Consider the following 57,671-nt stretch of genomic DNA (forward strand, 5'->3'; position numbering starts at 1 on the left):
GTAGTTGGGGTTGGCCAGGCCGGCTACCTGGAACGCCGAGCGGGTTGGCAGCTTGGGCTGGGCCTTGGTGCCGAAGAACTGGGTATAGCCCTTCATAAATCCGGCGAAATCCATTTTGCCGGTTTCCGGCGTGCCCACCAGATACACCTGCATCTTGATCACATCGCCCATGCTCAGGCCCAGGCTTTTGAGGGTAGCCTCGATATTTTTCAGCACGTTGACCGTCTGCACTTCGGTGTCGCCATAGGCCGCCAGGGTCTTGGGATCGGCCTTGCTGTCGGCAATAGGCGGCACCACGCCACTGAGGTTGACCAGGGTCACACCCGGTGGAATTTCCACGGCCAGAGAGATCGGGAAGTCCGAGTTGGGCAGCTTGTGACGGATCACTTCTGCGGCGTTGACCTGGGTAGTCATCAGGCCGGCCAGCACCGAGGTCAACACAAAAGCGGGGATCAATTTTTTAGACATTTTTGTATTCCTTGAGGGTCATGAAAAAAGCGCGCAGTCCATGGTTGCTTGTCAGCGTCGGGTGACCGCCTGAACATCCTCCACTGTCACGGAGTCAGCATAGTGATTGCCAAAATGAGTCCGTACATAGTTGACCACCGAGGCTATCTGCTGGTCATCCATGTACTTCTTGAAACCCGGCATACCGCCCTGCCCTGATGTCACCATATACACCGGGTACACCTTGGCCCCCAGTTTCTGGTTGGCAGCCAGCGCCGGGTAGGCGCCCGCCCCGTGGGAGCCCTGGCCTTCAGCCATATGGCAGCCCTGGCAGACCTGATTGAACAGAGCTTCGCCGCTGGCCTGATCGAACTTGCCGGAGGTGGACAGCATGGGTGCATCTTCAGCAAGCGCAGTGGCACTGACCAGCAGGCCTGCCAGGGTAGCGGTGGTTAAAGTCATTCTCATGGCTAACTCCTGGCTCAGGCCGCTTTCGCGCTGGCAATAATATGGGTATGCAGACGCTTGATCGCATCCTGGGAGGACAGGATCGCGCCCTCCATCCAGGCCGGGATATAGGAAGCATGCTCACCGGCAAGGACGATGCGACCGTCAATCTGGCACAGGTTCTTGTAATGCTGCTGGCGGGTTTCAGGGGTCCACAGGCCATAGCAACCGTTGGTCCAGGGCACGCGGTGCCAGCCGACGGCAATGCCGTTTTCGAACTCTGCCGGGTATTGGGGGTGGACCTGGGCACCGTACTCAACGGCTTTCTGCACGCGCATTTGCGGGCTCATGGCAGTGAACTCATAAGCGTTCGGCCCCCAGATATAGGCACCGAGCAATACGCCCTTGCCCTGCTTGCCATAGTCGGTGCTCGGGTAGCTGATTTTGCTGATCGGCGTATCGGTGTAACTGATGCCGCCGTAGATATGCTCATCCTGCTCCCAAAAACGGCGCTTGAATTGCAGTCCGACCTTGATCGAAGACTCGTAAGGCACGGCGCGGATCGCGCTCATCATCGGTGCACTGACATCAACCGGCAGTTGCCCGAGGATCGACAGCGGCAATGTGCACACGCACCAGTCGGCCTGCTCCTGCTGTGCCCCACCGCTGCCGTCGCTGTTTTGATAGGTCACGGTCACGCCTTTGTCGTTTTGCTGGATGCGCGTGACCTTGGCGTTGTAATGGATCAGGTCATTGACCTGCTTCTGGAAGGCCTGGGCAATCATGTCCATACCGCCTACGGGCTGGAAAATGCTGCTCTGGAATTCATATTCCTGGCCGCTGGCGATGCTTTGCCACAGATTCGAATCCAGCAGCGCCTTGCAGTCGATCGGCTCGGACGCCACCGCCTCGGGCATCAGGCCACCACCATCGTCCACGGCAAAGCCACGGCGCATGCTGGTCTCCAAGGATTTTTTGTAGGCGTTGCTGGCATCCAGCGCACCCCATTTGCGCATCACTTCCAGCAGGCGTTCGCGGTCTTCCCGGGTCAGTGCCTGATCCAGGCCGTGCTGATTGACGGCCTTGCTCAACAACTCGGCCACATGCCCCTGAAAGTCCGCCTGCACTTCACGATAACGCTGCGGCTTGCCGCCAAACGCCTTGGTGGAGTGCACCATTGCGTTGTAGTTGACCTGAATAAAGGGCTCCAGTGCGACGCCAAATTTGTGGCAGTAGTCGAGCACCGCATGGTGGTGATACGGGATGCGCCAAGGGCCGGGGTTGAGGTACAGACCCTTGTCGAATTCGCAATGCTGGGTAGCGCCGCCCAGCTCGGTGAAGCGGTCACCGCCACGCAACGTCCAGCAACGCCCACCGGGTTTGGCATTGAACTCCAGCACCTTGACCTGGTAGCCGGCCTTGCGCAGTTCGTAGGCGGCGGTCATGCCGGCCAGCCCGGCCCCAAGGATCAGTACGCGGGTGCCTTTCGGTGCGCCGCTCAAGGCGAAGTCACGCTGGTAATTTGATTCTGCGGCAAAGCCCAATGAGCTCATCGCCTGATACATCGCAGCGGCGCCTGCTGTCACGCCGATCCAGTTGAGTACTTTGCGTCGGCTCACAACCATTGCTTTCTCTTGCATGACCAGTCCTTTGCATCGAAGGGAAATACGCAGGCAATGACTGACGAACAACCCGGCATGCGGCATCGCCCGACCACAGAAATGTCTGCGCCCGGTGATGTCCCAGAGCAAGCGCTATGCCATGAATTAACGAAGGGAGAAAAAACCGCAACCAGAGAAAAGATTGCAAAACAGATACGGCCAAATGCTTCTACTTAGGTCGGGCAGGTCTGTTTTTGGTGCAAAGCGGATGCGCCAGTATTGGGCAGCTCAGGTGGCTGTGTACCTCATGGGCGCATCGCTGCCGGGTCGGGGCAACGCCTCAGGCATGCGGCGTCGGATAGAGCAGCAGTACCAGCCACCCGGCGACATAGAGCCCCAGGCCAAACGTCAGATGGGTGATCAGGGTTCGGCGCCTTGCCACGTAGGGAGCCGCCGTCTTCGATGCAGCGATGCCGAAGCCGAAGGCGGGCTGCAAGATAAAAAACGGTGCCGCCATACTGATCAAGCCAGCGGCCAATGCAGGCATCAGCGTGGGATGGAACAACCACTCCACACCCGTGAGTACAACCAGCAGCAACGCGAAGACAATGCCCGTCAGGTAATGAAAAACCCAGCCGATCAGACGCTCATGCCTGACACGCGGCGCAGCCACAATCGAGGTATGCTGAAACTGCCCCTGGCGCATGAGGCCCAGCCAACGACCGACGAGCCCATAGTCAAGGGACGGGATACCAAAGACCCGTGCACGAATTAAAGCGCCTGCGTCCATGATCAAGGTGGCCCCCACGCCAACCAACAGAATACGCAGTACCATCTCACTTGTTTGCATGTTGTACCCTCTGCATTAAGCCTGTTTTGTCGGCCTGGTCAGAGCAGTCTGCAAGTTCAAGTCGACTTGAGGTCAAGCATGAAAGAAATGGAGATCGGTGAAGTGGCACGGCGCTGCGGCCTGCCGCCCTCAACCCTGCGCTACTACGAAGAAAAAGGGCTGATCCGCTCGACAGGCCGTCGGGGCCTGAGCCGTGTGTTCAGTGCGGATGTACTTCAGTGCCTGTCGTTGATCGCACTGGGGCAGTGTTCGGGGTTTTCACTGGACGATATCGCCGCCATGCTGAAGGCGGACGGTCAGCCTGAAATTGATCACCAGCGCCTGGCAGAAAAAGCTGACGAGCTTGATCGCACCATCCAGCGCTTGAGTACAATTCGCGACGAGCTCAGGCGAGCAGCAGCCTGCCCCGCTCCCCGTCATATTGAATGCCCTGCCTTTCAGAAAAAACTGGCCTCTGTCAGGCCACGCAGCCTCGACAGGAAAAAACCGGGACGCAGTCAAGCTCCCACGGACAAAAGTCAGAACACCCCATGAATGGCGTTAACAGCCCTGCCCTGTGCGGCTGATAGTGCATCATCGTGGATTTCAGACTGCAAACCAAATTGGCCAGCCAGTGCTTTACGCCCCTTGGGCGTCACTGCAAGCGCCCGGCTGTCGAGGTCCTGGACTACCCATTTGCGGCTCAGGGCCAAGCTCGCCCAGGGCGCTTTCGCCACTCGCCGTAAGTTCATACAAACCCCGGCCGGTAGCTGCTGCAATCAACCTGCCTGCGGCGCAGACGCGGGCGGTGTCGGCATGGTCTTTGCCATCGGCTGGTACACCAGCCCCGCCGACTCGTCCACGTCCCCTGAGCACCTGAAGCCATACCGTTCATAGAAACCCACCGAAGGCAGCGAAGCTGCTCACACTCAGCACGGGCCAACGAACGCATGCACACTGCGCTGGCAGCCACTTGCCGACTCCATCCGAGGTATTTATGGGCAGCGAAACGTTGAACATGCACATGACCATTAGCAAAGAACGACCGCAAGACATCGAAGCCATCAGTCGCCTGACCGAGGCAGCGTTCAGGAACGAAGAGTATTCAAGCCACACCGAGCATTTCATCGTCAATGCACTGCGGCGCACCGGGCAACTGAGCATCTCCCTGGTGGCGGCAGAACATGACGAAATCCTCGGCCATGTCGCCATTTCCCCTGTCAGCATTTCGTCCGGGGTAACCGGATGGTATGGCCTGGGGCCGATCAGTGTAAGGCCTGACCGTCAGGGCAAGGGCATCGGTTCGGCATTGATGTGGGCCGCACTGCAACAGCTGCGGCAACAGGGCGCAGCGGGTTGCGTCGTGCTGGGCGACCCTGCCTATTATGGCCGCTTCGGGTTTAAAGCCCACCCCGGCCTTGAGTTGCCCGACGTTCCCCCTGAATACTTCCAGGCCCTGTCCTTTACTGGCGAGCTGCCTGTCGGGGTAGTGAAATACGCTGCGGCGGTTGATGCACGCGAGTAAGTGACCGGGCGTGGTGGGCATTGTTGTTCATTTAAACGATTTCTGCCTTTGTGGGAGCGGGCTTGCTCGCGATGGTCGTCAACGATGACGCGTATTAGCTGAGTAAATGCGGCGCCATCAAGAACATCGCGAGCAAGCCCGCTCCCACACTTGAGCAGCATTGCGGGCGTGCTGGGCATTGCTGCGTTAGCTCTGATTACTTACCGGGCAGCAATGCGATCATCCGGTCAAAGGCCGCCAACGGGTACCTGTCATTACGTGGTTGCGCAACGGGCATTTTTGCAGGAAAGCCCACGTGCACACTGCCGGGCAGCACGTGCTCGATCGCGGCGTACCAGGTCAGTAACGCCTGCTGCAGCCGTACATGCAGCTCGAAATTGCTTCTGCGCCGAGTGGAGTCTGCACGGGCTCGCTGCCGTGCCAGTTGCGGGTCTATGCGCCCGACAATGTAAGCGTCTGCAAAGCCGATACGCCCCTGTGCGACAGTGTCACGGGTGGCGTCCAGTTCTGTTAGCCAGTCGTTTGTGCTGGCCTCACCGATCTGCCAGAGGCACCACAGGTAATGAAGCTTGAGCGGGTCGCTGTCGCACACCGCCCATTGAGCCCTGGCTTCCATGGCCAGCGCGGCCTGCCATCGATCGACGTTACGCTCGGCCCAGAAAACTGCGGCTGCGACGGGATCACTGGCACGCTCCGGCACACCGTCAAGACGGCCGTGCTCAGCAATCACATGCGGCCCTCCATGCCGGGTGCACCACGTGGTTTTACCGCTGGCGCTGATGCCTTCAACCACCAAAATCATTGATATGGCTACTCCGGCCACAATAGGGGCTCAGGCAGGAAACTGTTGATCAGACCCGGGATAACCCGGAGCTCAGGTTGGACTCAATAACTGAAAAGCCTGTTCCGCGCCTGCTCCACTGGCTACACGCAAGTACATACAGGGGCCCCGGCTGGCTTGAGCCGCATGAGACTTGCCGACGGATGCCTGAAAAATTTACACACTTTTACTCAAGTCCTTATATCACCCGCTAATGGCTATTTGCTATTGTTTTGGATCCAATCATGGAGGCGTAAAAACATGGACAGGGCCAAGGTATCCAAACGCGGCTGGGCGTGGGCGTACCGGAAACTACGCGACTTGCACTGTTCACGGCTATCGTCGTTTTACAGAGCAACCCTGTATGCGGTTCGCGGTGATAGCGGCACTTTTCGCTGCGACCTGACCAGGCAGAAAATCCGCCTGCATCGATAATAAGCGCCGCTCCCATACGTTGAAGAGGATCATCCTGTTTGAGCTAACCTGGCTTGAACTGCCCTGCTGTCTTCCTGTCTTTGCCCTGCTTGCCGGCGTTGCATTCAATGCTGGAGCGCCCGGGCATGTCCATACGTACTGACGCCTTCAGAGCGACCGAAAGCTTAAAGCTCGTACATCTGCATGACGAAAATCTTGCTTTGGTTAGGAATGTGCAACATTTTTTGTCAGAATGAATTATGCATAATAATTCTCATTCACAGGTCTGCCCCTCCATGCAATTCGCCTCTGCTTCCCATATGCCCATCCGTATTCTGGCTATTGAGGATGATCCGGTGCTTGCCGCCGACCTGGATAGCCATCTGGGCCAGCGGGGCTTTTCGGTCACGTTGCGTCACGACGCAGACGAAATTCTGCATCTGGTGCGCTCCGAGGGTTTCGATTTGATCCTGATGGACATCATGTTACCCGGCAGCAGTGGCCTGGAGGTGCTCGCCCAAGTGCGCCAGTGCCAGCGTGTCCCGGTCATCCTGATGTCGGCGCTGGGTGCCGAGCAGGACCGGATAACCGGTTTCAGCCAGGGCGCGGACGATTACTTGCCCAAGCCATTCAGCATGCAGGAGATGGATGTACGCATCGATGCCATTCTGAGGCGCGTGGCCTACGAGCACGAGGCCCAGGTAAAAGTGCGCAGCGATTCGCAACTGGAACTTGATCAGCAGGCCATGGATGTTTGCCGCAACGGCCGCTGGGCCGATCTGACCAGCACCGAATTCCGGGTACTGGAAATCCTCATTCAGCATCCCGGCGAGGTGTTGAGCAAAGCCTTTCTGTACCAACAGGTCATGCATCGGGCGCACTCACAACATGACCGCAGCCTGGACATGCATGTCAGTCGGGTTCGTCGCAAATTGCAGGCCATCGGTTACAGCGCCGGGCGCGTCGAGACCATACGCGGCATGGGGTATGTGCTGGCGCCGTTGCAGTCATGAGGCTGCCGAACCGGCACTCGCTGCTGTGGCAACTGGTCGGCGTGCTCGCGCTTTTGTGCATGCTGGTGATCAGTTTGCAGGCCGACCTGAGCAAGCGTCTCAAGGATGCCACCGCCCTCCTCTCCGAACCGGCCAAGCAGAGCCATATCGCTTACGCACGACAGGCCGAAACGGCGTGGCGGGAACGCGGCACGCAAGGCGTTGACGAGTTCCTGCGCAGCTTGCGCAAACAGGAACGGGTGTGGGCCGCCGTCGTCGATGAGCACCAGCAATCATTGTCTTCGCAGCCTCTGGATGAACATGAGCGTCGTAAGCTCGACTTTGTCCGTCCGCTTCACTGGACCGTAGGACGGCCAAACGGCTGGCCAACGTTCTATGTGCCTTTCAGCGACGACAAAGCGCGTCTGGTCATGGAGCTGCCGCATCGTTTCAACCCGCGTGAGCACTTGCGGGTGTGGGAGGTGCTGCTGCAATGGGTACTGCCGGCGGGCTTGGCGCTGCTGCTCGGCTTCCTGCTCTACCGTGTGTTGATCGCCCCCGTGGTGACCCTGCGCCGCCAGGCGGCAGCATTGAGCTCGGGCAACCTGTCGGCCCGCGCAGGGCCGCAGGTGGCTCGGCGGCGCGACGAGCTGGGCGACCTGGGGCGAACCTTCGATCACATGGCCGAGCGCCTGGAAAACACCCTGGCGCTGCAGCGTCGGCTGATGCGTGACTTGTCCCATGAGTTGCGTACGCCGTTGAGCCGACTGCGCGTGACCGGTGAACGTGAACCGGACATGGATGCCATGCGCCAGCGCCTCGAACGTGAGGTACAGAGCATGGACCGATTGATCGGCGATACGCTGGAGCTGGTGTGGCTGGACACCGAGCGCCCCGCCCTGGCGCTGGAGCCGGTGGAGCTGGACCAGCTATGGGAGGTGTTAAGTGGCGACGCCAGCTTCGAGAGCGGTTGGCCGATCGAGCGTCTGCGCTGTGATTTGCCCCCTGACTGTCGCGTCATGGGTAACCTGAACAGCCTGGCGCAGGCGCTGGAAAACATCTTGCGCAACGCCATCCGCCATTCACCGCAACACGGCGCAGTCACATTCACCGGGGTCAGCAAGGGCGCCTATTGGTACGTGTGGATCGAAGACCAGGGGCCCGGCGTCGCTCCCGACAAGCTCGAACAGATTTTTCAGCCCTTCACCCGACTCAACGCCGCACGCCCCGGCGGCAGTGGCTTCGGCCTCGGTTTGTCGATTGCGCGCAGCGTCGTGCAATTGCAGGGCGGCGAAATCTGGGCAGAAAACACTGACAGTGGATTGCGCATAAATCTGAAATTACAAATGTATAAAATGTAAATAAGATTTACTCACGTTTGCGAATCACTTCTATTAGCGCCGCCCATGGAGATTCAGGCTTAACCGAGCCCCCTGCTGACAGGATGCTCAGACACTCCATTGGGCTCATCCACTAACAGGAGTGTTGTCGATGTACCCGCGATTCAAGCTCAATCATCTTGTCCTCGCCTTGATGGCCTGCTCGCCCGGCGCTGCGCTGGCCGAAACCGAACTGCTGGCGGCGCCGGCGTCAGACAATGTCTTGCAACTCGATGATACCCATGTTGTGGCCACTGCCGCGCAAGAGCTCAAGCAAGCCCCCGGGGCATCGATCATCACGGCCGAAGACATCAAGAAACGCCCGCCCGTCAATGACCTGTCCGATATCATCCGCAAGATGCCAGGGGTCAACCTGAGCGGCAACAGCGCCAGCGGTACACGCGGCAATAACCGCCAGATCGACCTGCGCGGCATGGGCCCGGAGAACACCCTGATCCTGATCGACGGCAAGCCCGTGACCTCACGCAACGCCGTGCGTTACACCCGTTCCGGCGAGCGCGATACCCGTGGCGACAGCAACTGGGTGCCGGCTGACGAAGTCGAGAGCATCGAGGTGCTGCGAGGCCCGGCGGCCGCACGCTACGGCTCCGGCTCGATGGGGGGTGTGGTGAACATCATCACCAAGCGCCCGACACAGGAACTCAGCGGTTCGCTCTCGGCGTACACCAACCTACCCGAGGACGATGCCGAAGGCATGACCAAACGCACCACGTTCAGCCTCTCCGGCGCGCTGAGCGAAGCGCTGGCATTTCGTGTCTACGGCAACCTGAACAAGACTGACGCCGACGACTCCGATATCAACCTCGCGCACACCGACACCGCCTCCGGTTCTGCATTGGCTGCCGGCCGCGAAGGGGTCCGCAATAAAGACATCAACGCGTTGTTGAGCTGGGCGCTGGACGATCAGCAGACCCTCGATTTCGAGACCGGTTTTAGCCGGCAAGGCAATATTTACACCGGGGATGTCGGCACCGGGGGAACAGACTCGCAGACGCCCGGCAGCACGATCAACCAATGGCTGGGGCGTGAAACCAACACCATGTACCGGCAGAATTTTTCCGTTACCCATCGGGGTGACTGGGCGTTCGGGACATCACGGGTGTTGGCGCAATACGAGAAAACCCGCAACAACCGATTGCAAGAAGGCCAGACCGGCGCGGTCGATGGTGACATCAGCGCCAACGCAGACAAGAGTACCAGTACCTATGACAGCTACTTGCTCCAGGGCGAACTGAACATTCCCCTGCAAGTGCTGCTGCCACAAACCTTGACCCTCGGCGCGGAATGGAATCGCCAGGAGCTGGACGACCCAAGCACCTTCGACCGGGCCGTCGGCACCACATTGCCCAACTCGGCGTTGGGTGCACGCTCGTCCTATATGGACGCGACGATCATGGCCTTGTTCATGGAAGACAATATCGAGTTGAGCCCCAAATGGTTCCTGACGCCCGGGCTGCGCCTGGACCATCATGATCAATTCGGCGCCAACTGGAGCCCGAGCCTGAACAGTTCCTACATGTTGACCGACGACATCACGTTGAAGGGCGGTATTGCCCGCGCCTTCAAGGCGCCGAATTTGTACCAGTTGAACCCCAACTACCTGTATCGCAGTAACGGCAACGGGTGTGCACCCACACTGCTCAGCACGGGTTGCTATGTGTTGGGCAATAAAAACCTCGAGCCCGAGATCAGCATTAACAAAGAGCTGGGCATCAGCTTTGCCCGGGATGGATGGACCGCCGGGATCACCTACTTCCGTAATGATTACGACAACAAAATCGTGGCTTCGAACGATTTGGTCGACAAGACCCTGGCCAACGAGGCCATCCTGCAATGGGATAACGCCAAGGATGCCGTGGTCAAGGGATGGGAAGGAAACGTCGGCATTCCATTGCTCGGTGAGAATGGCAATACGCTGAGCTGGAACACCAACTTCACCTATATGCAGTCCAACAAGGACGGCGACGGCAACCCGTTGTCGGTGGTGCCCAAGTACACGGTAAACACCATGCTCGACTGGCAGGCTACGCAGGCACTTACCCTGAGCCTGACCGGGACCTATTACGGCAAGCAAGAGCCGCGGGTATTCAACCCGACACGTGATGTTGCCGTCATCGCCACAAACGAGCTGCAAACCCTTGACCCTTACCATATCTGGGGTGTTGGCGGGACCTACCAGGTAAACAAGAACCTGTCGCTCGGTGCCGGCATCAACAACCTGTTCGACAAGCGCGTGTACCGCGAGGGCTCGGGCACCACAGCCGGGGCCAGCACTTACAACGAGCCGGGGCGCGCGTTCTACGCATCGATCAGCACCTCGTTCTGATCCCGGCGCTCACAGGCGCACTTGATCACCCACCCAACGCTCAGCCGCTGACCAGGCTGGGCGTTGGCGTACAGCTTGATAAAAATACTCCGGTATCGTGCCGGGAACTGATGAGCATGCCAGATGAAAACACCCCCCCATTACGGCCCGACAGTGTCGCGTATCCTTGCGGCGCTGTGCGGCGGCTACCTGTTCACTTACGCCTTCACTGCGGCACTTGCGCGCTTGCTGCCGATGAATAAAGTCGATGCGCTGGTGACGGCCAGCCTGGTGTCATTTGCGGTCTACAGCCTGGCGATTCTTTGGGCATTTGCCTGCCGCAGTGCCCGCCGCGCATGGGCCGGGCTAAGCCTGGCTGTGCCCTTGGCGACGATCGGTTTCTGGCCGCAGTGGATGGAGATACCGGGATGAAAAGCAAAACCATCACCCAGTCCCTTGCCTGGCTGCACACGTGGGGCGGGCTGATTTTCGGCTGGATCCTGTTTGCAATCTTCCTCACCGGCACCCTCGCAGTGTTTGATAAGGAAATTGATAGCTGGATGCGGCCGGAAATACCGGCCCACACGCTCACGTCAAGCGAAGCCGCACAACGCGCACTCGACTATCTGCACGCGCAGCAACCGAACGCCAGCACCTGGAACATCGGCCTGCCCACCGAGCGATCACCAGGGCTGACCGTCTCCAGCGGTGAACAACGGCGTGGCGGTGGCGTGAACCTGGATCCGGAAAGCGGCGCCCCGCTTGACGTCCGCAAGACAGCGGGTGGCGGGTTCTTTTTTCGCTTCCATTTCACCCTCGACCTGCCGCGCAATATCGGCATCTGGGTGGTTGGCCTGGCCGCCATGGGCATGCTCGTCGCACTTGTCAGCGGCATCGTCATTCACAAAAAATTCTTCAAGGATTTTTTCACCTTCCGCCCGGCCAAGGGCCAACGTTCCTGGCTGGACGCGCATAACGCCACCGGTGTGCTGGTACTGCCTTTCCATCTGATGATTACCTACACCGGCCTGGTGATTTTTTACCTGACCTACATGCCCGCGGCGATGGACGCACTGTTCGATGGCGATCGTGTCGCGGCCAGTGGAGCGCTACGCGGGGCGCCTGCTGAACAGCGTGCAGAACACAATCACGCACCCGGCAAGCAAGACATCGCCACTGCGGGTGCACGCCGTGAGGGACAGAGGCCAGGGCGTGGCGAGCCTCTTCACCCCGTCTCTCAGCCTGCACCGCTGACCGCCATAGGACCTTTACTGGCCGAAGCCGAGCGAAGCATGGGGCCGGTTTCCGGACTGTCGATTAAACATCCCGGTCGCAGTGATGCTCGCATTGAAGCGCGCCCCTTGCTGGGTAATCGTATCGAGCTGACCAAGGGCGCCAGCATGGTGTTCGACGGCGTTACGGGCAAAGTCTTGCGGCAACCGCAGCAGAGCCGACCGAGCCTGCTGACCCAGAAAGTTATGTCCGGCTTGCACTTCGCCCAGTTCGGCGGTTATCCCATGCGCTGGTTGTACTTTGTCTGCGGCCTGGCCAGTTGCGCCATGCTGGCCACCGGTGTGGTGCTGTTTACCGTCAAACGGCGCCGTCGTCACGATAGCGAAGGGGTGATCGGTGCGATGCTGTATCACGCTGCCGAACGCCTCAACGTAGCGGTCGTGGCCGGGCTGGTGCTGGCGTCTATCGCACTGCTGTGGGCCAACCGGTTGCTGCCGTTGCAATGGGCCGGGCGTGACCAATGGGAAGTGCGGGTTTTCTTTCTGGTGTGGCTCGCCAGTCTGGGCCATGCCATCGTCAGGCCCAGACTCGCTGCCTGGCGCGAACAGTTGGGCCTCGCGGCCTTGATGTGTTTGAACTTGCCCCTGCTGAATCTGATTGTTGTCAATCGAGGGGACGGGCTCTACCTGGAACTCACCCTCGTAGTGATAGGTGCGCTGCTGGCCTGGGCAGCCTGGCAGACAGGACAACCGGCCAGACAAGCAGTACCGCGTAAATCCTCTAAAACCCTGGAGCAGCATTGAAATGAACCTTGCCTTGATCGCGGGTATGTTGCTGGCCTGTGGCGGCATGTTGGGTTTGTGCCTTGGGCTGGAGCGGTATTACAAACAGCTCAGGCAACCCACGCCCGCCCCTGTCGTCCTGCGAACATTACGCTGCACCGGCTGGATTGCCCTGTTGGCCAGCTTGGCCTGTTGTATTCAAGCCTGGGATGGGCCCATGGCTGCCGTGGCCTGGCTCGGCAACCTCTCCCTCGCGGCACTCACGGTAGCGTTCCTGCTGCCTTACGCGTCTCGGCTGCGCAGAGTGCCTGAGCCAGAGAGGGCTGAGGTCAGGCAAACAACCTGAGAGACGCTTGGGTGGGGGTTGCCTTCAAGGCCGGGACGACTCAGATTACGCAACAGGATGTAACTTCTGACTTTCCAAGGTGGAATAGATGTTGAACAAAGCCCTGAAACGCAACGCCCTCCTCGCCCTCCTCTCTGCCGTTTTGCCCTCTGTGGTCATGGCTGCCACCCCTGAAATGCCCAAGGGTATGACGGTCAAAGAGCTCATGCCCAGCAAGCCGTTCCCAACGACGTACCCCGGGTTTGAAGGCCAGAAAAGCAAGTTTCCGGCGCAACTTGAAGGCAGCGGCGAGTTCGAGGTGACGCGTGTGGCCAGCGTTTGCGCTGACCCGGACAACCCGATCAACTTCGCGATGGAGGCCGAGAGTTTTATCCGAATGGGTAACAAGCCGGTGGCCGATGTACTGGAAAAACGCAACATTGATTGGGAGATGTGTGACGCCTCGGTGGTAGGCCAGAAACTCAAGGTGGTTCGCTTGCAGCTGTTGGGCATGGGCTGCGGCTTTCCCTTTGTGGGCCAGCAAAAAATCCCTGTCGACCAGATCAGCCAGCATGCCTGCTTTTACGTGCCAGTGGTTGAGTTCAACGGCAAGGAGCAATTGATGGCCAGCGATGCGCTGAAAGGTTTCGAGGGGTTTGCGGTAGAGCGTTTGAGTGCTTACCTGAACCCGTAAATGCCTGTACGCCACAGGCTTGATGCCTCGCTACCCCTTACCTGCGCCGAGTGCCTGGCGTCCTGAAAAGGGGACAGCCTCAACGCGCTGGCCTCTGCCTGCGCGTTGCCCCATCAGCATCAGCCCCCCGCCCAACAGCAGCAAACCGGCGGCGAAGAAGATGTAAATCCCATACACACTCACAGGCAAGGCGAAGTACTCCACCCAATCTTGCGCCCTGTTGAGGGTCTGGGAACACAACAGCGTGCCTGCCAGCGACGCACGCAATGGCCAGCACCGGTGTAAGCGTCGCCGACACACGGCCCATATAGCCTGCGGGCACGGGCTCCTGAAGCATCGGCCCTTGAACAATGGGCGTACCAACAACGCGGCAATCAACCCGCCTACAGGGAATGCGGCGAGAACCAGACCGTATTCATAGGCCGTTAACCCCAAGGTTTTGAAGGCATACAAAGACAGCGCAACGTTATTGACCCCGAGTGAAAAACCATACAGCGCAACACCCATCAGCAGGGCTCGTATCGAAGCGTGGCCCCAGGAAAACCGCAAGCCAGCCAGTAACCCACTCCAGAATGGCGGCCGCTCCTGCACCGCCAGCAACCTCGTGCGAAGACCTCGGGTAGACGCGATGCACAGCGCCGAGCAGGTAAAGACCAGCACATTGATCGACACGGCCCAGACAGGCCTAACGCCGGCCCCAGGGAAGCCGAGAGCACTGAAATGCCTGTCAGGGAAAACATGGCCTTGGCGGACGCCTCCACCCGACGTTCAGACGGGATGACCACTTGCATGATCGCTTGGCGAGACGGGTTGAAAAACTGTGCCGCCACACTGTTTATCAACAGTAAGAGCAGTACCCCCGTGAACATTTGCATCGGGTCGAGCCCGGACAACGATTACACCAGCATAAATGCCAGGAATTTGAACACCCTGATGGCGTCAGCGCTGATCATCACGTAAAGCGGGATCATGCGATCGACCCAAGCGGACGCTGAGCGCAGCATCACGCTTGTGCATCAATTGTCCAGTGAACTGGAATATCAGGCCCAAACCGGAAAACTGTCATTCACTCCCCAGCGAATGAGCATTAAGCATGCCATTTTGGATTTTGGATGCGTCCTGCAAGCTGCCCTACACATTCATTGGCAACCCAGTGTTTCCATCTACGACAAGCGCATGTAATAATCATTCCTATTTGCGAAACGATACCACATCCTCAGAGAAGTCTGACTCTGACCGTAGCGGAGTCGTCTCGCGGTCGCTCCCGCGGCCAAACTTATGGAATTCCTGGATGAGCGACGCCCAGCACACTGCATTGTTTACCGCCGTCTATGGTGAACATCACACGTGGCTGCAGCGTTGGCTGTATCGTCGCTTGGGCTGTCCCGAAGTGGCGGCGGATCTGGCACAGGACACCTTTGTACGGGTACTGCACAAGCGCGCGCTGTCTGAAGTAGAACAACCGCGCGCCTATCTCGCGACGATCGCCCACAGCCTGTTTGTAAACCTGCTACGTCGGCGCCAATTGGAGCAGAGCTATCTTGAAGCGCTGGCCCAGTTGCCTCAAGCGCTGATGCCTTCGCCAGAAGAACGTTTACAACTGCTGCAAACACTTGATGCGCTCGACATCATGCTCAACGGCCTGCCATACAAGGTGCGTAAGTCTTTTCTGCTTTGTCAGCTTGAGGGGCTTACCCATCGTCAAATCGCCGAGCAATTGGGCGTATCCCAAAGTTCGGTACGCCAATACATCGCTCGTGCATTATTACAGTGCATGACAGCTGTAGCTCAGGACAGATTCTGATGTTTGATACACCTTGCCCACTAACCGCTCCCAGCCAACAGGAGGCTGCCGAGTGGTACGCCGTTTTATCGTCGGGTGAAGTCAGCGATGGTGAAAAAAGTGAGTGGCAAGCCTGGCTTGACGCTGCGCCAGAGCATGCAAAGGCATGGGCATTGGTAGAGGAAGTGGTTTCGCGTTTTCAAGGGCTGCCACCTGCCTTGGCGCAAACAGCATTGGACACGCCGGCACTGGATCGTCGTGCGGCGCTTAAATTACTGGGTGTTCTGTGTGTGAGCGGCGGTGCACTGGCTGCGGGAATGAACAGTTCAGCCTGGAACCGTGAATTCGCTGACCTCACCACTGGCACAGGCGAAGTACGCTCATGGAGCCTGGCTGATGGTACACGCCTGAGCCTCAATGCGCGTAGCGCTGTGGATGTACTGATTGAACCCCGGCAACGCTTGATCCGTCTCTATCAAGGGGAAATCCTGATCCAAACCGGCCATGATTTGCCCTTGGCACAGAGCCCGTTTCGGGTCGAAACCGGACACGGCCTGATCCGGGCGCTGGGTACTCGCTTTATGGTCAGCGCGCGCGATCATGATGTTGAGGTTTCATTGGATGAGGGCGCACTTGAAGTCCAGCCATTCGGGGCGGCGGTGCAACGTCTGCATGCGGGTGACGCCACGCGACTGGAACGCAATAAAACCTCGTTGATTCACCCTCGAAATCCCCATGCAGCAGCTTGGGAGCAAGGGCTGATCTTTGCAGACGGCATGCCTTTGAGCCTTTATCTCAAGCAGTTGGCACAGTATCGCCCTGGCATCCTCTCCTGTGACTCGACTGCCGCCACGCTACAAGTTTCCGGCGTGTTTAAACTGGCTGAGAGTAATCGCCTACTGGCCCGCCTGCCAGAAATCCTGCCCGTCAAGGTTCGCTACTTTTCCCGCTATTGGGTCCGTGTCGAGGCCCTTTCTGCGGATGTTTGAAAAAATAATCGGCGCCGGACTGACACTTTTGAATTTTCGCTTGGCTTCCATAGTGCCTATCACTTAATGGAGCGCTTCTGGTGGTCACCCCCCAAACATCACAACCCCCTTTTAAAATCTCCAGACTGACCCGCAGTACGCTGACCTGCCTGGTTTTAGGGCTTCCCCTCGACTCCTTCAGCGCGCAACAAAATACCTCAACCCAGCCCGAGCAACAGGTTGCAATCACGGCAGGCTCACTGAGCCAGGTGCTTGCAAACTTTGCAGCGGCAAATGGAGTGGCGCTCATCTACGACACCCGCTTGACCGAAGGCTTGTCGAGCCCCGGATTGCACGGGCAATACGGTCTGTATGAGGGCTTTTCGCATCTGCTCAGCGGTACTGGTCTGGAGCTGGTCGGCAGCGGCAACAATTTCCAACTTCATCGCCGCGCGGCACTGACCCTGGAGGACACCCAGGTTCAAGGGGCAAGCGCAAACCTGGGCGCTACCACCGAGCACAGCGGCTCCTACACCACTGGCAGCATGGGGGTGGCGACGCGCTTGCCCCTGTCGATACGCGAAACCCCGCAATCGGTCAGTGTGGTCACGCGCAAGCGCATGGACGATCAGGGCATGACGCGCCTCGAGGATGCACTGGCGCAGGTCACCGGGGTGAATGTGATGTACGAAACCGCCGACCAGGTGCGTTTTTACTCTCGCGGGTTTGCCATGGACAATGTGCAGGAAAACGGTACCAGTTCTTCGTTTCAAGGCAGTGTGCCGGGCATGGGCTCGGCTGAAGCCTCCAGCGACTCGCCCGACATGGCGCTCTACGACCACGTTGAAGTACTGCGCGGTGCTTCGGGCCTGACCCAGGGCACCGGCGAACCCGGTGGCACCGTCAATCTGGTGCGCAAGTCGCCGACCCGTGACTTTCAGGCCACGGCCAGCCTGAGTGCCGGTTCATGGGACAAGTACCGCAACGAAATCGACGTATCGGGAGCGCTCAATGACGACGGCTCATTGCGCGGCCGAGTGGTCACGGTTTATCAAGACAACCAGTCATTCGTCGACTATGTGGCCTCAGACCGGCAGTTGTTCTTCGGTACCCTGGCCTATGACTTTTCACCTGACACAACCTTGACCACTGGCTACACCTGGCAGAAAACAAACACAGTGCCCAACCTGTATGGTGTTCCGATGTCGAAAGACCACGCCAGCCTGGGACTGTCGCGCTCGACCTTTCTGGGTGCCAGCTGGAACAACATGACCTATGAGAAAAACAACCTGTTCGCCGAACTTGAACACCACTTCGTCGATGACTGGACCCTCAGCGGCTCTCTTAACTTCACTGGCACGCACGGCGACGGCCAGTTTATCGGCACGTTCGGCAACGGTGTCGCAGGCGTCGGCCCTGACGGGACTGCGCGGCTGAATAACTACATTCACCGGGACAACACAGGCGACCAATACGCCGCCAATCTCAACCTGACCGGCAAATTTTCCCTTCTGGAGCACATGCATGAAGTGGTACTAGGCGCCGATTACCAGAGGGAGAATTACCACAACCGGGTGGGCACTCTGTCCAATACGTCATTGGTCAATGTCTACACCTTCGATCCGTCCGCCATTGCTGAGGCGGAGGTGCCATACCGCAACCTTTATCGCTATGACAACTACCAGCGCGCTATTTACGCGGCTACCCGCTTCAACCTGAACGACGATCTGAAGTTGATTCTGGGCGGCCGTTACAGCAGTTTTTATTTCAATTCACGCTTCAAGAACCTCACGACAGGCAACGAAACACGCTCACCCTACAGCGAAAACGGCACCCTTACGCCTTACGGCGGGCTGGTGTGGGACTTCACAGAGCACCTGTCCTGGTACGCTAGCTACACCCGCATTTTCAAACCGCAAAACGTGGTAGACGAGACCCATTCACCGCTCAAGCCCATTGTTGGTGCCAACTATGAAACGGGTATCAAGGGCTCCTACCTCGGTGGCGAACTCAATGTTTCAGCGGCGGTGTTTCGCATCATTCAGGAAAACCGCGCAATCGATAACGGTAATCCAGGCTGTGTTGAAAACTGTTACGAAGCCACCGGCAAGGTTCGCAGCCAGGGGTGGGAGATGGAGGTCTCGGGGGCACTCAACGAGCGTTGGCAGATGTACTCCGGTTATACCTTTACCCGCAGCGAGTACCTGGACGATGTTTCCGACACGATCAAGGCGGGCGATCCCTACAGCCAATGGTTTCCCAAGCACCTGCTACGGATGTACACCGACTACCGCCTGGACACGCCTGGAGAGCGTTGGAGCATAGGCGCAGGCCTGACGACACAAAGCAGCACTGACACCACCCGCGACATCTATCAGGGCGGCTATACCCTGTTCAATGCCAATGTCGCCTATCGCCTGGACCGGCATACCACCCTGAGCCTGGTGGGCAACAACCTTGGCGACAAGACCTACTACATACCTGTGTCCAACCGCCATCGTGGCGGCAACAACTTCTATGGCGACCCACGCAACGCCACGCTGACAGTCAAGTGGGTTTATTGAATCCATCGACTTTTAGAGCCTGCCTCGCTGAGGTTGAACTGCATAAACACCGACCCCTTTCCGGGGCCATGATCGATGCTTGAGCTACGAGGCTTGAAGGTGCACGGGTAGTCCATGACGGTCCACAATACCGCCCATGGGCTGCCCAACCTCGAACGCGACATTGGCGGTTGCATACTTGTTTCGTGGAGTCGGTAGATGGCCTTTGTCTATCCTACAAGCGCTATCCAGGTGAAGGTGCGTTTTGATTACTGGCAGGATATTGTCTGTTCTACGTTCGCGCTCACTGCCAAAAGTAAGCTGTCCGATGCTCCATTCGACGGGTCTTTAGACGTCACGATATACGGACTGCTCCGGTAGATCCAAGTCGCTACCAAGGAAGCCCGATTACGAGTGCACGCAGGTGGGGCACTTATCGCAGTAACTGCTGCAAGATGATTTTCATCATCTCAATATTCAGCAAACAAACTCAGTACATGAGTATCAAGCAAACACTCCGCCTCCATATCAAACGGCAGTACCCATAACCTTAAGCCACCGCCAAAATCAAATGGGGCCAACGCTTGTTGGAAATCCGCGCGACGTGGATAGATCAAGACTAACTCGCCGCGTCCCTGCAGGTATTTCTGGCCATAGGCAAACAATTGATAGAAATCACTTTGGCTTAATCCGTATTTCTTGTCACGGTCGGTCGCACTCAGTCGTTTCCATTTGCTGTCTAGCACCCAACTTTGCCCGCCCTTGCGCACCAGCAAGTCCGGTTCAAGACGAAACATTCGCCCATCCTGGTGCTCACATAAAAACTCACTGGCCGCTTGAGCCGTGAGCTTTGCGCCAGGGGGCAATGAACGCCGTAACCAGGCCTCAACATAGCGCTCGAATAGCTTCTCCATTGGGAATAACAAGCTAATCCCCTGCCACTCGCCCGCGACTGCAATCGGCATCTGCTGGTTAAGAATTAGCTCGCACCAGGGTTTAATGGGCTGGTAATGGGCCATCAACCGATCAGTACGCCAAGCCCGAAAATCATCACAGACTGATTGGCTAGCAGGTACCCCGTGTAAGACACCACGCAACTCATGGCTCAATCGCCAGTTGGCGGGATCCTGAGTCGTGTGGCAAACGCGTTCAAGGGCCAGCTTGAGCAACCGATTCTCCGCACGATCGGCAACAAAAATATCATGGCGCACTTGAAAAAAATGCTGGCGCGCCGGTGGCTGACGCATCTGCGCAACCACGTTAAGTTGCCCCCGAAGATAGCGCTGCTCTTCTTCGACACGCTGATAATCAAAACGCATGCCGCGTTTGATCAGATGATCTAGCGCGGCGAGAAACTGTCCCATCACCCATTCGGACAGGGGCGCGTCGTAAACCTCCAGCGCAGTAGGACTGACTTCGCGGGGTTTCAAGTTAAGTGATCGCTGGATCAACCGTCGCAGCAACGCTCGGCTTTGGACCTCACAGTCGCCACTGTCAAAGTGCTTGGGCAAAATTTCCAAACGCGTGCCGCAAGGCGTTTCCAACACCCCGACATAGCTATCAAGTTTGAGCCAGCGACGCCCTTCCACTTGCACCAAGGCTGCGCCAGCTCGACTAAACGACGCACTTTGCTGACATAACCAATCAAACGCACTGGCAGACACTTGAGCCCTGTCGAGTGTTGGCTCCACAGCATCCACCGTTAGCCTCGCATATTCGCGCACCGTGATTAACGTGCTCACGCGTTACCGGCCTCGATGGCTTTCATCACCTTGCGTCCCAGCGTGCGGGTGTTGTGCTCAGAGCCCTCACTCGTGGTCAAGGGCACCCCTAACTGGCCCGCGACATCCCGCAGCGATGGCATTGCCACGGCTAAACATGCCCCCCCTTGCAATACCTCCGTGGTGCCACTGCTCAATTGTCGAATCGTCAGCGCACCAAACTCCACCTGGCGCACAATATTCGGCTTGGCATCAGTAGCGTGATGATCAATAACGCCCAGATAGGCTTCGGAACGTTCGAACGCCTCGCTATTAATACTCCATGGCAGATTATGTGCTGTCAGATTGACCTCAGCACCGAATAAGGACTCAATAACTTGGTTCGCTTGGGTCAGAAAGCAATACTGCAGAGCTTTGCGGTGATCGTTCAAGACCCACTGAATGTGTAACCAGTCGTCAAAGAAGTATTCCTGCAACAGTGGCAGCACTTGTTGCCGAAAGATCGAGGCAAGCCGCTCAAGGCGCCGATCATCAATCAGCGGCATAAAATAGGCATGGCCTAAACAATGGTCGCGATCCAACAAAACCTCAATGCGTTGATTCATAACCCGCAGCAGTTGACCAACGTTGATCCCCTCCACGTTCACATGATCCAGTAACTCAGGCCTTGGAGGCATTTCCTGGAAGGTGAAACGCCGCCGCAGGGCAATATCCAAGCCTGCCAGCGAACGGTCCGTGGTGTTCATGGTGCCAATCAAATATACGTTGGAGGGCACGCTGAACGAGTGTTTTGAATAGGGCAGCACAACCGACAGCGCTTCGCCAGCACCGGCCCGCTTGGAGGGTTCAATCAATGTGATCAGTTCACCAAAAATTCTCGAAATATTCCCGCGGTTAATTTCATCGATGATCAGGACACGTGCATTGGAAGGCTCATGACCGGGGAGTGGTGCCTCTCCCGGTATCACGCGATTCAACACATCCTCGACCAAAGCTGCCAAGAGGGTGTTATAGCCGTTAACCAAAAAAGGCTCTAGCTTAGTATCCGCGACCCGTTCAAATACGCGTTTTTCACGAATGTCGGTCAGCGTTATACGTTGCCCACGCACATAGTCGGCAAGCGTATTCACCACGCTCATGCCTATGGGCAAGACGTTATCATTGGGCTTTCGTAGTTCCACGACATCAGCCGACGCGCGGATCACTTCATAGCCTGAACCGAATCGGTCCCCTGGTTTAAACGGTGGCGCTTGAACGCTAAATCCTGCAACGGATGCATCAGCGCCCAATAAAACCTTCAGTTTTTCGGTGTCAATCGACCCCTCACGTAGCTGATAGATGGTCGCCTGGCTAAAGGTCTTGTTCATTAGCAACTCACACGGCAAAGACGGTGAGTAAACCCTCAGCCAATTGACCTGGCGGCACTGCCCATACGCCTCATCCGCATCGGCCCGCTTGATGGCTTGATAATCACTGGTGAACTCACCGATGGCGCGAAATTTGTGATTGCCATCGCTCACCACAACCAAATCGCCTGGTTTAACTTTCAGCAGAAACGTAGCGACCGCTGTGATGTTGTAGGCATCGGGGGCCAGCGTATAACCGTCCTCAACAAAGCGCTGATGGATGGCATGGCGGTTCTCACAACCGGTGAAATCCACCTGATCACCATACCCTAACAACGCATAGCCATTGCTGATGCACTCATCATAGATATAGGCATCATCGCCCAAGGTATTGCCTAAGGACATTTTCCAAATGCGCCGACCGCTGATCTCAATCGGTGCCTGCGCCTGCTGAGTCACCTTCACGGCGGCTACATCACAGAGGCTTTTAAACACACCATCGACTACTTCATAACGCAGTTGACCGTCCGCTCCGGTTTCCGCACGCAAACCTTCTACAAAGTCTTCGTAACTGAAACTCTGGTGAAACGTAACAAACCGGATCTGGCCATTCTGGACCAGCTCATCAAAACGCATTTTTAGCTCGACTCGATCATTAAAATGAGTCGATAGCCACTGAGGATCAAGAACCTTTAGCGCTGCTTCGATGGTTGCATAGGTTTTTCCGGTTCCAGGAGGGCCGAACAGGATCTGGTTGAGAGGCGGTGTTACAGCCGAGCTATCCATACCCCCCTCTCCCCCTTGAGCTAGAAAAGTTTGATATCTCAACCACTGTTTCAGACCGTTGTGTACATTGCTGCTATTAGTGTCGCCCATAGCAGCATGATTACCTTGCGGCCCATAATCCATACACAGTTGGTGTAACTCAGGAAGATCGGTGATCAGCAAAATATCCTTGCCACAGTGCCGGCTCACCAGGTTCACACCCGTCAAGTAATTATTGGCTGTGTTTACGGCTTTACCTGACATGATCATCCAATCCTTGAAGCTCTTAGCGTCTACTGCACTCACAGCCCGTACTCCAAAATAGATTTTTCGATCTTAGTCGATACCTTTCAAAACACTACTAAAGTAGCTGCCACTCACCGCCAGATCGACCCACGCAGCTGTTTTGATCTGCCTGGCATGCACGGAGCGGTACAGAATAGCAATTGACACAGGATCAGCCTCTCGATCAATGAGCCGCTTTTTGTTAAATCGTCTGGCCTCGCAATGTTCTCGAATAGTTTATGCATGAAGTACAACTGACCGTTAAGGAGTGTCATTCAAGGTTGCCGCACCGCTGCCACAGCACGTAGAGTCAGACATGAATCTCTCTGGCAGGCATATGGAGGGTATCTATAGCCTTGGCAACGGATGAGCAAAAATGACTGAATCCCCCTTTCTCAAATACAAAGACGTGCTCATCAATGATCACAGCGCCTCCGCCACATGCTTACGGTCGATCTTGCTGTCAATGCTCAACCCATGCCGCTACACGATAGGCGCGCATGATCTGGCGCAACTAAGCCCGGAGCATTTTGAAGCGGCTCAAGTCTTGCTGAACGTGTACAAGGACGGATTGGAGAATGATCCCGAAGCCAGGTATGCCCTCCAAGATATTGAACAGCGATGGCCTGATTTTTTGAGGGTGCCATACGGTTTGCACCCCTTCCCAGACCCTGATTCAGTTTTCGTGCCCGATCAAGCTGACCTCATCGAGCACTTGCAGCCGTTCTTTAGCATTGATCTCAACGTGGTTAACCCCGAGTGGTCTGGGTATTTGACCATGCTAGGGCCGTTGGAGCCGACAGAACATCAGTTGGTCGGCCAAGCGACCGAAGAGACCCCGTGGCATTCTCCTCTTTTGCACACAAACTGGATTGGCTTCAAGCTCGAGGAGGGACGATACCGCCTGATGGGCGATCCGCGCTTTTTTTTCCTACATGGGGATAACGAGCAATTGAGCGACCCTTATGAGGACGCGCGAAAGAACTTGATTATCCATTATGCGGATCAAAAACTGGCCTTTGATGCGGCTAAAAAAATGTATAACGACTCAGGTCGTTTATTCTCTCCATCAGCCTTGGCGCATAGAGTCCCCCTGTACGACGTTGAGCGGATGACCTTCGTTAACCAGATTGGCGGAGTAGCCGACTACTCAAAGCTCACAACTTCCTGCCTGACGCTTGGCTACGAAGTAAACGATAAAAGCGGTATCACCGCAGGATATCCATTCAGCCACGCTGGCCACCCATTTCACCACGTGGCCAGCGTACCGGCACACCATTACCAGAGCTGGGGGGCGGATCTGATAATGATGTTCTATGAGCCAGTGGAGCAGTTAGTGCTGTTCACATTTTATTGGGACAACAGCCAAGACAAAGGGCCTGGCGAATAGTCGCATTGTAAAGGCACATAAACCCATCTGTGGCTGTTCAAGGTCGCACACACCGGTGGACCTTGAACAAACCGAGGAATAAGGCGCGAACATTTGGTCGAGGCTGCGCCATATCGGCCTACGGTGCTCTAGCCGGTGCTATCCCTTGGTCAGATCAACCAATGGCGTTTGCCGTACCTCAGTTTCCCGCCCACCCTGAATGTCGCTCACTCGCTTCAAAGCCTTATCAACAGCCACCTTATCCGCCAATAAGCTATAGCTAATGTGGAACTGCTTGTGTTCCTTCGGCCCAATTGTTGGTACCAAATTCAGTGGCCGCTGATAACGGCGGTTGTAGGAAAAACTTGTCCCCGGTTCCAAGCCGGTAACATAGCCCTGGCCTTGGGTATCGGTGTTTTTCCACAGGGAAAACACGGGCAGTGTCTGAGTATTGAAGCCGACTGAAACGCCCAGGCTGCCGGCCTTGTTATGCAACACGGTCAACGTATCGCCCTTGGCATCGCCATACGGCACCACGTTGTAAACCGTTTCGTCGTAGTCCTTGGTCGGTGCACGGTAGGTTTGCCAGTCGGGCAGATCGTTCTTGGCCTTGTCGTTGAACGGCGACACCTGTTTCACCGGTGCGGCGAAACGAGCGCCCTGCTCCAGGAACGGGGTGCTGAAGTTACTGTGATAAAGCGCCTGGTATTCCTTTGGATAGTCACCGTTGTTGGTTAGGGTGTCGTTGAGGGAGAACACTACGCTGCCGGGCTCGGTGACCAATTCGGTAGCGACGGAAAAATCGACCTTTTTGAACGCCTGCTCTTTCAGTTCGCCGCGCAGGGTGATGGCATACGGCGGTTTTTCATCGATATGCAGGGTGACTTTACTTGCAGGAATGTTAGCGGCCCGACCATGCAGGGTCAGCAGTTCGCCGTTGTCGACTCCTGGGTGGCCGACCCATTCGTATCCACAGCGGGTGACCAGCTCATTGAAACCTTCCAGCCAGCCCAGACCACCACGACCATTAAGCTCGATAAAGGACGGGTTGACCACTTCCTTGACCGGCGAATCCCAGCCCATGCGCACATTACCTACCGAGGCCTGCAAGACGTTCATTCCGCGAGTAGGCACTACCGAGAGTTTCATCGTACCGTTATCGATGTCCACAATGCTGACGCCCTCCTGCCGGCCACCGTGCAAGGTGCGCAAGGTGATGCTGAAGGGTTTATCGGTTTTTACGCCGAGTTGCTGGCTGCTGATCTGCCAGTTCTGGGCGCCATGGTCGGTGTCGAGCAGAACGTAATCCCAGGCCATGGCGTGGGAGGCAGCGGACAGTGTAGTGAGGGCAACAAAGAGTTTGAGCGGGGTCATGGCAGCAGCCTTTCTTGGAATTGTGCCTTTTTATAGACTTGATGAAACGTTTCATCAAGCTTTAAAACCGACCCAAAGCCGCAAAATACCCAGAAAAATCGGGGGAACATCGAATATTTTTTCGATGTCATCACCAGCACACTTGCTCCCAAATCAGATCGAATATGAGCGCCCGCAGGTGAGGCACTTATCGCAGTAACTCCTGCAAGATGAACTTCACCCACTGCGGATCGGAAGCGCCCCTGATGCGCAGCCTGGCTGTTCCTGGCTCAATACCGATCTCGGAAACCGATTCTATTGACGAAACATGGTTAGCGATAAAACAGCATAAACAATCACACACACTATTCCACCCAGCCAAGCTAAAGAACAGTACTCCCCTCCCCACCTGAAGTGCTACTGTCTTTATAAGTCGAGCACGGCGCACGACTTGTAAATCGAACTTCTCACAAGGACAAGCAAAGTGACAAAATATTACTTCCTATTCACTTATTCAATTTCTCCGACAGGAGATACTGACACTGCAGCCAAAGCAGCTGACAAAGTCAGAAAAGGGATTGCCAATATAGAAAATTCCGACTGGAACAAACTCTCCACTGTTGAAACCACGTTCTCCGGCCGGCTGACACTGACAGCTGAAACGGTCTGTGAAAAAAGAGAGGAAGCAAGAGGCCTTGTCTGTCGTGAAGTGAAAGCCGTAGTCGACGCTCATAAAGCGTGCTGCGAGATACGTGCCGACATCTCTTTACTCGTCGACGGCCTCGGCCCGCGCATGGATATCGTCATTTAATTGCACGCCAGTCCTCAACCGGGTGCAATTGAAAAGTAACTTGCAGCACTTCCCCTGCCCCTTCCCACCCAAGTCGGGCGAATTCAATATATATTGCCAGCACTTACCGGGACATACGTTTTTCGAAGGAAGAAAACACTGTAACTCAAACATGACAACCTGAACACCACCTGACAGTTACACCTAAATATCCAAACTATAATTAATAAACATCGCTCCAACTTTCTTCACTCAAGATCGAGCCAGTAGTTTTGCATCTGAATACGATCTTCGGAGACGTAGTTACTTGTGTAAGTGATTTAAAAAACGGGTTTTGTCTGCAAGACTGAAGTAGCACGCAGCGGCTTGCTTACTCCTGATGCAGGCCCAACCCGTTTCAATCAGCGAACCAGGCCTGCGACGAAATCAAGAAGCGCGCGAGTCTTTGCGGGAACATGATGTCGCGACGGGTAGTATGCATAGAGCGGAAAACGCTGCTCCGACCAATCGGGAAACAGCTGAACAAGCTGCCTGGAAGAGGTATATTCTTCAATTCCCAACTCGAACAACTGCGCAATACCGAGCCCGGCCAAGCATGTGCTATAGACCGTACCCGGATCGTTGACGGTCAACATGCCCTGCGGCTTGACTGTGACCTTCTTGCGGCGCTGATGAAACTCCCAGGCAAACGGACGGCCGGTGACTGGCTCCCTGAACAGGATGCAGCGATGGTCCGAAGTCTCGAGTTCCATAGGGTCCTTGGGATGACCGAAACGCTCAAGATAAGCTGGCGATGCCATGGCCAAAACTCGCGTATCGAGGAGTTTTCTCGCCACTAACGACGACGGCTGAGGATGGCCGAAGCGGATCGCAATGTCGAAACCATCCGCGATCAAATCACCCAGGTCTTCCTTGCTGCGCAGCTCCATTTCGAGCTCAGGGTGGCTATCCATGAACGCGCCCAATCGGGGACCGAGGATCAGTCTCGCAAATAGCGGGTCCACGTTGACGCGCAGCCGGCCACGAACCTTTTGCGCATCACTGGCGGCGCTGCCTGTCGCCTCGGCAAGCGCATCGATCAGAGGCATCACCTCTTCGTAGAAACTGCGCCCTTCGTCGGTCAGCCTCACTGATCGCGTCGTGCGCTCGAACACTCTGATGCCCAATCTTGTCTCCAGGCGGGCTATTGCCCTGCTCACGCCAGATTGAGACATATCCAGTACCTCAGCAGCCCCGCCAAAGCTGCGCGCATCAACGACAGCCGCCATAACGTCGACGCCTTCCAGCAACCGGGAACTTAATGCCCTCATTGATGACTCCTGCGCATGAATATTATGCGTTCCATGCTATCGCATTATAAGGCCCGAAATCCCAACATTGCTCCAACGCTGAGCCGGCTACCCCATGCCGACCCTACACCCCATTGAGGCCACCCCCGACGTGGCATTCACCGGAGCAATGACAATGACGCGCATCCTCGTTACCGGATCCTCCGACGGCCTGGGCCAAATGGCGGCACGCCTGCTCGTGGCCAACGGTCATCAGGTCGTGTTGCATGCCCGAAACCACGCCCGGGCGGCCCATGCCATCGCTCAAGTTCCCGGCGCGCAGACGGCACTCGTCGGGGACCTTTCCAGCATCGCAGAAACCAAGGCGCTTGCTGCCAGCATCAATGAACTGGGCCCCTTCGATGCCATCATTCACAATGCCGCTGTCGGCTATCAGGAGCGCGAGCGCATCGCCACAGTGGATGGCCTGCCCCATGTCTTTGCCGTGAACTCTCTGGCGCCCTACATTCTGACCGCCATGGTCAAGCGACCCAAGCGCCTGGTTTACATGAGCTCCAGGCTTCACTTGAAGGGTAATCCCTCTCTCAGCGACCTGACCTGGGAATCGCGACGCTGGTCCGGGATGCAGGCCTACTCGGACTCCAAGCTTCACGCGGTCCTGCTTGCTTTTGCCGCCGCGCGTCACTGGCCAGATGTGCTGTCCAACTGCGTCGAACCAGGTTGGGTTGCCACGAAGATGGGCGGCCCTGAGGCTACGGATGACCTTGACCTCGCGCCCCGCACCCAGGCGTGGCTCGCTGCAGGCACTGCAGCGCGCGTAACCGGCGACTACTTCTATCACCAGCGGTCGGCACAGGTTCACAGCGCTGCGTTTGACCCCGCGCTTCAAGAGCGATACCTGGCCGCTTGTGCGCAACTCTCAGGCATTGAGTTTCCCCCACGATAAGTTCGCATGGCCCATCAGTCGGCATGCCGGTCGCCACAGTACACCGGGTGCACGCACGGCTTGGCCTTGAAAAACCTCACCTTTGCGACCTTTATTTTGAATTTCACAGAGATACGCCCATGCAATCGAAAGTCATAAGGCATCAGGCCGTTACTACGCCGGCAAGTGCCCACGCACCCGCAACGCCACACCCTCATGGGGTAACTGTATCCAGGGCACAGGCGATAGCGGCTGTTCTTGCCCTGAGCCTCGGCTGCTTCTCCTTTGTCAGCACCGAGCTCATGCCCGTAGGCGTGCTGCCAGCGATGGCCGCTGGCCTGAATGTCTCGCTCGGCGCCGCAGGTTATCTGGTTACAATTTTTGCATTTATGGTCGCTCTGACCGCAGCGCCGCTGACTGGCCTGCTTGGATCGCTCAACCGCAAGACACTGATGGCCGGTCTGCTGGCGGTCTGCTGTATCGGCAATCTGATCACCTTCCTGGCGCCAAACTACTTCGTCGTTTTCCTTGGACGCATTCTGGTCGCAGGTGCAATCGGCGTGTTCTGGTCGACAGCGGTGGTCACCGCAGTGCACATGGTCTCTGCACGAAACGCAGTACGAGCTACATCGATTGTCTTTGGCGGTGTTTCGCTGGCGACGGTGCTGGGGATTCCGGCTGGCACAATGCTCGGTGAAATGTATGGATGGCGCTCCGTGTTTGCTGCGCTCTCGATACTCAGCCTGGTCGTCTTCACGCTGATCGCATGGTCAGTTCCGGCGGTCCGCATCTCGAAGGCTGCCAAGCGAGGGGCGATGTCAGCCGTGCTCAAAAGTGGCCCCTTGCTTGTGGTTTTCGGGATCACTGCCCTTGTCGTCACCGGCAACTTTCTGGCTTACACCTACGTGTCTCCGTACCTTGAGCAGATTGCCGGCCAGAGCCCTGCACAGGTCAGCATGCTTCTGTTGGTCTATGGCGCGGCAGGTGTAATTACCAACTTCGCCGTGGGCCCGTTCGCGTCCAGGGCACCAAGAACCAGCCTGGGTCTGGTGACAGCACTCCTTGCCGCAAGCCTGTCATGCATGAACGCGGCAGCGGTCAGTCATGCCGCCATTTTCGCTGTGCTTGCTGCGTGGGGCGCTGCATATGGCGCACTTCCGGTGCTGCTGCAGACCCTGGTGTTCAAGGAAGCCTCCAGGATTCCAGGCGGAGCCGACGCAGCCACCTCCATCAATGTATCTGTATTCAATGCAGCCATCGGCCTGGGCTCGCTGCTGGGCGGACTGCTGATCAATCTTGCCGGACCGCAACCCATCGCGTACCTGTCCGCCTGCTTCGCCATTGCAGGCTTGGCGGTGATCCTGGTGAGTCGCCAATCTTCATAGTCGCGCAACCTCTGACAACCACCGAGTCCTGTCAGCCCCTCCCCCCTTACACGTTGAAATGGAACAAAGCATATGAGCAGAATCACAGTCCTGGGCCTCGGCGCCATGGGGTCGCGCATGGCCTCACAATTGCTTGCTGCAGGTCACACAGTCACTGTCTGGAATCGAACCCCCGATGCAGCAGAAGCGCTTGTCAAGCAAGGGGCCTTCCACGCGCGCACGCCAAGAGAAGCCAGCGCAGGTGCGGAGTTCGTCATTGCAATGTTGCGTGACAATGATGCGTCTCGCCATGTCTGGCTGGATCGCGAGATCGGCGCCCTCTCTGGTATGGCAGCGGGAGCAATCGCCATCGAGAGTTCGACACTCACTTCGGGCTGGATCCAGGAGCTCGGCACCCACATGCAGCATGCCCGGGTGGCGCTGCTGGAAGCGCCGGTATCGGGATCCCGTGCTCAGGCCGATGCGAGGCAACTGGCCTATCTGGCAGGCGGAGAGGAAGAAGTCCTGGAGCGCTGCCTGCCTCTGCTACGCGTCATGGGCTCTTCAGTCCATCACGTCGGCGGCCTGGGTCATGGCGCTTTGGCGAAACTTGCCACCAACGCCATGCTGGGAATACAGGTGACGGGCCTGGCAGAGGTCATCGGGTTATTGGAGCGAAACGGAGCCGATGCATCGCGAGTGCTGGCAGCCATGGCAGGCACCTCCGTCTGGCCACCGGTTGCTGCCTATCTTTCAGGGAGCATGATGACGGAGAACTTCGCCCCGCAGTTCCCCGTGGCGTTGATTGAAAAGGACTTCGGCTACACGCTCGAGGAAGCAGGATCAGCAGAGAACGCCCCCACAATTGCCGCAGCACATAATGTTTTCCAGCGCGCAGCAACGCGCGGAATGGGCGACCGGAACATGACAAGCGTAGTGCGATTGTTCACCGAAAAGCGTGATTGATCCCGCGAACCCACTGGGTCCTTGTGGCATGCAAACCGAGATGCCCCTCCCCCGCACTTTGCGTGCAATGAAGCATGACTGACAGTGGCTGCGGGTTTGTATCCCGCAACCAGCCTGGTGCCTGGCGCGCTCGGCTCCTGCGCATATTCTGATACTGCAACTGGAGACAACAATGAAGCTCTTTCGCTATGTTAAGCATGATGGCGTGTATCCGGGCATGGTCGATTCATCGGGACAGCTGCGGGACATATCAGCCCATGTGGATGACGTCTCGCGCGCGTGCTTGTCCGATACGGAACTTGCCCGGCTTTGTGAGCTTGACGAACACCGGCTTCCGCTTATTTCGACCCCGGTTCGCTACCTGCCACCGATAAGCGATATCAGCAAGTTCATCGCAATTGGTTTGAACTACCTGGACCACGCCGAAGAGGCCGGTCTTGCGATCCCGTCCGAACCGTTGGTGTTCTTCAAACCGGTCAGTTGCATCAGCGGGGCCGATGACCCCATCGTACAACCTCCCCACTCAAGGCAATTGGACTGGGAGGTTGAGCTGGGGGTCGTCATCGGAAAGCGCGCCCGTTACGTTCCGGTTGCCCAGGCACTTGAACATGTGGCGGGCTACTGCGTGGCCAATGATGTTTCCGATCGTGGATTCCAGTTTCAGAGCTCGCAATGGGACAAAGGCAAGAGCTCCGACTCCTTTGGGCCGCTGGGTCCCTGGCTCGTGACCCGTGATGAGGTCCCGGATCCGCAGAGCCTGCCAATGTGGCTGGAAGTCAACGGCCAACGGCGACAGGAAGGAAACACCCAGACCATGATCTTCAGCGTTGCAGAGATTATTTCCTACTGCAGTCACTACATGACCCTCGATGTTGGGGATGTGATCATCACCGGCACCCCGCCTGGCGTGTCGATGGGAATGAAGCCACATCCGGAATGGCTGGAACCGGGGGATGAAGTAGTGCTGTCGATCTGCGGCCTTGGTGTGCAACGACACGTTGTGATGCGATACGAGGCAGAGCAGGCGTAAATCTTGCCTGCTCCGAACCTGAGGCTGCATAACGCAGCCTGACACGCAGCTAAGCCAAGTGCCAAACCCTGTCTACACTGATGCTCATACCACGTGAGCTCGCAGGGAGCGCAAAGCATGGGAGCAATCGCCAGCTGGACTTTTTTGTTGGTTGTGGTTGTAGTTGTGGGTGTGCTTAGCTTTTTTATGTTGCGAGCGGGTGTTCAAAACGACCGGCGTATCAGAGAAGAACTCTACCTAACCTTCGAAAGCACAATGCAACAACACGGGGTCCGGACTTACGAAATCCTGAAAGAGAGCATTTGGATTAGAAACGGCATGCGCCTATCAGAGCTGCACCGAATTGTATTGGCCGACACCGGGCACTACTTTCTTTATTTCCAGGCAACCGGTACGCCGCCCTATTTTGCCCCCTTAACAGAGAAGCGCGCGATGCAAGCTTCAGCAGGCAAGATCGGGATTCAGGCATGACCGCATAAAAGCCATGCCTTTGCCATTGGCGGGCAATGCATGCATCCACGACTTCTCGCCCAGCTGAAACAGAGCAAGCGACGACATATTGCCGACCTTCCCGCTTGAAATAGTGGCACGAGGCCTGAATCTCTAGGCGATAAATCCGCAGCCGTTACACCCGTCCACACGCGATTGTCGTCGATCATCAAAAGACGACAGATTGACTGAGTGTCACATGGGTATCCGTTACTGATCCGGCAGGCGGGGACGATCAGAAGGCTATCGAACGGTTGTAATTTGATGTCGCCACTATTTTCCCGCGCTTCAACACCATAAGACGAGCCGGCAAGTCGAGGATAACCCCGGCGACCGACTGGGTATCCACCAGCACCAGGTCTGCATTTTTGCCGGTTTCCAGCCCATAGTTATTCAGCCCCAGGGCTTTTGCGGGATTAGTTGTGAGCATTCCCAATACTGTGGCCTGATCATCGGCCCCACCCAGGTGGCATGCAGGCATTGCCAATTGCGCAATATTCAGCAGATCGCCTGTCCCATACGGGGTAAAAGCGTTGCGTATATTGTTCGTGGCCAAACAGACATTTACACCACCGTCTCGCAACGCACGAACGGGCGTGAGTGAGCGGCGGACGTTATGGCTGTCGCCTCGAGCACCGAGATGCAAGTCGGTGGCTGGCAGGCACATTACGCTGATTCCAGCATCACGGATCAGGCTGATAATATCCACTCGCTGTTCCGCTGCTACGGCTCCAAGGCTCGTAAGATGACCTACGCAGACGCGGCCTTCATACCCTTCCTTGATGGTCTTGCGCGCGAGGTATTCAATGGTCATGTTCTCTGCCGTATCGGCAAAATCCTGATGGAAATCTATATCTTTTCCAAACTGTTTAGCCAGGCTGAAAACATAATCAATATGTTCGAAGGGTGAACGATCGTTATAGGGAATACCGCCGACGACATCGGCACCTTTTTCCATCGCCGCAACCATCATGTGCTTCATTCCCGGTAGTTTGAAAATGCCTTCCTGTGGGAAGGCAACTACCTGAATGTCGATCATGTCGCGAAACTTCTTGCGTAGCTCCAGGACAACATCAAACCCTGTGAAACCTTGTGAGGGGTCAAATTCGGCATGTGCGCGTACATGGGTAGTACCGGCCTGCACAAGTGAGCGTAATACCTGCGTTGAACGCTCGAGAATATCCTCCCGGGTCAACATCGGTTTAAGCTCAGCTGTAACGGCAATCGCCTCCTTGAGGGTTCCGGTGCGATTGACCTTACGGTGCATGACATTGGCTTTTTCCAGATGCAGATGCCCCTCGACAAAAGCCGGCATCAATACATTTCCATTTCCCTGGACTTCCTGCCGTGCCCGCACTGTAATTCCCGGGGAAATAATGGCAACTTTCCCATTGTGTACGGCGACGTCGGTTAAAGGTTTTCCATCGGCAATGCGTACATTGCGAAATATCAGATCCATAAACCTCACTCCTTAATTCAGACAACTTCCGTTTCTCGAGCATCGACCTCTGGAGGTCATGCTGCGCCTGCTTCATGACTGCCAGCACATTGCCCATGAGCACGCACGACAGAGCTGCAAAGGAACGCAACAGTGTCCAGAATCAGCAGGAAAAAATTAAAAGACGTATTAAATATTTGCGGTATAGATAGGAAGCACACACTAACCGTTAGAACAACCATTCCCCATTACGCGGTATTCGAGAATATGCCTATGCCCCTTGGAGTCTTCATACATCATACGCGCAGGCACCACTTCACAGACATTTGGCACTTCACCCATCGAAATGATTTTTGCGATATCAAGGTCTTGTGAATAACTGTACTGCTCTACCTGAATGTCGTTGTCTGCTAGAGGCTGCCCAGCCAAAGCCACAGTGCACAAGCTACTGAGCCCTGCCAACAATAAAATTTTCATGTTCAAACACCTGGGGCTATCGCGTGACGCAAATACCCTTCAATACTTACAGGGTCAATGTAGCGCTTCATGACTCGGCGTCGTATTACGACGCCGAGACACTCAACTATCAGAAAGGCTTGGTGGGCAGGTATTTACCATCCAGGGTAATGACTGCGCGCGACCCACCCTCTGGATCTTCGACTTTTTTAATATCCAGTTTGAAGTTGATAGCACTGATAATGCCGTCACCGAACTTCTCATGGACCAACGCCTTAAGCGTGGTGCCGTAGACCTGCAGCATCTCGTAAAAGCGGTAGATAGTGGGGTCGGTCGGTATACCATTGTCGATGCTGCCGCGCATCGGGATGGTTTGCAGCAGCGCCACGCCATCAACATCGAGGCCGAGCTTTTCGCCCACTACTGTGGCCGCTGCTTTGGGCAAGGGATGTTGGCCGAGCAGCGCGGCAGTGACGAACGCCTCGCTGAGCCCTGTGCCATCGGTGATCTGGGCAAATGACAGGTCATTCCGGGCTTTAGCCAGCAAAATGACTTCGGTCAGGGCCAGACGCGAACCTGGATTGATTTGGGACTGGATCATGGTGTTATCTCCTGGGGTAATAAACGAGTTCAAGCAGATTGCTTCTGTTGATAGGGAGCGGCACGTGCGCCGGGGTTGTCCACAAGGGGCGCAAACTTGCCGGTGTTACTATCGAAAGCATCCATACGGCCGCTCTCGATGTCATAGACCCAGCCATGCAGTGCTACGCGTCCCTCTTCGAGGGCCAGGCGTACCGATGGATGCGTCCGGATATTTGCCAACTGGGCGATCACGTTTTCTCGAACCATCGCCTCAACACTGCTGTGTGGGTCCTTATGTTTACGCGCTTCATTCACCACTCGAGCAGAGTCGGCGTAGCGTAACCAGCCTGCCACTGCGGGCATGTGATCCAGGCACTTGCAGGTGGCAATGGCAGTCATTGCGCCGCAATCAGAGTGCCCGCAGATAACGATGTCGGAGACTTGCAAGGCAGCAACGGCATACTCGACCGAGGCCGACACACCGCCAGGCTCAGGGCCGTAGGGCGGCACGATGTTGCCGGCGTTGCGAATGACAAACAGGTCGCCGGGCTCTCGCTGCGTAACCAGCTCCGGAACCAATCGGCTGTCAGAGCAGGAGATAAACAGAGCCCTTGGGCTTTGCTGATTAGCCAGATTCTTGAACAGGCCGGCGCGTTCCGGAAAAGCGTTAAGTTGAAACTTTAGAAAACCATCGATGATGTCTTTCATGGTGACTCCTCTTGGTCGCGATGCGTTGGAGCAGAGATTACGGAGTCCGTGACATAAGGTAAAAGTCTCATTTATGATGGAGTACATCAGATAATCTTATGGCTCTGAGCATGCTGGCACGTCACATCAAATACTTTCTCGCTGTGGCGCAACACCACAGCTTCACGAAAGCAGCTGCTGCGCTGCATGTTTCGCAGCCCGCGCTGTCACAGCAAGTCAGGCAACTTGAGGAAAGTCTTTCTGCCCAGTTATTTGACCGATCGGGACGTACGACGCGGCTGACTGACGCCGGCGAAGTGTATTTACGCTATGCACGCCGGGCTTCGCAGGAACTGGAGGAAGGAAAACGTGCAATCCATGACGTGGGCGATTTGAGTCGCGGGGCACTCAGGGTTGCATTGACACCGACGTTCACCACATATCTGGTCGGACCACTGGTCGAAGCTTTCCACAGCCGATATCCGAATATCACCTTGAACCTGCGTGAGATCGCTCAAGAACAGATGGAGGAGCTTCTGCTGGCCGATGAGCTGGACGTGGGTATCGCTTTCGAGGACGGGCACTCTCAGGACATAGAGACCCAGCCGCTTCTGATAGAAGCCCTCGCGCTGGTGGTTGGGGAAAGACACCCGTTGGCTGGACAGAGTGCTATTGACCTGGACGCTCTGAGTGCCGAATCACTGATCCTGCTCAGCGAAGAGTTTGCCACTCGCGAGCAGATCGACCGCTACTGTCGCCAGCACAACATTACCCCGCGGGTGAAAATGGAGGCCAATGTTATCGGTGCAGTCATCGAAGTGGTGCGCAGGACCACACTGTCGACCCTGTTACCGGCAACCGTCGCGCTTGCACATCAGGGGCTGTTTGCCATTGAACTAAGCCCTCAGCGACTGCACCGTACCGCCGTATTGATGCAGCGCAAAGGGGCCTACCAGACTTCAGCTGCACGTGCCTTCATCGAACTGGCCACAGACATTGCGGCCCAACTCGAGAAGAGATAAGGGCATCTGATAGGTGCCCGGAGTTGATACGCCCGCGCAGCACGTTCACGACTTTAAGTCGGGTCAGCTCCGAGGCGTGGTCAAAAAATCTTCAATGGATTGCAGCAGATGACCGAGACGGTCTTGCTGATCATCATTTCCTCAAGACAAAAAAAACCGCGAAATGCGGGTTCAGGGATTACGAGCAAAAGGCTAGGGCCAGAGCCGATTGCTTTCGTGCTGCTTGCTCTCTCAACCGCGCAAGTCAGCCAGGCGGTTGAGCTGCACATTGTCTTCTACACTCTTTTTCGCCAGCTTTTGGACAAGCCTATGAAGGCCAAATATAAAAGGGAGTAAGGATGATGGTTCGAAAAATTTTGGCCGTTGCGGCATTGGTACTGTTAGCCGGTTGCGCCACCAACAGGGCAGAAGTGGATGTTTTACGGCCGGGTGATACTCAGACACCGGCCCCCAGCAATGGCAAAAAGGTTTATATCAGCGCCGTTGATGATCGAGTTTTTCAAATCAAACCTTCCAGCTCCGACATACCTTCACTGAAGTACGACGAGATCGACGATAAGTCGATTACCGAGCGGGCCATCGCGCGTAAGCGCAATAACTTCAATATGGCGATCGGCGACGTGCTGCTGCCTGAAGGGCGCACAGTTTCAGAGCTGGTGGGTAATGCCGTAGCCACTGCCTACCGGCAGGCCGGATACGAGGTGGTCAGTAGCCCCGGTGCCCGTGATGTCAGTGACGTAAAAGTTAACATCATCGAATTCTGGTCATGGTATTCGGCTGAGGGAGTACTCGATAAGGTGCTACGCAACAAGTCGCTGTTGCAGATAAAAGCCCCTGGTACACCTGTACAGACCGTAAAAACGCTGGTCAGTGAGAACGTGAAAGTGGCCACAGATACTGACTGGAAAACCATCACCGAATCCGGACTCGAAGCCATCACCCAGGAAACCCTGAAGCAGCTCTAAGGGGCTCCTGCAGAACACAGTGCAGTGGCCGTCTACTTCAAGTACCAGCCCCCTGGTTGGTCATCGATTGATTCGGTCACTCAATATTTGTGGTTAGCCGTGTTGCCACGAGTGGCGATACATGACCAAGAACCACCAGACAGACCACGCCGATGTGATCTGGTGGGATATGGTTCCGGCCCTGAATATCAGTGAAATCAATAGGGTCGGGACGGAGTGATTCGAACACTCGAACCCTAGCACCCCATTCAAGCTGGACTCACTCAGCGCCAGTTAATACGGGACTCCAGCAACAGGCGCTCGCTGCATAGGTATTCGTGCGCCTGGGCCGCACGAATACCCTTACCCGAGCACTTCAGCAACACACATTTATACCTGGGAGGCACTTGCAAGGCTGGGCTGCAAGGCATTACCCATCACTGGACCAGAGGGATGAGCAGCCTCTTCGTGTACGAACTCTGGTTCAGGCTCCCCTCTTTCACCATTCAACGCCTTGTGCATTTTAACGGTATCCAGCGCCCCGACCCACTTGGCAATTGCCATGGTTCCGACACCATTGCCAATCGTGTTGGTGATCGCACGTGCTTCTGACATAAAGCGGTCAACTCCCAGCAGCAGCACCATTCCCGCAACCGGGATGGTCCCCAAAGAAGACAAGGTGGCGGCCAGGATAATAAACCCTGAGCCGGTGACACCTGCCGACCCCTTGGAGGTGAACATCAAAACTGCCAGAACGATCAATTGATCAGTGAGGGTAAGCGGCGTGTTGGTTGCCTGGGCGATAAAAATCGCAGCGATGGTGTAATAAATCGCCTGACCGTCCGGATTGAAGGTCAAGCCGGAGGGAATGATCATCCCGGCGACAGGCTTGGAAACTCCGGCCTTTTCCATTTTTGAAATCATTTGCGGCAACACCGACTCCGAAGAACTGGTGCCCAGTACGGTGAACAACTCCTCCTTGATAAATTTAAGGAATTTCCACAGGCTGAAACCGCTGTACCGGCATATGGGCCCCAGAACAAAGATCACGAACACCGCGCAGGTCAAGTACACGCAGGCCATCAACTTGCCGAGGGAGAACAGCGAGCCGAAACCGTATTTGCCGATTGTGAATGCAATGGCCCCAAACGCACCGACAGGCGCCAGGCGCATAACCATATTGACGATGCGGAACATGCCCTGCATCAAGCTATCCAGTGCATCGACAAAGATTTTCCCGCGCGGTCCGACCTGGGCAAGGGCGACGCCCAGAAGGACGGAAAACAGCAATATCTGCAGCACATTCCCCTTGGCAAAGGCATCCACAATGGTATCGGGGATGATATTCATGGCGAAGTCCATGAATGAATCATGCTTCACCGCCGAGGTATAGGTGGCGAGACTCGACGTATCGAGGCTTGCGACATCAATATTCATGCCTGCACCGGGCTTGAATACATCGACCACCACCAGGCCGACCACGAGCGCCAGGGTCGACACAACCTCGAAATAAATCAAGGCACGAAAGCCTACCCGCCCAAGCTCCTTCATGTTTTCCATGCGTGCGATACCCGTGACGACAGTCAGGAAGATCACCGGCGCGAGGAGCATTTTGATCAGTTTGATAAACGCATCGCCCAAGGGTTTGAGTGCAGCCCCGGTTTCAGGAACCAGCACACCGACGATAGCGCCAAGAACGACCGCAATAAGTACTTGTATATAAAGTTTGCCGAATATTCTTTTCATGACAGGGCCCTGATTTTTATTGTTGTCAGGAAATGCCAAGGAGTCAGACCCAATAATCTGCCCCTTGACGTAGTGCCGCAGTACTACTTTGAATCGCTGGGACGCTTCAACGGTTGATCAACGCAATGACTGCATCCGTGATCTGCCGTGTAGTGGCCGTACCGCCCAAATCAGGAGTATGCAAACCGCTTTCAGTCACAGCCTCGATGGCGGACATCAGTTGTTTTGCCGCGGCGGTCTCACCCAGGTGTTCCAGCATCATCACTGCCGTCCAGAAAGTCGCAATCGGGTTCGCCACACCTTTACCGGTGATATCGAATGCAGAGCCGTGGATCGGTTCGAACATCGAAGGGAATTTGCGCGACGGGTTCAGGTTGGCAGTCGGCGCAATGCCAAGACTGCCGGATAGCGCCGCCGCCAGATCGGACAGAATGTCGGCGTGCAGGTTAGTAGCGACAATCACGTCCAGTGTGGAGGGTTTGAGCACCATGCGCGTAGTGACGGCATCGACCAGTTCTTTATCAATTTTAACGTCTGGAAAATCCTTCGCGACTTCATAGAAAATCTCATCCCACAGCACCATGCCGTGTCGCTGGGCATTGGACTTGGTGACCATGGTCAGGTGCTTGCGTGGGCGGCTTTGCGCCAGTTCGAAAGCAAAACGGTGGATGCGCTCGACTCCAACACGGGTAAAGACCGACACTTCCGTGGCGACCTCTTCCGGCAGGCCACGGTGAACGCGACCTCCATTGCCGGAGTACTCACCTTCGGAGTTTTCCCGCACCACTACCCAGTCAATCTGGTCACCATTGACCAGTGGGCTCTTTACCCCAGGCAACACACGAGCCGGACGCACGTTGGCGTACTGATCGAAGCCCTGGCAGATCGGCAAACGCAGGCCCCACAGGGAAATATGATCCGCGACGTCAAGCGCACCCACGGCGCCAAAGAAAATCGCATCGAAGGTTTTTAGCTCTTCCAGCCCGCCTTCAGGAATGTAGTAACCATGCTTCAGGTAGTTATCCGAGTTCCAGTCGAAGTGTTTGAAATCCAGTTCGAAGCTGGATTTTTCCGACAGGGCCTGCAGCACCTCGACACCCGCTGCAATAACCTCAATACCAATACCATCACCTGGAACCGCTGCAATTTTGTATGTGCTCATGATCAACTCCGCGCTCAAAACGTTCTTGTTTTGCCTGTCGAACGGTCTGTTCAATCAGGGTGTGAACGGAGTATATGTAGTGAATAAATAAGTGTGAGTTACTCAGAATCACTACATAAATAACTTTGAGTTACCAATGAGCCCAACCCTGGATCTGTCATTTTTTTATCTTCTGGCCAACAAAGGCAGCCTGGCTGCCACGGCCAGAGAGCTCGGCATCACACCGCCAGCAGTGAGCAAGCGCCTTACTGCGCTTGAGGCTCGATTGGGGGCACGCCTGGTGAATCGCACCACACGTTCAATGAGCCTGACCTCAGAAGGTGAACTGCTTTTTTCCCACGCGGCCCGGATCCTGACGCAGATCGATGAGGTCGAGCAGCTGATCAACAGCAGCCAGGCTGAGCCAAAAGGCTTGATCCGCGTCAACGCATCGCTGGGCTTCGGACGCCGTTACATCGGTCCTGCCCTTGGCGCATTTTTCAAGAAACACCCCCAGGTGGAAGTACAACTGGAGATCAGCGATCACCCGCTCGACCTGACGACCCATGGGTTTGACCTTGGCATTCGTTTCGGCACACTGGCGGATGCAGCTTTTCATGCGCGAAAGATCGCTTCCAACCGCCGATTGCTATGCGCCTCACCGTTGTACCTGGAAAAATACGGTGCTCCGCAACGTCTGAGCGATTTGCAGCAGCACAACTGCATCTTCCTGCGGCAGAACGAAACGCCTTACGGGGTGTGGAGCTTTACCGACGGTGGCCGTACGCAAAACATCAAGGTACGCGGCGCCTTGGGCTGCAACGACGGTGAGGTAGCCCTGAACTGGGCGCTGGAGGGGCATGGGATTCTGCTGCGAGCTGAATGGGACATCGCCAGATATGTCCGTAGCGGCCGATTACGACTAGTACTCGAAGACCAGACACCGACCCGTGCCGATGTTTACGCGGTATATCCGCAGCAGTTACACCTGTCCACACGAGTGCGCAGCCTGATCGACTTTCTGGTTGAGCGCTTCAAGGACATTGATCATCTGGAGGGCGAGTTGTAGAGCCATTGCCCCCCTGTCTCCTCCCCCACCTGCTGCCTGCGCAACCAAGCCGCCAGGCTACCAGGCTACCAGGCTGCCGCAGCAGGCACTGGCGACGAGTAAGTCGCACGCCCACCGGACTGATGAACAAACCTCATAAACCCTTGCCAATTTACCCATCTAGTGCTCATGCGCCATCTCGCATGCTGTCACCCAAACGCGAATAACGAGAGCCCGAAATGCACATGCGTACACTCGGCAACAGTTAACTCGAAGTATCAGCGCCGGGACTGGACTGCATGGGTTTAAGCCATGGCAGTGGCACGACGACGGACACACCACAAGCCATTACGCTTGTCCGCTCGGCGATGAGGCGATGAGCAACGATAAAGCGTCAGGATCTGCTGCTCGCCTGTTGATTGTGCTGGTTGGTATTGCGGTGGTGTTGGCCCAGGTGACCGCCTGGGTGGCCGTAGGGTATTGCGCAACAAGACGTTGAGAATCGAACGGGCAAAGATCATCTGGCAAACCCTAAGACGCTTTGCACAGGCTAACGCAGGCTTTGCAGATTACCTGTCAGCCGAGCAGCACGCAGTCCTAGGTCCTAGCCATTTCGATACCTACCACGTCCCTGTTGTGCCTGTCTCCCGTCCTGCTGTTACACCGCTGGGCATACCTTCCAATTGACCACCTTCTCGCGATCACCCGGCACGGGCTCTGCTTTGCAAAAGATGGCAGATAAACGACGAGGACTGCTGGTATGTGCTGGGCAGCAATGCTCGCCTGGGCACAAACTCAAACTTCAAGCCCTGATTGCCGCGAGCAATAACAGGCACAAGTTTCCTGCTGGTAAGGGTCCAAGTAGGGGCCTTTTTTTAGGCATGAAAAAGCCCAACGGATTAGGTTGGGCCAAGTCATTGAAAAAGATGGTCGGGACGGAGTGATTCGAACACTCGACCCCTAGCACCCCATCGCGTTTTGAGCGATTCGTCGGGAAACGTCCTGACCCTAACCATCACGATCTATGCTTTAAAAACAGTGGCTTAGGTGATCATCTGACGTGCAGCACGTCCCATGCTTTCCCACCTAATCCCGGTATCTGGTGGGGGGTTTAGTGGGGGGTATTTTCAATGGTGAAAATCACGATCAAAGAGCTCGAAGCGCTCAGCAGCACCGACCATGGCAGGACGCTTCGAGAAGATGGCAATCTGATTGGCAAAGTCCTTATGCACAAGCAAGGGCTCTCCGTTCAGTTCCACTACCGCTTCAAGTGGGAGGGTAAATACAAGGACTTCGCCTGCGGTACATGGCCACGCACAAGGCTGCTGCACATTCGCGATGCTCGCGACTCGGCAAAACAGCAGTTGAAACAGGGCATCAACCCTTGCGCTCAGAAGCGAGCCGTGAAAATACAAGCGCACGCAAAGGTGGTTGAAGTTGTAGCCACCGAGAGTCTAGCTGACACGGACTGCCTGACCTTGGGCGAGCTGTTCGAGACCTGGCTACGTGATGGCGTGGCACGTAATAACGCCAATGCTGAATTGCGCCGCAGCTTCAGCAAAGATGTGTTACCGCCACTGGCTAACAAACCGTTGAATGATGTCACCGAGCACGACCTTAGAACCATTCTGCGCAAAGTCATTGCGCGCAATGCCCCCAGACGGGCGATCAGCCTCTTTGCCGATATCACCCAAATGTTGTCCTGGGCTGAAAAACGTCAGCCTTGGCGCGCACTGCTCATTGATGGCAACCCTGCCCACCTGATCGACATCGACCTGCTGCTGCCCGAAACGTACGAGGAGGAACGCAGCCGCATTCTGTCGCACGATGAATTACGCGAACTGCATCAGAAATGCACAGGCATGGCGGATGTTTACAGCGCGCTCCCGGCTGGGCAGAAGTACGGCGGTATACGTCCGCTCAAGAAGGAAACCGAACTAACGCTCTGGATCTGTCTGGGCACCTTGTGTCGGATAGGCGAACTGCTCGCCGCCGAGTGGCGCCATGTGAACCTAGACAGTGGCGAGTGGTTTATCCCGGCCAAGAACGTCAAAGGCCGGCGGGGCAAGAAGCAGGACCACCACATCTTCCTCTCGCCTTTTTCACTGCATTACTTTCAAGTGCTCTACTCGCTGACAGGGACTACCCCTTGGTGCTTTCCGGATAAAGACGGCACAGGCCCGGTCTTCTCGAAAACCGTCAGCAAGCAGGTGGGGGATCGCCAGGAAATGTTCAAGAAGCGCAAGCCGCTTTCCAGGCGCCGCCATGACAACAGCCTGGTTTTAGCCAAAGGTACCAATGGCGCGTGGACACCCCATGACCTGCGCCGCACCGGTGCGACGATGATGCAAGCCTTGGGCGTCAACCTGGATGTGATCGACCGTTGCCAGAACCACGTGCTGGCCGGGAGCCGAGTGCGTCGTCACTATTTGCATCATGACTATGCGCGTGAGAAGGCGGAAGCCTGGGCGCGTCTGGGCACCCAGCTGGAATCCATCATCTTTCCAAAGGGTATGGAGCATACGCAACAGGTGCCCGAACAAAAAATCTTGTGAAGAATTCAATTCAGTTGCGGGCCAATCCCAACGTCAACAGTTCCTTGCGTAACAGCGAACGCTCAAGCACAGCCATTCGAGCCTGCCAGTCGGTCAACAGCAATTGGCTCAACTTTTGTTGGCTGATCAAGGGCTCAGCCAGAAAAAAGTTTTTGCACTCGCGAATGCTGATGACGAGGAAAAACCAGTCCCCACCCTGCTCCGCCAGCCAGTTACCAATCGTTGAGCGAGCGGATTCGTTAACCAAACCCTCATTCGAAGCTCACACATCAGCGCTACCAAACTGTCAGCCCAACCCGATACTGCGTTACGAATTTAACAAATTCAGACTCGGGCACACCAAGCGCACCATTTTGTCCGCCTTGCGACGATAGTTATAGTTATCATCCGAGGTCCAGACATAGGCCTTCAGCCAGATGGTCATGCTCAGGTACTGAAATCTGATACAACTTTCGCCGTCCAGCCTCTTCAGTGATCGATTCACTTTCCGCTCACGCTCAAATACAGTGGCCACCAGGCCAACTCGGTAGTCCAGCGACTTATCCTGCAAAGATTTAACCGAACGGAAATCCCCTTCGGAAAATCGATAGAGATGACGGCGTTCAAGCTCGAGCTCGGTTTTTATTTCATCGTCTTCGAAGCTGTATGGGTGACTGTGATAGTCACCCAAGTAGCAGACTTCGGGGAAAAACGTGTCGATAAAGCCTTGTTTCAGCTCTTGCGCTTCATCGGTAAAAGCAACCGAGCTCTGGTCTCTTTCAACCGCGGTGGATGTGTCTGCCAGTACCACCCTGTAGATCATGTCTCTACCGATTAATGGCTGATCGTACCCCCACAGGTGCCCGAATGTTTCGACGCGCGCAGCCGAGTCGCCGCCGTTCAAGACGTGCTCCAGTTTGTAGGCTTCCAGCGCAGACGTGACAATGCTGAAAAATGCTTGCTCGGATATTGAAACTACTGAATCGATCACAACGTTCCTTAATGATTTAGACGTGGGAGGGATTACCTACTTCACGCTCATACTACAGAAATGGCTTTTGGCCATCAGTATGTCGATACCTTGAAGAAAGTGAAAGCGCATCCCCCCGCCAAGGACCATCGATAGTGGCGAAGATAGACATGGGCCGTACGCACGTTAAGTACTTCGCCAAGCGGGATGAGCCACTCGCGATGGTTCGCAGCCTAAGCAGTGAATGCAAAAAAGCCCAACGCTGGAGCTGGGCTTTGAGTTACAAATTTATTGTGGAGCCCTACTTTTGACTCATTTTGATTGCTTCCGCACTTTCGATAGTGCTTATCTGACTTTCGATCAACTTACCAACAGCGAGGGTGTAAGCCGCACGCTTTTGCTGTGGGGTAGTGTTGCGAAAAAGTCAGACATTGGGGCTGATGCCACCTCCACATCGTCTCTCATGACGTGGCCTTGGTTAAATAGTGTTCAAGTCCAACAGATTCTTAGGAATGGTTAACCAGCGCGTCAATGCATCGCCATCAAGATCAATGCCGATCTCACTTATCTGCCCATCACTGTCCCTCCCCATCAAATCGACGTGCAGATCAGTACTAAAAGATTTTTTCAGCTGTCAAAAAGTCTCTATTGAGAAGAAAAATTCGCCGCACCAACTCCGCACAGAGAATACTTCGTCCTTCGGTGATCTCGTGCGCAACAACAAAACCAGACTAGCTCTGGCCGCTGGTACACATACACGACTTGAACAGCACGCCCTCGAACAAAGAAACTCTCAATGTTATTAATGAAGCTTTGGAACCCGTCTTACTCATCATAATAAATGCGGTAGTGGCGTCGCCGCATAGAGCGTTCACGCTGAGCACACTATAAAATCAGAAGACTTCAAACTTTATCACAAATTCAACTGCCAACAACACTTACCCCCCTAGTGCACACCTGAGCTGTAACGCCACGTAAAAATCAAGCATCACTTTAACATCAAAGCCAACACCTAACTTCATACCTAGACTCATTGGACCGTGCATACCCCCCCATAACCCAAGTACCGACCTAGCACTCAAACAATTGAACACAATTTAAAATATAACCATATTAGAGAATAGTATTTTTATCTTCACCTTAAGTGATACTGTCACCATAAGCCGCGCACAGCGCGCGACACATAATGCCACTACACCCTAAGGGCGAATCAAATGACAACACACCATTTCCTGTTTACTTATTCGATTTCTCCGATCGAAGGCTCTGATAACGCAGCCAAAACAGCTGACAAAGTAAGAAAAGGCATCGCCAATATAGCAAGCCCTGACTGGGTCAAACTCTCTACAGTCGAAACCACTTTTTCCGGTCGGGTGACACTGACAGCGGAAACTGTCTGCGAAAAAAGAGAGGAAGCAAGGGACATTATCGATCGTGAGCTGAGAGGTGTCATTGATTCCTATAAAGCGCGTTGCGATATACGGGCCAATATTTCCATACTGGTTGATGGACTGGGGCCGCGCATGGATATCATCATATAGTCACGCGTTTACCTTTAGTCGTTTACAATTTAAAACATGGCAACATCACGCCTTCGCACTGTCACCCCAAAAACTTGGCCAGCTCCATCTAGATTTATCTTCACCTGACAGTCACCCTCTACACCCAGTGACTGTCAGATCAAGCCAAGAGTTTTTCAGCTAATAGCCCTATAAAAAACTAACGATCTTTACGTCTGGGTAACATTTCCTTCAAGCCTGCACTCATTTTGTACATGACTCGCACCGAGGTTATGTAATTGTCGATCTCCCAGATCAAAAGCTGCTGCGCTATATCTTGATGATCCTCAAGAACGGCCAAGTTGCGCGCAGTATTCCCGTCATGGTTCTTCGCATCAATATCCACGTTGAACATGAAGTGCTTTTCAGAAAAGTGCTTAACTGCCTTGAGGTGACCGTTTGCGGCTAACCAGTGGATCGGTGTATTACCTCCCTTATCACGGGAATTAAGACATCCGCCCTCCCTGTATCGTTTTTCCAGCGTCTTCAGCTTTCCCTGCTTACCAGGCAGATGGACGTAGTTATCATTTTCGATGAAGCGACCAACGCCCCTCGCTTCGAGGTTTGACTTCTCCCCCTCTGCGCCGTTCGCCTCTAATCGCTCGATGAAGGAAGTCCGGTTTAAACAATAAGCGATGTCCAGTGGTGTATGCCCTGCAAAATTCCTGGCATTTAATGCTAACAGCTCGAGCGACGACAGATGATTCGTGTTGTCGAGAAGCACTGCGGCATGCCAGTCACCCATACCGTGATCAAGCATATCGCCGACACAATAGCTTGTCGGCGCTAGCGTTTGTTCAAGCAGCGTGAGTAATTCGGGTGCGTAAGCCATGGCATCTTTTCCTGAATAGTTCACCTAGCAGCAATTCGTAATAAGACTATTGCATAGGTGCAGTTAATTCGAATTATTTTTTGAAAGGTGCAGATCACGCAACATGAACACCGCTCCCGAAGCCCAGCGGTATCTTGCAAGCCAACCCGCCTCACCGGATTCGGCCCAATAGCCTGACGCTCTTCTGCCGTAAGCCTTTGAACCGGCGCTGCACGATGGCCATTGACTGTGTTCTGTTCCGTCCCAGCTTTAGCTGAAGCAGGTATATTTCCAATCTACTTGAGATTCAACAAAAGCCATCCGACCGCATTCCATACTCCCCACAATATAAATGCGCCAGTCAAGCTGCTTAAAACTCTAGCCAGCCATGAAATATCCCTGTTTAAAATAGCTAACACACCTGCGATTCCAACAACAAAAAATCCCAAAGCAAGAAAAATTATAATAAACCAGCCCATCGCATCCTCAGTAATTATTAGTCTAAAAATAGATCCAGCCACTCCCCCAGGGCCTCTCGAGTACCAGGAGGGCACGTGCCGTGCGGTGTTGCTTTGCTTCAACGTTTCAGACCCCAGGTAGACCCGGTGTAATGGGCCGCTGCTGGGTCTGTCCTTAAACTGACGGCGACAGAGACTGGGCGTTCTCTTATCCCCCTGTCGGGATCAATTCCTGCAAAATCACCAGCTTTTTTTCCAACACCTCAACGCGTTCTTTTTCATCCCGCAGCGCAGTACGCAGTTCTCGTTTTTCCATTTCCAGAATCTGTACCCAGCGCACATCTTTTTTGAATCGCTGAGCCATTCGCCAGAGCTCATTTATTCTCAGACTCTGCTGCACAAGGACCAGCAAGACTGCCATCAGCATGATCAATACCACGGTCAGAAATTCCTCCGACATACCCATATCCACGCCCTTAATGACTTTGATTCATTCCGAAAACAAATACACGATATGTAATGATTCACGACAGGTCTAGAATGTAGACTTATACAGGTAAAGTTTTCAAACACATGGAGCGGGTATGAAACGCAAGCAATCCATCGAACAAGTGCGCTGGGATCTGGCACTTCGCTATCGTTTGATCGAAACCGTCGCCTGGTGGGAAGGCCGACTGACCACAGGACACTTGATTCAAAGCTTCGGCATTAGCCGCCAGCAAGCCTCCAAGGACATCAACACCTACATCAATGAACATGCGCCCCGAAACTTGACATATGACAAGCAACGCAAGGGCTATGTCCCAAGCAAGCAGTTCAAACCACTATTCATCGATGACAGCGCCAGTGCCTACCTGCACCTCCTTTACCAGAACAATGAGCGGGCACCGCACATCGATGGATTGGCCCTGGCCTACGCCCATACCAAGGTGCTCGAAGTGCCAGACCGGCCGATTCGGCCTGAAATTCTGCGGCCCTTGCTCGCAGCTTGTCGAGACGGTTTGCGCTTAGAAATCGAGTACGTTTCGCTTAACACCCCAAACGTGGAAATCCGCCTGATTGCCCCGCATACCCTGGTGTACTCCGGGATGCGCTGGCATGTGCGCGCTTACTGTGAGAAAAATCGTCAGTACCGCGATTTTGTGTTGAGCCGACTACGCGGTGACCCAGACCTGCTGGACGCTTCAGAAAACACCCGCGAGCTGGATGAAGATTGGAATACCGAAGTACCGATCATTTTTACCCCCGATAGCCGCCTAAACGCCGCGCAACAATGCATTATCGAAACCGACTTTGGCATGACGGAGGGGAAACTGGTGGTCTCCAGTCGCAAGGCATTGGTGAAGTATGTATTGGCCCGCTATCAGGTCGACCCGAGAAACCAGGCCACCAACCCAGAGGCCCAGCAGATCGTGGTCAGCAACATCAAGGAACTGAGGCCATGGCTTATGCATGATTGAGGCCCATCTCCTGCCAAAGACGTAGCGCACGGAGGTAGTTGTCGGTTTCAGCCGTCAGTAACTGATGCGCCAGCGCATGATGGCTGTTGAGCAGGGCAATATTTCGCACGGTATTGCCCTCGCCGTTCTTACCGCTCAGATCAAGGCCATACATCGCACAGTGGGTAATGAAATACCCGGCGGCCCTCAAGTGACCATTGATCAGCAGCCAATGCAGCGGCGTGTTGCCCTGTCCATCACGATCATTGAGGTTCGCGCCCAATCGGTAACGAGCCTGCAAGGTTTTGACATTGCCATACCGGGCAGGCAAATGAATGTACTTATCGTAGGGCATCAAGCTTCCCCGCCCGACCCAGTCCAGTGGCTGCCGCTTGCCTTGCGCACCCAGAGACTCCAGCGTGTCTATCAGGCTGCTTCGGTTCAGACAATAGGCTAGGTCAAGCGGCGTGTTGCCAATCAGATCACGCTGATTCAATCCCAGCGGATTGAAAGGCGGCGTACCTTCGAGCAATACACAGCGGTGCCAGTCGCTAAGACCAAGCTTGGCCCAATCATCGTGTCGATCAAGCATGGTGATGGGTCGCGCCGTATCTGACCGCCATGCACAGACCATTGACCAGACTCATGTCATGGGGCGTGATGCAGCGCACAGCGGTCAGGTCCGGGCTGGCGACGATACACGCCAGGGATTTGGCGCGACTGACGGCCACGTTCAAACGGTTTTTCGAGTACAGAAAGCCAATGTCACGCGGAAGGTAATTTTCATTGGAAGTCGCCATCGATACGATAACAATTTCCGCTTCCTGCCCTTGGAATTTATCCACTGTTCCCACCCGCGCGCCTGAGGGCAAAACTTGTTTGAGCACTTGTACCTGCAAGTTATAAGGCGCCACCACCAGGATATTATCAACACCGATCGCCTGTTCCTCACCGTCGCTATCGATAAACCGTTGCCGCGAAAAATACGCATAAAGTGCCTGGACCTGTGCCGCCTCTTCATCCGAGCTCTGACTATTGCCATCGTGCTTCACAGGGCAAAACATCAGCCCACTGTTCGGCACCTCCGGTCGTTGCCCATCAAGTGACAATACCCGGCGATCGGTACCTGGCGCTGAAGACAGTTGCCCTTCGTACACGGCATGCGAAATAAACGAACATACGTGCGGGTGCATCCGCCAGGTTTGCGCCAAGAACACCCCACGATCAGACGCGATGGTGGGCGTGCCATCCAGTAGATAGTCGAGTATGGAATCGCCAGAGCGGCCCGGGTGCACGCCTTGCACTGGCTGCGACAATTGCATCTGGTCGCCCATCAGAACGATGTTGCGTGCAGCCATGCCCATCGCCACCAGATTCGCCACGCTCACTTGTCCGGCCTCATCGATGAACAGGTAATCCAGCTGCTCGGTAAACGTCTCGTCGGCCAGTATCCAGACGGTACCGGCGGTCAAGTCAATCGAGGGGCTCCAGGCCGTGAGAAAGGCTTTTTTGTCCTCGATGGAGTGAATACAGCGGCCATTGAACTCATTGCCATCCCCGTCCGAAGATTTTTTCAGACCAGTGAAGGTGAGTCCGTCTTCTTGCGCACGTGCTTCAACCGCCGCCAGCAGGTTATTAATAGCGTGGTGCGAATTGGAGGTTACACCGATACGTTTGCCCGCCTTGAGCAAATCGACAATGACGTGCGAGCCGGTGTAGGTTTTGCCGGTACCCGGTGGCCCCTGAATAAACAGCACGCTGCTCTCAAGGTTGCGTACCACCTGCTTGATCGCGTCCAACGGCACCAGGTTCGGGGCCAGCAGGGGCGTGCCCGGCTCGATACCGCTCACCCGTGGACCGCGTCGATGCAGGAAGTCTGTCACCGCCTGAAAACGCTGCTCGCCAGCCAGCACGCTGTCGGCATAGCGAAACAGCGCCTCGCGCAACGAATCTGTCGGGATAGGCCGGCCGGGAATCATATCGAAAAAGGCCGGCGGCGCCTTTTTCTCGGTGGCCTTGAACGTCGCCAAGCCCTGCTCATGATCCAGACGATACAACTCAATGTTGTCCTGAGTCTCGGCGACCAAGCCCTTGGAGCCTGTACGTAATTTGGTCTCTTGCGGTTCGAAGCGGTACTCAAACAAAAATGACCGACTGATCGGCTCACGCGGTGTTTCCGTGCGCTGCAACCCTGCAAGGCTTTCTATGTCTTCCAGCAGCTCCTCGGTGGTCATGTCCTGGCGGCTGAACATCTGCCACCAAGTCGGCTTGTCGGCACGACGGTGGAAATCGAGCAGTTGGAAAGTCAGCAGGCGAACTGGGTCCTCGACGGGTGGCTCGCCAAGTAAACGATGGCGATAGTGCTCCAGGCGAATTTCCAAGTCTGTTTGCTCGGCGACGGATTTTTCGCTCGCGGGCTCAGGCCCAACAAAAACGCCCGTATTTGACGGTTTGATTGCCAGCAGCCAGTTACGCAACAGGTAAGTGGAGAGCACATCGTCTTCGTTATAACGCTCGATTTTCTCAAGCAATGCCGACTCGCCAGTCTCTTTCCAGCGCTCATAAAACACGATACTCGCGCCGGCATTGGTCACGTCGCCGTCGCGCTTGCCCATGTAAAAATGCTCGATATTTTTAATCGAGTAGCTGGGCTCAGACACCCGGATAGCTTCGCGCACGACCTTGTACAAGTCGATCAGTTTGCCGTTGCGCAGCAACCAGTCCACTTGCGCTTCACGCGTCCCGTGTTGACTCATCAGGCGCTTGATAGCGGTTTCTTCATAACTGGCGTAATGGTAAATATGCGCGTCGGGGTAACGTTTTAAATGGCCGATTACCCAGTCAATAAACTGCTCGAAGGCGAGCTTTTCTTCATCTCGGGTATGCGCCCAAAAGGGTTTGAAGATTTGTTGCCCGCCCTCGTCAATGTACAGGCCGAAGAGGTATTCCAGGCCACCCTCTTCCAGCGGATTGCCCTCCATATCGAAGAACAGGTCGCCCTCCACGGCATAGGGCATCCGATAAAAGCCACGTCGCTCACTCAACATGGGAAGCAGCTCGAACAGCGGGGCCTCACTAGAACGGCCCTGAAACTGCAAACGCGCCTGATGCCGCAGCTTGCTCAATGATTCGGTCTGCAGTTTTGGAATACGCAGGTCGTCAGTGCTCTCCGCCAACTGGTGCAATGTGGTGACACCAGCACCCTGTAATTTCTGGATTTGCGAACGGCTGATACCCGCTACCGCCGAAAGGTGGTCGTCATGCTGTCGTTGATCGTCGCAGCGATCACGCCAGGCACAGAAACCACAATGCCCGCACGGCTGCGGGTAGGTAGGCGGTCGCTCGGCGCCGTTCACGAACCCGTCAAAGCGCTGCAACACATGCTCCAGATAATCGGCGTAGTCGGCGACGCGAAACGCCTGTTCAGTACGCGCAGCATCACCGAGCACGACGTACATATACTGGGGTTGTACGCCCTGGATCGAGGTCAACATTCGCGAATAAAACGCCACCTGCACCAGAAACTTGGCCTTGGCTGTTTTCGCCAGTTTGGTGTCGATCACCTCATAGCTGTGGTCGCCCAGCGCCGACGCCCGTGGCACTTTACGCAGGAAGTCGGCATGACCAATAAACGCGCCTTCCTGAAACGACGCTTGGAAGATAACCTCGGCGCCAGCTTTCATGGCCTCAATGGTCAGCGCCACACGACGAGCAACACTCGGATTGCCTTCAGCAATGTCAACCACGTTGGCATATTTGCGTTTGAGCTCCTCGAAAAAGGCCGCCTCATGGGCCAGGCCTTTGTCCTGGATCAGACGGTTCTGGTCGCTTGCTGCCGCCTTCTCCATCGGCATCACAAGGTGCTGAAGGTCTAGCGCCGTCAGGTGCTGGCACTCAAGAAAATTGCAGATATCTGAAGCAGAGTACAACTGAGTTCCGTTGCGCGCTTGCATGGTCGGTTCCTGTTCGGCGAAACGTCCAGGAACGCTTCATGCTGATTGAGTATCGTGCGTGTATCAGGCGTCGACCGCACATCCGCAGAAAAACTGCTCAAACAAGGTCGTTGGCAAGTGTTGGGCATCAAGCAAGCCAAAGTGTTTGCCCACGTTGCGCCCCACCGCCAGCAGTGTTCTTGCCGCGTTCTCGGTACCCGCATATCCGGCGCTAAGGACGTAAGCAACGCGTGCCTGATCGGTCTTCGCTCGTAAATACGCGTTACCCGTGATCAATACATCCACCAGACACACGTGTACACGCTCATCACCCAGGGTGAATGGCTCCAATGTCGGTGTAGCCAATGCCGCACGCAATCCATCCTGGCCACCTCTGACGATTTGCTCAAGCGCTGCCAGTGGCCGTTCGAACAGATCGAACTCCTGAATGGAAAACGCAAAGCAGTAGCCCATAGCAGTCGCGCGGGTTGGCGGTTGCTCATTGCGTGGATTGGCTACCTGCCAGGCAACGAAGTTGGCTTTACTGTCGAGCGCGCCGCTGAGACGAAAAGTCAGATAATCCTGAAGAACCTGACTGAACGGATGCCCGGTCGGCACCCATCCAGTGCCCGCACGCTCGCGGCTCTTCGCATCATTCGCTGCCCCTGCAGCCTCCGAATCTGCCGCCAGCGGCACTCCAAAGCACTGCAGGTCATACCCAAGCATAAACAGGCAGGCCTCAAACGCGTGGCACCGTGCAGGCAACGCACCTTGGCCGGCGAACCAGTCTGTGCGCTGAAGCAAAGCTTGGATTATCCACCCCAATCGCACTTGCCAGCGGGCCCATGACTCATAACTGATTGAAGAAAACTGTGGCGCAGCCAGCCCGTTCACAAACGCCCCGGGGTTGCGGATCTGGCTGCCGCGAGCGGCTCCGGACGGGAACGCCAGCAAGGGTTTGCCGCCCCCCGCCCATTGCTGGCGAAACAGCGAATACAGCATGCCAATCGCCGCGCCAACGCGACTGTCATAGATGGGTGACCCCGATGCATCAAGCAAGGCATGAACCTTGGTAAGACCGGCATCGAAACGCTCGACACTGCTTGCATCCAGTTCATTCAGATCACTGCTACCGTCAAGCGACATCAGGCCTGCCATCTTTTTCAGGTAGCTGGACAACTCACCTTGCGCAGCCAACCGGTGCAAAAACGGAATGGCGCCTCGCACGCCCCCCCAGCGAAGAATCTGCAAGCACGCCTGCAGCGCTTGTGTTTCATCCCCTTGGTTGACCGCGCTCGTCAGCCACTCACGCAGTTGCCCAAGAGAGCGTTGCGTGTCAGCCCAGGTTTGTGAATCCACTGGGCTTTGGTTGGCATCCTGCCAAGTTGCCTTCCAACGGTAATGCTCTAGCACCTGCTCGATCCCCTGGACATCAGCCATTAAACCGCCCGGCACAAATTTGCTCGATTTAAAACGTAAGGTGAAAGTCAGCGTCGGTAAGTTCGCTGCCAGCCAATTGAGGAAAGCCCCAACTTCTGGTTGTGCCAAGAACTGTGTACGCGTCATGCAGGCTGCCTTGCAGGTAATGTCGAATGGCCATACCCTAAGCAAATGCACTGGCCCCGTCCATGTTGTTTGTCTGTACAGGTAAACAAATAGCGCAGGTTATGGGCTCCCGGATAAACACTCTTCTGCCAACGCCAAGCCTGGCTCAAATATATGTAAAGCTTTAAGACACTTCATACCGGTTTACCCATCGCCCATGACATCAAGGATCGGCCCCCATGGACCATCAAGCTCTGAAGACTCGTCATCGTCAGGAACGAGAAAGCCATCACCCTAATCTCACCTTGCGTGTCCATCGAGCGCTGAGCTGGCTCAATCGGGCCGAACAGGCAGACGATGTCGACGGACGCTTTGTCTTTCTCTGGATTGCCTTTAACTCGGCCTACGCCACCGATATTGACGAGCAGTACCGGCTTTCCGAGCAAACCACATTCAAAGCGTTCCTGGACAAGCTGTGTGCACTCGACACTGCAACTCTGATCGAAAACCTGGTCTGGTCCGAGTTCTCCGGTAGCATTCGCGCCTTACTGGATAACCCCTTCGTATTCCAGAGCTTCTGGGATCACCAGAACGGCAAGATCAGTGAGCAACAGTGGAAAGAGCGCTTCGCCAGCGGTCGGCGGGCAGCACAACAAGCCTTGGCCAACCGCAACACCCCCGCCGTACTCGGCGTTCTGTTCAATCGAATCTATACACTGCGCAACCAGGTAATGCATGGGGGCGCAACCTGGAATAGCAGCGTGAATCGAGATCAGTTGCGCGACTGCTCGAACCTCCTCGGCAAGCTGGTGCCGGTGATTATTTTGCTGATGCTGGATAACCCCGAAACTCTCTGGGGGGATGCTTGCTATCCGGTTGTGGCTTAGGACGCCCGAAAAGAGCGCCCTGATCACCTACCAGGCCCCTGACACTTCACCATCACGGCGCCCCTTGATCGCCGGTTAGCCGTGATGCGAGGAAACACCCAGTGCCATTAAAAAGCGGCTCCCCCTGATCAGCCCAGAGGGGGAGATTGCTTCAAGCACTTCTTCCCAGCGGCGAAAAACACGGTGCGCCGGCCTTCAGCTCCGCCAGAAGTTGCTCATATGCCACATCGCCGTCTGCCTCCCTGGCCGGGATCACTTCACCATGTAATTGAGCGCGCAAGTCATCCCAACGCTCCAGCAAGACCTGCCAGTTATACTCGTCATAAGTCCCTCGAAAGATCACCGGGTGCACATCAATCTGCGGTAGCTGTGCGGGCGGACGGTTTTGTTTCAGTGCATCGTCAAGCTGGCGACTCCATTGACTGCCCACACGATCTACGCGACCTATCTGTTGCTCGACCACCCCAGGGTTCCACTCAGGGTGCATGAGAATGACGGTCTTGCAGGCCAAATGCAGGTTAAGCCCCTCACGACCAACTGTGGATTGAGCCACAAGCACACGGGGAAAGCTTTTGCTGCGATTAAAGGCCAGTTGCAGCAAACGCCGAGTGGATTGTTCAGTGCCGCCATACATCAAGCGAGCGAACCCCCCTTCCTGATGGCCCGACTCAGCTTGCAGGCGGGCCAGCAGCAACTCCCATTGCAATGCAGTTTCCTGGTTATCCGCAGCCTCGGGGTCGTCGTCCGTACGCTGGTCGCTGGCAGCGCTCAGCAGTTGGCAAAAAGCCGTGCAGGTGTGCTCGGCAGTCAGGTGCTCGACATCCTCGCCAGTGAGGTCGAGAATCGCCCGGACAAACAGCGCGACGGGATGCTTCTCGACTGCCTCTGCCACCTCCCGGGTACGCTGCGCCGCCTCAAGGTGTTTGAGCATCGCCCGCGGGAGCGGATCGTCATGAGGCAGCCCTGTTTGCAGCCAGTCGAGCAAGTGTCGGCGAAATTGCTCACGACGGGCACTGTGGCTGTTGTATTGAGTGGCCAGAAGTTCAGGGATGCGGCTCAGAGCCAGCGGACTTTGCAACTGACGGTGCGCAACCCGCACGGCAGCCCATTGCGAATGCTCATCGGAGTCTTCGTCACGGGTTTGAATGACACTCTGCGGCCAGTATCGACCCGCCTGCAGACTGCGCAACATCTCCCGCGCGTTCAGCAAACGGACCAGGGCACGCATGGGCGCGGTGAAACGGCCGAACACCAGGACCTTTTCATCTTGCCCGTGCGCCGCTTCGATGGCCGCGATTGTGGCCAGGATTGCCGGGTGTTCAAACAAATGGTGAGGTGTCTGAAACGCGTGAGCAGCCGTCTGCAACCACCATTGCACGCGTTGTTGGCGCTTGTTATCGACAGTACTGGTTTGCTCGTCAACCGCCAACACCGAAGAATCCTCCGGCTCGTTGATCTGCGCTAACAAGTCAGCAATGCCGTGCCCGTTGGCCAAGGTCAACCGCAAGCGTTTGGCGGTTACGTTTTCGTCCAGCCGCGCGGTCACCGAGAGAGCTTCTGTCGCGCACACGGCCTGGCGCCAAGGTAGGCTCAGAGTGCCTACATCCACACTGACCGCGCTATCTGTGTTGCGATAATTTTTGCCCTGAGTCAGCTCGGTGAAGCGCGCGAC

Annotated in this window: 51 protein-coding genes and 1 pseudogene (2 of these 52 only partly in view); 27 read left to right on the forward strand and 25 right to left on the reverse strand. The window is 55.7% G+C overall.

The genetic code is table 11. The annotated features are described in order from the left end of the window. From V6L81_RS17015 to V6L81_RS17030, 4 genes are all read right to left on the reverse strand, one after another. Positions 1-468, reverse strand: the 5' portion of a protein-coding gene (locus V6L81_RS17015) for a RidA family protein (protein WP_095026701.1). 36 nt of this gene lie to the left of the window's left edge; the window shows 468 of its 504 coding nt (coding positions 1-468); it begins with the start codon at positions 466-468; its stop codon lies off the left edge, out of view. Between the two features lie 51 nt (positions 469-519). Beyond that, entirely contained in the window at positions 520-915 is a 396-nt protein-coding gene (locus tag V6L81_RS17020) for a cytochrome c (RefSeq protein ID WP_238705514.1), read from the reverse strand. A 14-nt stretch (positions 916-929) separates the two neighbouring features. Continuing rightward, positions 930-2,459, reverse strand: coding sequence for a flavin monoamine oxidase family protein (locus tag V6L81_RS17025; protein ID WP_095020784.1), 1,530 nt, complete (start codon positions 2,457-2,459; stop codon positions 930-932). A gap of 376 nt (positions 2,460-2,835) precedes the next feature. Next, on the reverse strand, positions 2,836-3,345 hold the full coding sequence (locus V6L81_RS17030) for a DUF2938 domain-containing protein (protein WP_095018622.1): 510 nt from the start codon (positions 3,343-3,345) through the stop codon (positions 2,836-2,838). A gap of 78 nt (positions 3,346-3,423) precedes the next feature. On the opposite strand from V6L81_RS17030, the gene V6L81_RS17035 reads away from it, so the two are divergent. Continuing rightward, positions 3,424-3,879 (forward strand): helix-turn-helix domain-containing protein, encoded by a 456-nt coding sequence (locus V6L81_RS17035; protein ID WP_338660181.1) that lies wholly within the window; start codon positions 3,424-3,426, stop codon positions 3,877-3,879. Positions 3,880-4,103: 224 nt separating this feature from the next. Here V6L81_RS17035 and V6L81_RS17040 read toward each other — a convergent pair whose 3' ends face one another. Further along, positions 4,104-4,229, reverse strand: a complete 126-nt coding sequence (locus V6L81_RS17040) for a GNAT family N-acetyltransferase (RefSeq protein WP_337859555.1) — start codon at positions 4,227-4,229, stop codon at positions 4,104-4,106. Positions 4,230-4,342: 113 nt separating this feature from the next. On the opposite strand from V6L81_RS17040, the gene V6L81_RS17045 reads away from it, so the two are divergent. Beyond that, positions 4,343-4,849, forward strand: a complete 507-nt coding sequence (locus V6L81_RS17045; protein ID WP_338660182.1) for an N-acetyltransferase — start codon at positions 4,343-4,345, stop codon at positions 4,847-4,849. A 196-nt stretch (positions 4,850-5,045) separates the two neighbouring features. Here the strand turns inward: V6L81_RS17045 and V6L81_RS17050 are convergent, their stop codons facing one another. Then, positions 5,046-5,651: a hypothetical protein gene (locus V6L81_RS17050; RefSeq protein WP_095023725.1), complete on the reverse strand. Its 606-nt coding sequence runs from the start codon at positions 5,649-5,651 to the stop codon at positions 5,046-5,048. A 728-nt stretch (positions 5,652-6,379) separates the two neighbouring features. On the opposite strand from V6L81_RS17050, the gene V6L81_RS17055 reads away from it, so the two are divergent. The 7 genes from V6L81_RS17055 to V6L81_RS17085 all read left to right on the forward strand — a co-directional run bounded on the left by V6L81_RS17055 (position 6,380) and on the right by V6L81_RS17085 (position 13,814). Then, positions 6,380-7,096 carry a response regulator transcription factor gene (locus V6L81_RS17055; protein WP_138738295.1) on the forward strand — a complete coding sequence of 239 codons (717 nt, stop codon included), beginning with the start codon at positions 6,380-6,382 and terminating at the stop codon, positions 7,094-7,096. Then, positions 7,093-8,436, forward strand: a complete 1,344-nt coding sequence (locus V6L81_RS17060) for a histidine kinase sensor domain-containing protein (RefSeq protein WP_138738294.1) — start codon at positions 7,093-7,095, stop codon at positions 8,434-8,436. Before V6L81_RS17055 ends, V6L81_RS17060 begins: the two co-directional genes overlap by 4 nt. Positions 8,437-8,566: 130 nt before the next feature. Then, positions 8,567-10,801: a TonB-dependent siderophore receptor gene (locus tag V6L81_RS17065; protein WP_095002874.1), complete on the forward strand. Its 2,235-nt coding sequence runs from the start codon at positions 8,567-8,569 to the stop codon at positions 10,799-10,801. Positions 10,802-10,924: 123 nt separating this feature from the next. After that, positions 10,925-11,212 carry a DUF3649 domain-containing protein gene (locus V6L81_RS17070; protein WP_296302454.1) on the forward strand — a complete coding sequence of 96 codons (288 nt, stop codon included), beginning with the start codon at positions 10,925-10,927 and terminating at the stop codon, positions 11,210-11,212. Then, positions 11,209-12,816, forward strand: a complete 1,608-nt coding sequence (locus V6L81_RS17075) for a PepSY domain-containing protein (protein WP_296302452.1) — start codon at positions 11,209-11,211, stop codon at positions 12,814-12,816. Before V6L81_RS17070 ends, V6L81_RS17075 begins: the two co-directional genes overlap by 4 nt. A gap of 25 nt (positions 12,817-12,841) precedes the next feature. Beyond that, complete coding sequence (locus V6L81_RS17080) at positions 12,842-13,141, forward strand: DUF3325 domain-containing protein (protein WP_296302461.1); 300 nt, start codon at positions 12,842-12,844, stop codon at positions 13,139-13,141. A gap of 88 nt (positions 13,142-13,229) precedes the next feature. Then, a complete protein-coding gene (locus V6L81_RS17085; protein WP_095002878.1) occupies positions 13,230-13,814 on the forward strand; it encodes a hypothetical protein in 585 nt (194 codons plus the stop codon). A 30-nt stretch (positions 13,815-13,844) separates the two neighbouring features. On the opposite strand, the gene V6L81_RS17090 is transcribed toward V6L81_RS17085, so the two are convergent. Beyond that, positions 13,845-14,321: a hypothetical protein gene (locus tag V6L81_RS17090; protein WP_338661105.1), complete on the reverse strand. Its 477-nt coding sequence runs from the start codon at positions 14,319-14,321 to the stop codon at positions 13,845-13,847. Positions 14,322-15,105: 784 nt separating this feature from the next. On the opposite strand from V6L81_RS17090, the gene V6L81_RS17095 reads away from it, so the two are divergent. The 3 genes from V6L81_RS17095 (at position 15,106) to V6L81_RS17105 (ending at position 19,129) form a co-directional block, all read left to right on the forward strand. Beyond that, positions 15,106-15,618, forward strand: a complete 513-nt coding sequence (locus tag V6L81_RS17095) for a sigma-70 family RNA polymerase sigma factor (protein ID WP_338660184.1) — start codon at positions 15,106-15,108, stop codon at positions 15,616-15,618. Next, positions 15,618-16,586 carry a FecR domain-containing protein gene (locus V6L81_RS17100; RefSeq protein ID WP_338660185.1) on the forward strand — a complete coding sequence of 323 codons (969 nt, stop codon included), beginning with the start codon at positions 15,618-15,620 and terminating at the stop codon, positions 16,584-16,586. The genes V6L81_RS17095 and V6L81_RS17100 overlap by 1 nt, the downstream gene beginning before the upstream one ends. 278 nt (positions 16,587-16,864) lie before the next feature. Further along, the gene (locus tag V6L81_RS17105; RefSeq protein WP_338660186.1) at positions 16,865-19,129 is read left to right on the forward strand and encodes a TonB-dependent siderophore receptor; all 2,265 of its coding nucleotides are present in this window, start codon (positions 16,865-16,867) and stop codon (positions 19,127-19,129) included. Between the two features lie 449 nt (positions 19,130-19,578). Here V6L81_RS17105 and V6L81_RS17110 read toward each other — a convergent pair whose 3' ends face one another. Both V6L81_RS17110 and V6L81_RS17115 read right to left on the reverse strand, forming a co-directional pair. Then, the gene (locus V6L81_RS17110) at positions 19,579-20,850 is read right to left on the reverse strand and encodes an McrC family protein (RefSeq protein ID WP_138738287.1); all 1,272 of its coding nucleotides are present in this window, start codon (positions 20,848-20,850) and stop codon (positions 19,579-19,581) included. A 248-nt stretch (positions 20,851-21,098) separates the two neighbouring features. Further along, positions 21,099-22,961: pseudogene (locus V6L81_RS17115) on the reverse strand (AAA family ATPase); the annotation flags it as partial. Positions 22,962-23,601: 640 nt separating this feature from the next. Between V6L81_RS17115 and V6L81_RS17120 the strand changes: the two are divergent. Further along, a complete protein-coding gene (locus V6L81_RS17120) occupies positions 23,602-24,615 on the forward strand; it encodes a hypothetical protein (protein ID WP_338660187.1) in 1,014 nt (337 codons plus the stop codon). Positions 24,616-24,753: 138 nt separating this feature from the next. Here the strand turns inward: V6L81_RS17120 and V6L81_RS17125 are convergent, their stop codons facing one another. Further along, positions 24,754-25,968, reverse strand: coding sequence for an aldose 1-epimerase family protein (locus V6L81_RS17125; protein WP_296302451.1), 1,215 nt, complete (start codon positions 25,966-25,968; stop codon positions 24,754-24,756). A gap of 463 nt (positions 25,969-26,431) precedes the next feature. Between V6L81_RS17125 and V6L81_RS17130 the strand changes: the two genes are divergently transcribed. Next, entirely contained in the window at positions 26,432-26,758 is a 327-nt protein-coding gene (locus V6L81_RS17130) for a hypothetical protein (protein ID WP_133145014.1), read from the forward strand. A gap of 380 nt (positions 26,759-27,138) precedes the next feature. Here the strand turns inward: V6L81_RS17130 and V6L81_RS17135 are convergent, their stop codons facing one another. After that, positions 27,139-28,047: a LysR family transcriptional regulator gene (locus V6L81_RS17135; protein WP_095018615.1), complete on the reverse strand. Its 909-nt coding sequence runs from the start codon at positions 28,045-28,047 to the stop codon at positions 27,139-27,141. Positions 28,048-28,201: 154 nt separating this feature from the next. Between V6L81_RS17135 and V6L81_RS17140 the strand changes: the two genes are divergently transcribed. From V6L81_RS17140 to V6L81_RS17160, 5 genes are all read left to right on the forward strand, one after another. Next, complete coding sequence (locus tag V6L81_RS17140) at positions 28,202-28,972, forward strand: SDR family NAD(P)-dependent oxidoreductase (protein ID WP_095032060.1); 771 nt, start codon at positions 28,202-28,204, stop codon at positions 28,970-28,972. A gap of 119 nt (positions 28,973-29,091) precedes the next feature. Next, a complete protein-coding gene (locus V6L81_RS17145) occupies positions 29,092-30,336 on the forward strand; it encodes an MFS transporter (protein WP_095018613.1) in 1,245 nt (414 codons plus the stop codon). Positions 30,337-30,408: 72 nt separating this feature from the next. After that, a complete protein-coding gene (locus V6L81_RS17150) occupies positions 30,409-31,281 on the forward strand; it encodes an NAD(P)-dependent oxidoreductase (RefSeq protein ID WP_296302447.1) in 873 nt (290 codons plus the stop codon). A gap of 172 nt (positions 31,282-31,453) precedes the next feature. Then, positions 31,454-32,311: a fumarylacetoacetate hydrolase family protein gene (locus V6L81_RS17155; RefSeq protein ID WP_240882377.1), complete on the forward strand. Its 858-nt coding sequence runs from the start codon at positions 31,454-31,456 to the stop codon at positions 32,309-32,311. A gap of 117 nt (positions 32,312-32,428) precedes the next feature. Then, the gene (locus V6L81_RS17160; RefSeq protein ID WP_095002886.1) at positions 32,429-32,782 is read left to right on the forward strand and encodes a hypothetical protein; all 354 of its coding nucleotides are present in this window, start codon (positions 32,429-32,431) and stop codon (positions 32,780-32,782) included. A 253-nt stretch (positions 32,783-33,035) separates the two neighbouring features. On the opposite strand, the gene V6L81_RS17165 is transcribed toward V6L81_RS17160, so the two are convergent. From V6L81_RS17165 to V6L81_RS17180, 4 genes are all read right to left on the reverse strand, one after another. Further along, positions 33,036-34,259: an amidohydrolase family protein gene (locus V6L81_RS17165; RefSeq protein WP_338660188.1), complete on the reverse strand. Its 1,224-nt coding sequence runs from the start codon at positions 34,257-34,259 to the stop codon at positions 33,036-33,038. A gap of 201 nt (positions 34,260-34,460) precedes the next feature. After that, the gene (locus tag V6L81_RS17170; protein ID WP_338660189.1) at positions 34,461-34,715 is read right to left on the reverse strand and encodes a DUF2790 domain-containing protein; all 255 of its coding nucleotides are present in this window, start codon (positions 34,713-34,715) and stop codon (positions 34,461-34,463) included. Between the two features lie 109 nt (positions 34,716-34,824). Beyond that, complete coding sequence (cynS, locus tag V6L81_RS17175) at positions 34,825-35,295, reverse strand: cyanase (protein ID WP_138738280.1); 471 nt, start codon at positions 35,293-35,295, stop codon at positions 34,825-34,827. A 29-nt stretch (positions 35,296-35,324) separates the two neighbouring features. Beyond that, positions 35,325-35,984, reverse strand: coding sequence for a carbonic anhydrase (locus tag V6L81_RS17180; RefSeq protein ID WP_095020743.1), 660 nt, complete (start codon positions 35,982-35,984; stop codon positions 35,325-35,327). Between the two features lie 110 nt (positions 35,985-36,094). On the opposite strand from V6L81_RS17180, the gene cynR reads away from it, so the two are divergent. The 3 genes from cynR to V6L81_RS17195 all read left to right on the forward strand — a co-directional run bounded on the left by cynR (position 36,095) and on the right by V6L81_RS17195 (position 37,950). Next, on the forward strand, positions 36,095-36,985 hold the full coding sequence (gene cynR / locus V6L81_RS17185) for a transcriptional regulator CynR (protein ID WP_095020744.1): 891 nt from the start codon (positions 36,095-36,097) through the stop codon (positions 36,983-36,985). A gap of 108 nt (positions 36,986-37,093) precedes the next feature. Beyond that, positions 37,094-37,321 carry a hypothetical protein gene (locus tag V6L81_RS17190; RefSeq protein WP_095018608.1) on the forward strand — a complete coding sequence of 76 codons (228 nt, stop codon included), beginning with the start codon at positions 37,094-37,096 and terminating at the stop codon, positions 37,319-37,321. 5 nt (positions 37,322-37,326) lie between these two features. Continuing rightward, complete coding sequence (locus tag V6L81_RS17195) at positions 37,327-37,950, forward strand: flagellar biosynthesis protein (protein ID WP_296302459.1); 624 nt, start codon at positions 37,327-37,329, stop codon at positions 37,948-37,950. Between the two features lie 369 nt (positions 37,951-38,319). Here the strand turns inward: V6L81_RS17195 and V6L81_RS17200 are convergent, their stop codons facing one another. Together V6L81_RS17200 and V6L81_RS17205 are read right to left on the reverse strand one after the other, a co-directional pair. Further along, positions 38,320-39,675 (reverse strand): dicarboxylate/amino acid:cation symporter, encoded by a 1,356-nt coding sequence (locus tag V6L81_RS17200; RefSeq protein ID WP_095020745.1) that lies wholly within the window; start codon positions 39,673-39,675, stop codon positions 38,320-38,322. A 106-nt stretch (positions 39,676-39,781) separates the two neighbouring features. Beyond that, complete coding sequence (locus tag V6L81_RS17205; protein ID WP_296302440.1) at positions 39,782-40,837, reverse strand: tartrate dehydrogenase; 1,056 nt, start codon at positions 40,835-40,837, stop codon at positions 39,782-39,784. Between the two features lie 136 nt (positions 40,838-40,973). Here V6L81_RS17205 and V6L81_RS17210 point away from each other — a divergent pair, with 136 nt between their 5' ends. Further along, on the forward strand, positions 40,974-41,885 hold the full coding sequence (locus tag V6L81_RS17210) for a LysR family transcriptional regulator (RefSeq protein ID WP_095025354.1): 912 nt from the start codon (positions 40,974-40,976) through the stop codon (positions 41,883-41,885). 1,109 nt (positions 41,886-42,994) lie between these two features. Then, a complete protein-coding gene (locus tag V6L81_RS17220; protein WP_095025353.1) occupies positions 42,995-44,419 on the forward strand; it encodes a site-specific integrase in 1,425 nt (474 codons plus the stop codon). Positions 44,420-44,429: 10 nt separating this feature from the next. Here V6L81_RS17220 and V6L81_RS17225 read toward each other — a convergent pair whose 3' ends face one another. Together V6L81_RS17225 and V6L81_RS17230 are read right to left on the reverse strand one after the other, a co-directional pair. After that, positions 44,430-44,666 carry a hypothetical protein gene (locus tag V6L81_RS17225; protein WP_370688619.1) on the reverse strand — a complete coding sequence of 79 codons (237 nt, stop codon included), beginning with the start codon at positions 44,664-44,666 and terminating at the stop codon, positions 44,430-44,432. A gap of 60 nt (positions 44,667-44,726) precedes the next feature. After that, positions 44,727-45,389, reverse strand: a complete 663-nt coding sequence (locus V6L81_RS17230; protein WP_095025352.1) for a hypothetical protein — start codon at positions 45,387-45,389, stop codon at positions 44,727-44,729. Between the two features lie 1,193 nt (positions 45,390-46,582). Between V6L81_RS17230 and V6L81_RS17235 the strand changes: the two genes are divergently transcribed. Further along, on the forward strand, positions 46,583-46,909 hold the full coding sequence (locus tag V6L81_RS17235; protein WP_095025351.1) for a hypothetical protein: 327 nt from the start codon (positions 46,583-46,585) through the stop codon (positions 46,907-46,909). A 178-nt stretch (positions 46,910-47,087) separates the two neighbouring features. On the opposite strand, the gene V6L81_RS17240 is transcribed toward V6L81_RS17235, so the two are convergent. Together V6L81_RS17240 and V6L81_RS17245 are read right to left on the reverse strand one after the other, a co-directional pair. Beyond that, a complete protein-coding gene (locus V6L81_RS17240; protein ID WP_095023688.1) occupies positions 47,088-47,759 on the reverse strand; it encodes an ankyrin repeat domain-containing protein in 672 nt (223 codons plus the stop codon). 645 nt (positions 47,760-48,404) lie between these two features. Then, complete coding sequence (locus V6L81_RS17245; protein WP_306300950.1) at positions 48,405-48,656, reverse strand: hypothetical protein; 252 nt, start codon at positions 48,654-48,656, stop codon at positions 48,405-48,407. 124 nt (positions 48,657-48,780) lie between these two features. Here V6L81_RS17245 and V6L81_RS17250 point away from each other — a divergent pair, with 124 nt between their 5' ends. Next, complete coding sequence (locus V6L81_RS17250; RefSeq protein ID WP_095023686.1) at positions 48,781-49,656, forward strand: YafY family protein; 876 nt, start codon at positions 48,781-48,783, stop codon at positions 49,654-49,656. Here V6L81_RS17250 and V6L81_RS17255 read toward each other — a convergent pair. From V6L81_RS17255 to V6L81_RS17265, 3 genes are all read right to left on the reverse strand, one after another. Then, positions 49,643-50,227 (reverse strand): ankyrin repeat domain-containing protein, encoded by a 585-nt coding sequence (locus V6L81_RS17255; protein WP_256670551.1) that lies wholly within the window; start codon positions 50,225-50,227, stop codon positions 49,643-49,645. The two genes, V6L81_RS17250 and V6L81_RS17255, sit on opposite strands and share 14 nt — an antisense overlap. After that, complete coding sequence (locus V6L81_RS17260) at positions 50,220-53,588, reverse strand: TM0106 family RecB-like putative nuclease (RefSeq protein ID WP_095025348.1); 3,369 nt, start codon at positions 53,586-53,588, stop codon at positions 50,220-50,222. Before V6L81_RS17260 ends, V6L81_RS17255 begins: the two co-directional genes overlap by 8 nt. Positions 53,589-53,651: 63 nt before the next feature. Then, a complete protein-coding gene (locus V6L81_RS17265) occupies positions 53,652-55,007 on the reverse strand; it encodes a hypothetical protein (RefSeq protein ID WP_254925237.1) in 1,356 nt (451 codons plus the stop codon). Between the two features lie 344 nt (positions 55,008-55,351). Between V6L81_RS17265 and V6L81_RS17270 the strand changes: the two genes are divergently transcribed. Then, entirely contained in the window at positions 55,352-55,999 is a 648-nt protein-coding gene (locus V6L81_RS17270) for a HEPN domain-containing protein (RefSeq protein ID WP_095025346.1), read from the forward strand. A gap of 151 nt (positions 56,000-56,150) precedes the next feature. Here V6L81_RS17270 and V6L81_RS17275 read toward each other — a convergent pair whose 3' ends face one another. After that, positions 56,151-57,671 carry the 3' portion of a DEAD/DEAH box helicase gene (locus V6L81_RS17275; protein WP_271350432.1) on the reverse strand. Its footprint extends 1,113 nt past the window's final position, so the window shows 1,521 of its 2,634 coding nt (coding positions 1,114-2,634); its start codon lies off the right edge, out of view; its stop codon occupies positions 56,151-56,153.

Source organism: Pseudomonas bubulae, assembly GCF_037023725.1.
In the GTDB taxonomy this organism is placed as follows: domain Bacteria; phylum Pseudomonadota; class Gammaproteobacteria; order Pseudomonadales; family Pseudomonadaceae; genus Aquipseudomonas; species Aquipseudomonas bubulae.

Excerpts from the sequence above, each read along its gene's own strand:
- V6L81_RS17020 (WP_238705514.1), bottom strand. The coding sequence starts at position 915 with ATGAGAATGACTTTAACCACCGCTACCCTGGCAGGCCTGCTGGTCAGT.
- V6L81_RS17025 (WP_095020784.1), bottom strand. The coding sequence starts at position 2,459 with ATGTATCAGGCGATGAGCTCATTGGGCTTTGCCGCAGAATCAAATTAC.
- V6L81_RS17030 (WP_095018622.1), bottom strand. The coding sequence starts at position 3,345 with ATGCAAACAAGTGAGATGGTACTGCGTATTCTGTTGGTTGGCGTGGGG.
- V6L81_RS17035 (WP_338660181.1), top strand. The coding sequence starts at position 3,424 with ATGAAAGAAATGGAGATCGGTGAAGTGGCACGGCGCTGCGGCCTGCCG.
- V6L81_RS17045 (WP_338660182.1), top strand. The coding sequence starts at position 4,343 with ATGCACATGACCATTAGCAAAGAACGACCGCAAGACATCGAAGCCATC.
- V6L81_RS17050 (WP_095023725.1), bottom strand. The coding sequence starts at position 5,651 with ATGATTTTGGTGGTTGAAGGCATCAGCGCCAGCGGTAAAACCACGTGG.
- V6L81_RS17055 (WP_138738295.1), top strand. The coding sequence starts at position 6,380 with ATGCAATTCGCCTCTGCTTCCCATATGCCCATCCGTATTCTGGCTATT.
- V6L81_RS17060 (WP_138738294.1), top strand. The coding sequence starts at position 7,093 with ATGAGGCTGCCGAACCGGCACTCGCTGCTGTGGCAACTGGTCGGCGTG.
- V6L81_RS17065 (WP_095002874.1), top strand. The coding sequence starts at position 8,567 with ATGTACCCGCGATTCAAGCTCAATCATCTTGTCCTCGCCTTGATGGCC.
- V6L81_RS17070 (WP_296302454.1), top strand. The coding sequence starts at position 10,925 with ATGAAAACACCCCCCCATTACGGCCCGACAGTGTCGCGTATCCTTGCG.
- V6L81_RS17075 (WP_296302452.1), top strand. The coding sequence starts at position 11,209 with ATGAAAAGCAAAACCATCACCCAGTCCCTTGCCTGGCTGCACACGTGG.
- V6L81_RS17080 (WP_296302461.1), top strand. The coding sequence starts at position 12,842 with ATGTTGCTGGCCTGTGGCGGCATGTTGGGTTTGTGCCTTGGGCTGGAG.
- V6L81_RS17085 (WP_095002878.1), top strand. The coding sequence starts at position 13,230 with ATGTTGAACAAAGCCCTGAAACGCAACGCCCTCCTCGCCCTCCTCTCT.
- V6L81_RS17090 (WP_338661105.1), bottom strand. The coding sequence starts at position 14,321 with ATGGGTGTTGCGCTGTATGGTTTTTCACTCGGGGTCAATAACGTTGCG.
- V6L81_RS17095 (WP_338660184.1), top strand. The coding sequence starts at position 15,106 with ATGAGCGACGCCCAGCACACTGCATTGTTTACCGCCGTCTATGGTGAA.
- V6L81_RS17100 (WP_338660185.1), top strand. The coding sequence starts at position 15,618 with ATGTTTGATACACCTTGCCCACTAACCGCTCCCAGCCAACAGGAGGCT.
- V6L81_RS17120 (WP_338660187.1), top strand. The coding sequence starts at position 23,602 with ATGACTGAATCCCCCTTTCTCAAATACAAAGACGTGCTCATCAATGAT.
- V6L81_RS17125 (WP_296302451.1), bottom strand. The coding sequence starts at position 25,968 with ATGACCCCGCTCAAACTCTTTGTTGCCCTCACTACACTGTCCGCTGCC.
- V6L81_RS17135 (WP_095018615.1), bottom strand. The coding sequence starts at position 28,047 with ATGAGGGCATTAAGTTCCCGGTTGCTGGAAGGCGTCGACGTTATGGCG.
- V6L81_RS17140 (WP_095032060.1), top strand. The coding sequence starts at position 28,202 with ATGACGCGCATCCTCGTTACCGGATCCTCCGACGGCCTGGGCCAAATG.
- V6L81_RS17145 (WP_095018613.1), top strand. The coding sequence starts at position 29,092 with ATGCAATCGAAAGTCATAAGGCATCAGGCCGTTACTACGCCGGCAAGT.
- V6L81_RS17150 (WP_296302447.1), top strand. The coding sequence starts at position 30,409 with ATGAGCAGAATCACAGTCCTGGGCCTCGGCGCCATGGGGTCGCGCATG.
- V6L81_RS17155 (WP_240882377.1), top strand. The coding sequence starts at position 31,454 with ATGAAGCTCTTTCGCTATGTTAAGCATGATGGCGTGTATCCGGGCATG.
- V6L81_RS17160 (WP_095002886.1), top strand. The coding sequence starts at position 32,429 with ATGGGAGCAATCGCCAGCTGGACTTTTTTGTTGGTTGTGGTTGTAGTT.
- V6L81_RS17165 (WP_338660188.1), bottom strand. The coding sequence starts at position 34,259 with ATGGATCTGATATTTCGCAATGTACGCATTGCCGATGGAAAACCTTTA.
- V6L81_RS17170 (WP_338660189.1), bottom strand. The coding sequence starts at position 34,715 with ATGAAAATTTTATTGTTGGCAGGGCTCAGTAGCTTGTGCACTGTGGCT.
- cynS (WP_138738280.1), bottom strand. The coding sequence starts at position 35,295 with ATGATCCAGTCCCAAATCAATCCAGGTTCGCGTCTGGCCCTGACCGAA.
- V6L81_RS17180 (WP_095020743.1), bottom strand. The coding sequence starts at position 35,984 with ATGAAAGACATCATCGATGGTTTTCTAAAGTTTCAACTTAACGCTTTT.
- cynR (WP_095020744.1), top strand. The coding sequence starts at position 36,095 with ATGCTGGCACGTCACATCAAATACTTTCTCGCTGTGGCGCAACACCAC.
- V6L81_RS17190 (WP_095018608.1), top strand. The coding sequence starts at position 37,094 with ATGACCGAGACGGTCTTGCTGATCATCATTTCCTCAAGACAAAAAAAA.
- V6L81_RS17195 (WP_296302459.1), top strand. The coding sequence starts at position 37,327 with ATGGTTCGAAAAATTTTGGCCGTTGCGGCATTGGTACTGTTAGCCGGT.
- V6L81_RS17200 (WP_095020745.1), bottom strand. The coding sequence starts at position 39,675 with ATGAAAAGAATATTCGGCAAACTTTATATACAAGTACTTATTGCGGTC.
- V6L81_RS17205 (WP_296302440.1), bottom strand. The coding sequence starts at position 40,837 with ATGAGCACATACAAAATTGCAGCGGTTCCAGGTGATGGTATTGGTATT.
- V6L81_RS17210 (WP_095025354.1), top strand. The coding sequence starts at position 40,974 with ATGAGCCCAACCCTGGATCTGTCATTTTTTTATCTTCTGGCCAACAAA.
- V6L81_RS17220 (WP_095025353.1), top strand. The coding sequence starts at position 42,995 with ATGGTGAAAATCACGATCAAAGAGCTCGAAGCGCTCAGCAGCACCGAC.
- V6L81_RS17235 (WP_095025351.1), top strand. The coding sequence starts at position 46,583 with ATGACAACACACCATTTCCTGTTTACTTATTCGATTTCTCCGATCGAA.
- V6L81_RS17240 (WP_095023688.1), bottom strand. The coding sequence starts at position 47,759 with ATGGCTTACGCACCCGAATTACTCACGCTGCTTGAACAAACGCTAGCG.
- V6L81_RS17245 (WP_306300950.1), bottom strand. The coding sequence starts at position 48,656 with ATGTCGGAGGAATTTCTGACCGTGGTATTGATCATGCTGATGGCAGTC.
- V6L81_RS17250 (WP_095023686.1), top strand. The coding sequence starts at position 48,781 with ATGAAACGCAAGCAATCCATCGAACAAGTGCGCTGGGATCTGGCACTT.
- V6L81_RS17255 (WP_256670551.1), bottom strand. The coding sequence starts at position 50,227 with ATGCTTGATCGACACGATGATTGGGCCAAGCTTGGTCTTAGCGACTGG.
- V6L81_RS17260 (WP_095025348.1), bottom strand. The coding sequence starts at position 53,588 with ATGCAAGCGCGCAACGGAACTCAGTTGTACTCTGCTTCAGATATCTGC.
- V6L81_RS17265 (WP_254925237.1), bottom strand. The coding sequence starts at position 55,007 with ATGGCTGATGTCCAGGGGATCGAGCAGGTGCTAGAGCATTACCGTTGG.
- V6L81_RS17270 (WP_095025346.1), top strand. The coding sequence starts at position 55,352 with ATGGACCATCAAGCTCTGAAGACTCGTCATCGTCAGGAACGAGAAAGC.